This is a genomic window from Telluria sp. LT1R51-2, from assembly GCF_059685775.1.
Window position 1 is genome coordinate 4,065,079 of sequence record NZ_JCASIM010000001.1, and the last position, 45,354, is coordinate 4,110,432.

The 45,354-nt window shown below is 64.5% G+C and carries 40 protein-coding genes and 1 rRNA gene (1 of these 41 only partly in view); 15 read left to right on the plus strand and 26 right to left on the minus strand.

Going from position 1 to position 45,354, the window contains the following annotated elements; genetic code table 11:
- The 6 genes from astB to AC56LH_RS18000 all read right to left on the minus strand — a co-directional run.
- Nucleotides 1-840, minus strand: the 5' portion of a protein-coding gene (astB, locus tag AC56LH_RS17975; RefSeq protein WP_499648278.1) for an N-succinylarginine dihydrolase. It extends 501 nt beyond the left edge of the window; the window shows 840 of its 1,341 coding nt (coding positions 1-840); it begins with the start codon at nucleotides 838-840; the stop codon falls past the left edge of the window.
- Nucleotides 841-842: 2 nt separating this feature from the next.
- The gene (gene astD / locus AC56LH_RS17980; RefSeq protein ID WP_499648280.1) at nucleotides 843-2,327 is read right to left on the minus strand and encodes a succinylglutamate-semialdehyde dehydrogenase; all 1,485 of its coding nucleotides are present in this window, start codon (nucleotides 2,325-2,327) and stop codon (nucleotides 843-845) included.
- Nucleotides 2,320-3,399, minus strand: coding sequence for an arginine N-succinyltransferase (astA, locus tag AC56LH_RS17985; protein ID WP_183555997.1), 1,080 nt, complete (start codon nucleotides 3,397-3,399; stop codon nucleotides 2,320-2,322). Before astA ends, astD begins: the two co-directional genes overlap by 8 nt.
- A complete protein-coding gene (locus tag AC56LH_RS17990) occupies nucleotides 3,390-4,442 on the minus strand; it encodes an arginine N-succinyltransferase (RefSeq protein WP_258835944.1) in 1,053 nt (350 codons plus the stop codon). The genes astA and AC56LH_RS17990 overlap by 10 nt, the downstream gene beginning before the upstream one ends.
- A 68-nt stretch (nucleotides 4,443-4,510) precedes the next feature.
- Nucleotides 4,511-5,812, minus strand: coding sequence for an acetylornithine/succinyldiaminopimelate transaminase (locus AC56LH_RS17995; protein ID WP_499648282.1), 1,302 nt, complete (start codon nucleotides 5,810-5,812; stop codon nucleotides 4,511-4,513).
- Nucleotides 5,813-5,948: 136 nt separating this feature from the next.
- Entirely contained in the window at nucleotides 5,949-6,887 is a 939-nt protein-coding gene (locus tag AC56LH_RS18000; RefSeq protein WP_499648284.1) for a GlxA family transcriptional regulator, read from the minus strand.
- A 225-nt stretch (nucleotides 6,888-7,112) separates the two neighbouring features.
- Here AC56LH_RS18000 and AC56LH_RS18005 point away from each other — a divergent pair, with 225 nt between their 5' ends.
- The 5 genes from AC56LH_RS18005 to AC56LH_RS18025 all read left to right on the plus strand — a co-directional run bounded on the left by AC56LH_RS18005 (nucleotide 7,113) and on the right by AC56LH_RS18025 (nucleotide 11,643).
- Complete coding sequence (locus tag AC56LH_RS18005; protein ID WP_229424815.1) at nucleotides 7,113-7,541, plus strand: MarR family winged helix-turn-helix transcriptional regulator; 429 nt, start codon at nucleotides 7,113-7,115, stop codon at nucleotides 7,539-7,541.
- Nucleotides 7,538-7,819, plus strand: a complete 282-nt coding sequence (locus tag AC56LH_RS18010; protein WP_183555992.1) for a hypothetical protein — start codon at nucleotides 7,538-7,540, stop codon at nucleotides 7,817-7,819. Before AC56LH_RS18005 ends, AC56LH_RS18010 begins: the two co-directional genes overlap by 4 nt.
- Nucleotides 7,820-7,911: 92 nt before the next feature.
- Nucleotides 7,912-8,745 (plus strand): HDOD domain-containing protein, encoded by an 834-nt coding sequence (locus AC56LH_RS18015; RefSeq protein ID WP_499648286.1) that lies wholly within the window; start codon nucleotides 7,912-7,914, stop codon nucleotides 8,743-8,745.
- A gap of 263 nt (nucleotides 8,746-9,008) precedes the next feature.
- Entirely contained in the window at nucleotides 9,009-9,806 is a 798-nt protein-coding gene (gene fabG, locus AC56LH_RS18020) for a 3-oxoacyl-ACP reductase FabG (protein ID WP_183555990.1), read from the plus strand.
- Nucleotides 9,799-11,643, plus strand: a complete 1,845-nt coding sequence (locus AC56LH_RS18025; RefSeq protein ID WP_499648288.1) for a glycoside hydrolase family 15 protein — start codon at nucleotides 9,799-9,801, stop codon at nucleotides 11,641-11,643. The genes fabG and AC56LH_RS18025 overlap by 8 nt, the downstream gene beginning before the upstream one ends.
- Before the next feature lie 4 nt (nucleotides 11,644-11,647).
- On the opposite strand, the gene AC56LH_RS18030 is transcribed toward AC56LH_RS18025, so the two are convergent.
- Nucleotides 11,648-12,676 (minus strand): zinc-dependent alcohol dehydrogenase family protein, encoded by a 1,029-nt coding sequence (locus AC56LH_RS18030; protein WP_499648290.1) that lies wholly within the window; start codon nucleotides 12,674-12,676, stop codon nucleotides 11,648-11,650.
- 102 nt (nucleotides 12,677-12,778) lie between these two features.
- Between AC56LH_RS18030 and AC56LH_RS18035 the strand changes: the two genes are divergently transcribed.
- Nucleotides 12,779-13,672, plus strand: a complete 894-nt coding sequence (locus tag AC56LH_RS18035; RefSeq protein WP_499648292.1) for a LysR family transcriptional regulator — start codon at nucleotides 12,779-12,781, stop codon at nucleotides 13,670-13,672.
- 145 nt (nucleotides 13,673-13,817) lie between these two features.
- Here AC56LH_RS18035 and secF read toward each other — a convergent pair whose 3' ends face one another.
- The 5 genes from secF to queA form a co-directional block, all read right to left on the minus strand.
- Entirely contained in the window at nucleotides 13,818-14,840 is a 1,023-nt protein-coding gene (secF, locus tag AC56LH_RS18040; protein ID WP_183555986.1) for a protein translocase subunit SecF, read from the minus strand.
- A 16-nt stretch (nucleotides 14,841-14,856) separates the two neighbouring features.
- Nucleotides 14,857-16,731 carry a protein translocase subunit SecD gene (gene secD / locus AC56LH_RS18045; protein ID WP_499648294.1) on the minus strand — a complete coding sequence of 625 codons (1,875 nt, stop codon included), beginning with the start codon at nucleotides 16,729-16,731 and terminating at the stop codon, nucleotides 14,857-14,859.
- A gap of 59 nt (nucleotides 16,732-16,790) precedes the next feature.
- Nucleotides 16,791-17,123, minus strand: coding sequence for a preprotein translocase subunit YajC (yajC, locus tag AC56LH_RS18050; protein ID WP_183555984.1), 333 nt, complete (start codon nucleotides 17,121-17,123; stop codon nucleotides 16,791-16,793).
- 180 nt (nucleotides 17,124-17,303) lie between these two features.
- Nucleotides 17,304-18,443 (minus strand): tRNA guanosine(34) transglycosylase Tgt, encoded by a 1,140-nt coding sequence (gene tgt / locus AC56LH_RS18055; RefSeq protein ID WP_499648296.1) that lies wholly within the window; start codon nucleotides 18,441-18,443, stop codon nucleotides 17,304-17,306.
- Nucleotides 18,444-18,469: 26 nt separating this feature from the next.
- Nucleotides 18,470-19,492, minus strand: a complete 1,023-nt coding sequence (gene queA / locus AC56LH_RS18060; RefSeq protein ID WP_183555982.1) for a tRNA preQ1(34) S-adenosylmethionine ribosyltransferase-isomerase QueA — start codon at nucleotides 19,490-19,492, stop codon at nucleotides 18,470-18,472.
- A gap of 118 nt (nucleotides 19,493-19,610) precedes the next feature.
- Between queA and recG the strand changes: the two genes are divergently transcribed.
- Complete coding sequence (gene recG / locus AC56LH_RS18065) at nucleotides 19,611-21,671, plus strand: ATP-dependent DNA helicase RecG (protein WP_258835956.1); 2,061 nt, start codon at nucleotides 19,611-19,613, stop codon at nucleotides 21,669-21,671.
- Here the strand turns inward: recG and AC56LH_RS18070 are convergent.
- Nucleotides 21,668-22,402: an NYN domain-containing protein gene (locus AC56LH_RS18070; protein WP_499648298.1), complete on the minus strand. Its 735-nt coding sequence runs from the start codon at nucleotides 22,400-22,402 to the stop codon at nucleotides 21,668-21,670. The two genes, recG and AC56LH_RS18070, sit on opposite strands and share 4 nt — an antisense overlap.
- Nucleotides 22,403-22,611: 209 nt before the next feature.
- On the opposite strand from AC56LH_RS18070, the gene AC56LH_RS18075 reads away from it, so the two are divergent.
- Nucleotides 22,612-23,370, plus strand: a complete 759-nt coding sequence (locus AC56LH_RS18075; RefSeq protein WP_499648300.1) for a hypothetical protein — start codon at nucleotides 22,612-22,614, stop codon at nucleotides 23,368-23,370.
- A 14-nt stretch (nucleotides 23,371-23,384) separates the two neighbouring features.
- Here AC56LH_RS18075 and AC56LH_RS18080 read toward each other — a convergent pair whose 3' ends face one another.
- From AC56LH_RS18080 to pyrC, 5 genes are read right to left on the minus strand one after another with little or no spacing between them, the layout of a single operon-like run.
- A complete protein-coding gene (locus AC56LH_RS18080; RefSeq protein WP_499648302.1) occupies nucleotides 23,385-23,780 on the minus strand; it encodes a 50S ribosome-binding protein YggL in 396 nt (131 codons plus the stop codon).
- 57 nt (nucleotides 23,781-23,837) lie between these two features.
- Nucleotides 23,838-24,194, minus strand: coding sequence for a glyoxalase superfamily protein (locus AC56LH_RS18085; protein WP_499648304.1), 357 nt, complete (start codon nucleotides 24,192-24,194; stop codon nucleotides 23,838-23,840).
- On the minus strand, nucleotides 24,191-25,192 hold the full coding sequence (locus AC56LH_RS18090) for a Gfo/Idh/MocA family protein (protein ID WP_499648306.1): 1,002 nt from the start codon (nucleotides 25,190-25,192) through the stop codon (nucleotides 24,191-24,193). Before AC56LH_RS18090 ends, AC56LH_RS18085 begins: the two co-directional genes overlap by 4 nt.
- A 15-nt stretch (nucleotides 25,193-25,207) precedes the next feature.
- Complete coding sequence (locus AC56LH_RS18095) at nucleotides 25,208-26,011, minus strand: DUF3025 domain-containing protein (RefSeq protein WP_499648308.1); 804 nt, start codon at nucleotides 26,009-26,011, stop codon at nucleotides 25,208-25,210.
- Nucleotides 26,012-26,016: 5 nt separating this feature from the next.
- A complete protein-coding gene (gene pyrC / locus AC56LH_RS18100) occupies nucleotides 26,017-27,066 on the minus strand; it encodes a dihydroorotase (RefSeq protein ID WP_499648310.1) in 1,050 nt (349 codons plus the stop codon).
- Nucleotides 27,067-27,330: 264 nt separating this feature from the next.
- Between pyrC and AC56LH_RS18105 the strand changes: the two genes are divergently transcribed.
- The 3 genes from AC56LH_RS18105 (at nucleotide 27,331) to AC56LH_RS18115 (ending at nucleotide 31,071) form a co-directional block, all read left to right on the plus strand.
- Entirely contained in the window at nucleotides 27,331-28,599 is a 1,269-nt protein-coding gene (locus tag AC56LH_RS18105) for a dicarboxylate/amino acid:cation symporter (protein ID WP_499648312.1), read from the plus strand.
- Between the two features lie 83 nt (nucleotides 28,600-28,682).
- The gene (locus AC56LH_RS18110; protein WP_499648314.1) at nucleotides 28,683-29,966 is read left to right on the plus strand and encodes a metal-dependent hydrolase family protein; all 1,284 of its coding nucleotides are present in this window, start codon (nucleotides 28,683-28,685) and stop codon (nucleotides 29,964-29,966) included.
- Nucleotides 29,967-29,997: 31 nt separating this feature from the next.
- A complete protein-coding gene (locus AC56LH_RS18115) occupies nucleotides 29,998-31,071 on the plus strand; it encodes a type II asparaginase (protein WP_499648316.1) in 1,074 nt (357 codons plus the stop codon).
- Here the strand turns inward: AC56LH_RS18115 and AC56LH_RS18120 are convergent, their stop codons facing one another.
- Nucleotides 31,072-32,955 (minus strand): ABCB family ABC transporter ATP-binding protein/permease, encoded by a 1,884-nt coding sequence (locus AC56LH_RS18120; protein WP_499648318.1) that lies wholly within the window; start codon nucleotides 32,953-32,955, stop codon nucleotides 31,072-31,074. It abuts the gene before it with no gap.
- 56 nt (nucleotides 32,956-33,011) lie between these two features.
- On the opposite strand from AC56LH_RS18120, the gene AC56LH_RS18125 reads away from it, so the two are divergent.
- A complete protein-coding gene (locus tag AC56LH_RS18125) occupies nucleotides 33,012-33,455 on the plus strand; it encodes an acyl-CoA thioesterase (protein WP_183555969.1) in 444 nt (147 codons plus the stop codon).
- Nucleotides 33,456-33,509: 54 nt separating this feature from the next.
- On the opposite strand, the gene AC56LH_RS18130 is transcribed toward AC56LH_RS18125, so the two are convergent.
- The 4 genes from AC56LH_RS18130 to AC56LH_RS18145 form a co-directional block, all read right to left on the minus strand.
- A complete protein-coding gene (locus tag AC56LH_RS18130; protein ID WP_499648320.1) occupies nucleotides 33,510-35,192 on the minus strand; it encodes a long-chain-fatty-acid--CoA ligase in 1,683 nt (560 codons plus the stop codon).
- A gap of 89 nt (nucleotides 35,193-35,281) precedes the next feature.
- A complete protein-coding gene (locus AC56LH_RS18135) occupies nucleotides 35,282-36,970 on the minus strand; it encodes a long-chain-fatty-acid--CoA ligase (RefSeq protein WP_499648321.1) in 1,689 nt (562 codons plus the stop codon).
- 173 nt (nucleotides 36,971-37,143) lie between these two features.
- A complete protein-coding gene (locus tag AC56LH_RS18140) occupies nucleotides 37,144-38,220 on the minus strand; it encodes an aminopeptidase (RefSeq protein ID WP_499648513.1) in 1,077 nt (358 codons plus the stop codon).
- Nucleotides 38,221-38,245: 25 nt separating this feature from the next.
- The gene (locus AC56LH_RS18145; RefSeq protein WP_499648323.1) at nucleotides 38,246-40,348 is read right to left on the minus strand and encodes a molybdopterin-containing oxidoreductase family protein; all 2,103 of its coding nucleotides are present in this window, start codon (nucleotides 40,346-40,348) and stop codon (nucleotides 38,246-38,248) included.
- A gap of 245 nt (nucleotides 40,349-40,593) precedes the next feature.
- Here AC56LH_RS18145 and AC56LH_RS18150 point away from each other — a divergent pair, with 245 nt between their 5' ends.
- Nucleotides 40,594-41,787 carry a M20 aminoacylase family protein gene (locus tag AC56LH_RS18150; RefSeq protein ID WP_499648325.1) on the plus strand — a complete coding sequence of 398 codons (1,194 nt, stop codon included), beginning with the start codon at nucleotides 40,594-40,596 and terminating at the stop codon, nucleotides 41,785-41,787.
- Between the two features lie 45 nt (nucleotides 41,788-41,832).
- On the opposite strand, the gene AC56LH_RS18155 is transcribed toward AC56LH_RS18150, so the two are convergent.
- Nucleotides 41,833-42,534, minus strand: coding sequence for a suppressor of fused domain protein (locus AC56LH_RS18155; protein ID WP_499648327.1), 702 nt, complete (start codon nucleotides 42,532-42,534; stop codon nucleotides 41,833-41,835).
- Nucleotides 42,535-42,674: 140 nt separating this feature from the next.
- Between AC56LH_RS18155 and AC56LH_RS18160 the strand changes: the two genes are divergently transcribed.
- A complete protein-coding gene (locus AC56LH_RS18160; protein ID WP_499648329.1) occupies nucleotides 42,675-43,238 on the plus strand; it encodes an acyloxyacyl hydrolase in 564 nt (187 codons plus the stop codon).
- Between the two features lie 120 nt (nucleotides 43,239-43,358).
- Nucleotides 43,359-44,801 carry a DHA2 family efflux MFS transporter permease subunit gene (locus AC56LH_RS18165; protein ID WP_499648331.1) on the plus strand — a complete coding sequence of 481 codons (1,443 nt, stop codon included), beginning with the start codon at nucleotides 43,359-43,361 and terminating at the stop codon, nucleotides 44,799-44,801.
- On the opposite strand, the gene AC56LH_RS18170 is transcribed toward AC56LH_RS18165, so the two are convergent.
- Complete coding sequence (locus AC56LH_RS18170; protein WP_499648333.1) at nucleotides 44,802-45,086, minus strand: hypothetical protein; 285 nt, start codon at nucleotides 45,084-45,086, stop codon at nucleotides 44,802-44,804.
- 171 nt (nucleotides 45,087-45,257) lie between these two features.
- Nucleotides 45,258-45,354, minus strand: a 5S ribosomal RNA gene (rrf, locus tag AC56LH_RS18175); the annotation flags it as partial.

The window sequence follows — 45,354 nt, forward strand, 5'->3', positions numbered from 1 at the left end:
CAGCGCGTCGAGCGTGCCCGCTTCATCGGCGAACGCCTGCTCGTGATAGAACAGCACATTGCCATTGCCGACCGCGATGACATCGTTGTGGAACACGCCCTGGTCGATCACGTCCGGGTTCTGTGACGCGAACACGGTACGCGCCGGGTCCAGGCCATGCAGGCGCGCGATGGCTTGCGAGGCTTCCAGCGTCTGGCGCGCCGGGTATTTTTTGGGCGCCGGGGCCGACGGGTCGAACTCGACGCGGCCATACACGAAGAACTCGACGCCGGCGGCGCCATGGCTTGCGGCAAAGCGCGTGTGGTTGGCCGCGCCTTCGTCGGCAAAGGCCGGCACCGATGGCAGCGGGTCGTGCACCATGAAATGTTCGCTGTTGCCGAAGATCGCGCGCAGCGTGCGCGTGGCCTGCACGTGTTCTTCGGAGCGGTGCAGCTTGTTGTTCAGATTTGCGGCCGTGAAGTGCACGCGGCCGTCGAGCGAATCGGCCGACGGGCTGACGGTGGCCGCATTGGCGGTCCACATCGGCGCCGCCGACCAGGCGCAGGCCAGGATCACGGGCGCTTCGCGGTAGGCACGGGCCAGCACGTCGGCGTCGGTGCCCGAAAAGCCCAGGCTGCGCAGCAGCCTGAAATTCGGCCGGCCCTGCGGCGGCATCACCGCCTGCGCAAAACCGCGCGCAGCCAGTTCGCGCATCTTGGCCAGGCCCTGCAACGCAGCCTGGCGCGGGTTGGAGCTGCTGCGCACATTGCTGAACGAGGCCACGTTACCGAACGACAGGCCGGCGTAGTTGTGCGACGGGCCAACCAGCCCGTCGAAATTGAATTCGCGTGCGTCGCGCATGGTCAGGCTCCTTCGGCCGGGAAGCTCAAGCCGGGCGAGAGCTTGGCTGGCATGTCGAGCACGGGGTTCTCGATCGAGGCGACCGGATAGGCGCAATAGTCAGCGGCGTAATACGCGCTCGGGCGGTGATTGCCCGACTTGCCCACGCCGCCAAACGGCGCCGAGCTTGCCGCGCCGGTGGTCGGCCGGTTCCAGTTGACGATGCCGGCACGGGCGCGCACGGCAAAGCGCTGCCACAGGTCTTCGGACGGCGACAGCAGGCTTGCGGCCAGGCCGTATTGGGTAGCGTTGGCCACGCGCAGCGCGTCGTCGAAACTCGCGACGCGGATCACCTGGAGCAAGGGGCCGAACCATTCTTCGTCCGGGATGCCCTGCGCATCGGTCGTGTCGACGATGCCGGCCGTGACGAAGCCGGTGTTCGGGTCGAGCTGGCGCATCGCCAGCAGCAGCTTGCCACCCTTGGCAACCATGTCTTCCTGTGCCTGCACGAGGCGCGCGGCGACGGCGCTCGAGACGACGGGGCCCATGAACGGTTGCGGTTCGGCGTTCGACGGGCCCACCTGCAACTGTGCGGCCACGGCCACCAGGCGCGCGAGGAACGCATCGCCGGCGGCGCTGTTTTCGATCACGAGGCGGCGCGCGCAGGTGCAGCGCTGGCCGGCCGAGATGAAGGCCGACATCACCGTGTGGTGCACGGCTGCGTCGATGTCTTCCACGCCCCACACGACGAGCGGATTGTTGCCGCCCATTTCCAGCGCCAGCATCTTGCCCGGCTGGCCGCCGAACTGTTTGTGCAGCGCGGCGCCGGTCTGGCTGCTGCCGGTAAACAGCACGCCGTCGATCAGCGCCTGCTGGCCCAGCGCGATGCCGGTGTCACGGCCGCCGTTGACCAGGTTCAGTACGCCCTTCGGCAAACCGGCCTGCTCCCACAGCTGCACCGTCTTGACGGCCGTGCGCGGTGCGTATTCGCTTGGCTTGAACAGCAGCGTGTTCCCGGCGATCAGCGCCGGCACGATGTGGCCGTTCGGCAGGTGACCGGGGAAGTTGTAGGGCCCATAGACGGCGAACACGCCGTGCGGACGGTGGCGCAGTACGGCGTTGCCGTCGGCGACCTTTGCGACGCTCTCGCCGGTGCGCGCGGCATGCGCCTGGACCGAGATGTCGATCTTGTTGGCCATCGTGGCCACTTCGGTGCGCGCTTCCCACAAGGGTTTGCCGACTTCTTCTGCGATCGTCGCGGCGAGCGACTCGGCATTGTCTTTCAGCAGATCGCGAAAACGCGTGGCGATGGCGATGCGTTCGGCCAGCGGCATCAAGGCCCAGGCTTCGAAGCTGTCGTGCGCGGCTTGCGCGGCGCGCGCGATGTCATCCGGGCTCGAGGCATTGCTGGTCCAGGTCTGGCGGCCGGTGGACGGGTCGATCGTCGCGAGCTCGGCGCCGCTGCCGGCGAGCCATTCGCCGTTGATGTAATTCGAGAGATTAGCCATGGGTGTTTTTCCTGGTATTGAGTGTCAGGGTACGCACATTGTCGCCAGCGGCGATGCGCAGCAGCGCCAGCTCGTCGGGGCTCAGGACCACGCTGCCCGCGCCGGGCACGGCGCGCGTGAGGATCATCCGGAAGTCGTCCAGGCGCGTGTTCGACACCAGCATGTGTTCTGTGTCGTGGGCGATGTCCTTGGGCGCACCCTCGACCACCTCGCCGGCGTCGATGGCCGGCAAGCCTTGCGCCGCCACGGCCAGCACGCTGTCGCGCACCGCGCGCAGCTCGGACACGCGGCCCTGCAGCACGGGACCGGCATCAAAAATGTCGACATAGCCTTCGTAGTACATGCCCTCTTGCTCGAGCAGGCGGCGCGCCGGCTGGGTCGAGGTGTGCACCTTGCCGATGACGTCAATGGCCGATTGCGGCAGGTAGTCGACATACAGCGGCTGGCGCGGCATCAGTTCGGCGATGAAGGATTTCTTGCCGATCGCGGTCAGGCCGTCGACATGGTTGAAATCCATCTTGAAGAAGTGCCGGCCCAGGCCTTCGTAAAACGGCGAATCGCCGCCCTCGTCCTGGTAGCCGCGCATCTCGGCGATGATCTTTTCGGTAAACAACTGCTGGAACTGGGCGATGAACAGGAAGCGGCTTTTGGACAGCCACTTGCCGTTGAAGCCCACGCGATATTCGGGCAGCAAAAACAGCGAGCACAGTTCGGTCGAGCCGGTGAGATCGTTCGACAGGTACAGCGTCTCCATGCGCGTGAAGACATTCAGCTCGCGGCTGCAGTGCACCAGCGTACCGATACGGTAGTTGTAGAACGGTTCGGTCAGGCCCACCGCGCCCTTGATCGCGCAGACACCGGCGATGCTGCCGTCCTGCGGCTCTTCGAGCACGAACATGTAGTCGCGCTGTTCGGGGCGGATGGTTTCGGCAAACGAGGCCTCGGACGTGGCCAGGCGCTGGCCGAGCATCTCGGGATCGGGCTTCAGCGTGGTCATGCCACTGCCGGCCTGGTGCGCCATATTGATCAGGGCATCCAGGTCGGACGTTTTGGCGGCGCGGATCACGAGCATGATGCTTCTCCTTCGATGCGCAGGCAGACGACCTCGTCGCCCGCTGCGACGCCAAGCGCCTGCTGGACGTCGCGCGGCAGCGCGATCGTCGATGCGTGATCGAGCGGCGAAGAGTGCAGCGTCACCGCCCGGAAGCCATTATCGACGCTGGCGACGGCGTAGGCCACCGGCGCGCCGTGGTTCGGTGACTCTTGTCCAGCGGCGGCGACGCGCAGGCGCTGCGAGGCGCCAAACGAGCGCAGCGCGTTCTTGTGCGCCTGCAGGATCGGACCGCCGTCGAAGATGTCGATGTACTCGTCGGCTTCAAAGCCCTCCTGCGCCAGCAGATCAAACGCCATCTGGCCACCCGGATGGATCTGGCCCAGCGCCGCCTGGGCGTCGCCCGGCAGCAGCGGCACGTAGACGGGATAGTGCGGCATCAGTTCGACGATCAGCGTGCGGTTGCGGGCGCCTTCGATCAGGCGCTCGGCTTCGAGAAAGTCCATCTTGAAGAACTTGCGGCCCAGCGCATTCCAGAACGGCGACTGGCCATCGGCATCGACGCGTCCGGCCAGCGGCACGAAGAAACGGTCGCCAAAACGGTGTGGCGCGAGCATCGCGTACAGCAGGCGCGCGCGCGACAGCAGCGCCGCTTCGACGCCGGCGCTCTCGCGGTTGCGGACAAAAAAGCCCGACAGGTGCGAGTAGGCAGTCAGCTCCGAGCACAGCGTGAGTGCGTGCACGTTGTGGCTGATGTTCAGGTCACGCGAGACTTGCTGGATGACATCGTTGCGAAACGCGAAATAGGTGCCGTTCGAGCCGGCCGATGCGTGGATGGCGGCGGTGCCGACGACCTCGCGCGAGCGCAGGTCTTCGAGCACGAACAGATACGATTCTTCGCTTGGAATATCGACTTGCGCGGCGAACGAAGCGAGCGAACGCTCGACGGCGGCATTGATGCCTTCGCGCGTGCGCGGGAGCGTATGCACCCCCGGCATCGAAATAGCGGCCATCGCTTCGAGCGCGCCGATATCCGCGCGATCTACCGGACGGACAACATACATGTGGTCTCCCTGTGGGTCAGTGCGTGCGGCCGGCCGCCTTGTTCAAGGCAACCGGCGGGTCCGATGCATCAGGCGGCGTCGGGTGCAGGCACGGGTGCCTCTTTGCGTGGGGCCGCAGGTTCGTCGATGGCGTCGGCCAGGAATTCGGCCACGGCGGCGCGCATGATGCGGTTCGCTTCGGCGATCTGCGCGTCGGAGACGATCAGCGCCGGCGCCAGGCGCACGACGTCAGGACCCGCGATCAGGAGCATCAGGCCCATCTTCTCGGCGATCTTGGTGAAGTCCTTCGAGCGGCCTTTCGACGTTTCCGCCATCGGCAGGCCCAGGAGCAGGCCCATGCCGCGTGGCTGGCCGAACACTTGCGGGAAGTCCGACGCCAGTTGCAGCAGGTTCGTCATGATCGCCACGTTGGCTTCTTTCACGCGCGCCAGGAAGGCCGGCTGGTTGATGATCTCCAGGACCTTCAGGGCGACGGTGGTAGCCAGCGGATTGCCGCCGTAGGTCGTGCCGTGGCTGCCCACGCCCAGGTGCTTGGCGATCTCGGTGGTGGTGAGCATCGCGCCGATCGGGTAACCGTTGCCCAGCGCCTTGGCCGACGTCAGAACGTCCGGCTTGACGTTCATCTGCTCGTAGGCGAACAGCGTGCCGGTGCGGCCCATGCCCGACTGGACTTCGTCGAAGATCAGCAGTGCGCCGGTCTGGTCGCACAGCTCGCGCAGCGCTTTCAGGTAGTCCGGGTTGCCCGGAATGACGCCGCCCTCGCCCTGGATTGGCTCGACGATCACGGCCGCGACATCATCGGTAATCGCGGCGCGCGCGGCCTCGATGTCGTTGTACGGGATGTGGCTCAGTTCCGGTGGCAGCGGCTCGAAGCCTTCGGTGTATTTCGATTGGCCGCCGACCGACACGGTAAACAGCGTACGGCCGTGGAACGAGGCCAGGCACGAGACGATGCGCGATTTGTGCGGACCGAACTTGGTGTGGGCGTATTTACGGGCCAGCTTGAGCGCCGCTTCGTTGGCTTCAGCGCCCGAGTTGCAGAAGAACGCGCGCTCGGCGAACGTCGCTTCGGTCAGCGCACTGGCCAGGCGCAGCACCGGCTCGTTGGTGTAGCCGTTGCCGAGGTGCCAGAGCGTGTTGAGCTGCTTGGTCAGCGCTTCGTTCACTTCAGGGTGGGCGTGGCCCAGCGAAGTGACGGCGATGCCCGAGGTGAAGTCCAGATACTGCTTGCCTTCCTGGTCCCACAGGTCCAGGCCCGATGCGCGCACCGGCACCATGGCGGCCGGGGCGTAGGTCGGGACCAGGACGTCGTCGAAGGTCTGGCGGGTGACAGACCGCGTGGCGATACCCGAATCAAGCTGAGCGTTCATGGCTTTTTCCTCATCCAATCAATGTAAATGGCGCGGGATTCTTCTCCCGCATGATCAATTCATTATAGAAACGCTGGCCGACAACTTCTTTTAGAAGTGCGACAGGCATTTTCATTTTTGACGCTACCGGACGGGGCTATTGCGCCAGCTTCCTCTGCCGCTCTTCGCGCGGCGTATTGCCGAACAAGGCCCCGAACGCCGTCGAAAAGTGCGAGCCCGACGAAAATCCGCACATCAGCCCCACCTGCACGATCGAGTGATTGGTGTCGAGCAGGAGCTGGCGCGAGCGGCGCAGGCGCAGTTCGAGGTAGTAGCGCGACGGGAGGCTGCCCAGGTATTGCTTGAACAGGCGCTCGAGCTGGCGCCGCGAAATGCCGGCCAGCTGGGCAATTTCGTCGGTGGACAGCGGCTCTTCGATATTGGCTTCCATCAGCGCCACCGCCTCGGACAGTTTCGGTTGCAGCGCGCCGAAGCGGGCCTGCAGCGCCACGCGCTGGCGCTCGTCCGGGCCGCGCACGCGGTCGATGCACAGCGTTTCTTTCACTTGCGCCTGGACGGTCGCGCCGAACAGCAGATCGACGAGCGTCAGCGCGAAGTCGATGCTGGCCGCGCCGCCACAGCAAGTCAGGCGGTTGGCGTCGAATTCGTACAGGTTGGGGGTGAGCAGGGCCTGCTCGGCCTGGGCATTGACGTCCGGGTACAGCGCCCACGGCAGCGCGGTGCGCACGCCGTGCAGGACGCCCGCGTCGGCCAGCCACAGCACGCCGGCGCCGACGCCGCCCCAGAACGGCGCGGCGCGGCAGCGATCGACCAGCGCGCGCAAATTGGCCGGGCGCAGCGCCGCTTCGGCCTCGTCGGCTACCAGCAGCACCAGGTGCCAGTGACGCTGGGCGTCGCCCATGAATTTGTCGGGACTGCGCACGTCGACGTGCAGGCGCTCGGGCCCCAGCACCTTGGCGGCCAGCCGCAGCGGCTGGTACAGCCCGGACCAGGTCAGCGCGTCCGGCTCGCCGGCATTGACCAGGAGCACGCGCAGCAGCCGCTCCTGCGTCAGCAGGGACAGGTCAGGCTGCATCGCGGCGGATGGTCAGGGTCACGAAAAGGAAATGGCCACAGGCCTGTGCAAACGACATGGGCGTACATCATACCGGAGAACATTCGCGCAACGGGCCTGTGGCCGCCTGCCCCGCAATATTGCGTAGCGATGGACGCGTCGTGCTACTGGCAGTGCAGCGGGCGGCTATAATCCCGGCCCATGGGGGAACGATATCTAAAAAGCGTCCGACTGCTGGCCGAGTGCATGCAGAGCTTCGAGCGCGTCTCGGGCGACGCCGTGCGCCAGAATGGCTTGACGCATGCGCAGTTCGATATCATCGCCACGCTCGGCAACACGAGCGGCATGAGCTACAAGGAGCTGGGCGAGCGCACCCTGATCACCAAGGGCACGCTCACCGGCGTCATCGAGCGCCTGGAGCACAAGGGCCTGGTACTGCGCGAGCGCAGCTGCGACGACAAGCGCTCGTTCTTCGTGCGCCTCACGCCGGCCGGCGAACAGGTATTCTGCGATGTATTCCCGCTCGTGATCGCACGCGGCAAGGAATTGTTCCACGCTTATAGCGACACCGACTTCGCCACGCTCGAAACCGCCCTGACGCTGCTGCGCACCCGGATCACCAGCCACGGCAACGGTCCCCTGCCATCACCACCCCACCTGAAGGAAACGCCTTGAAAACCGCCCTCATCGACGACAAGAAGCCAGCCCATTTCGACAAGCACATCATCGGCAACATCCTGCTCGACGTCGCTCCCCTGGACGAAGTCCAGCAAGAACCGATGCTGATCGGCGTGCGCAACGAAGCCGGCGAAATCTACCGCCTCATCGGCGCCACCAAGCTCAACAGCTACATGAACGCGGTCGAGGAACTGTTCGACCTGGGCCTGGCCGACGAGCTGGAAAACACCGAAGAGCCAAAAGAAGGCTGCGACGCCATCTTCAGCGAAGCGTAATCCGGTCGCAGGGACACCACAGGCCATTGCCGGTGGTTCTCTAGAGCAATATATTTGGTCGCGTTCCGATGGGTTGGGGGTATAATTTTTTGATGGATCAACTCTCCTCCCTCGACAGCATCGCTGCTGAAGCCAGCCGGGGCGAACTCACGTTCCCCACCAGCGTTCACGCATCGCTCAAGTTGCAGCGGGCGTTGAGTGAACCCGATTGCCACATCGACGCCGCCGCCCGCCTCGTGCAGGCCGAGCCGCTACTGGCCGCGCGCACCGTGGCGATCGCCAACTCGGTCGCCTATAACCGGTCCGGCAACGACGTCACGAGCGTGCCCGCCGCCGTGCAGCGGGTGGGTTTTCGCACGCTGGGCGCGCTGGCCGCATCCGTCATTGTGCGCCAGCTGGCCAGCGAAATCCGCGACCCCGGCCTGCGCAAGAAGGCCGACCAGCTGTGGACCCACTCGGCCCACGTGGCCGCACTGGCCCAGGTGATCGCGCGCCGCGTCTCGTTCGTCGACGCTGAAACCGCCCTGTTCGCCGGCATCGTGCACGAAGTCGGCGGCTTTTACCTGCTGTCGCGCGCGGAAGCGATGCCGGGGCTGCTGGACGATAATCTCGATGCCTGGCTCGACCATGGCGAAGCGGCCATCGGCCGCGGCGTGCTGCACCAGCTGGCCGTGCCGGCGCCCGTGATGAGCGCCATCGAAGCGTTGTGGGACGGCATGCGCGCGCTGCCGCCCGAAACCCTCGGCGACACGCTGCTGCTGGCCAATGACCTGTCGCCCTTCCCGTCGCCGCTGTTCGCGCCCGTGGGCGCCACGACCTATGCGGGCGCGGCCACCATCGACTTCGTGTTCGGCCACGGCACGCTCAAGGGTGTACTGGCAGAGTCGGGCGACGAGGTCAAGAGCCTGACCTCGGCGCTGCTGTAGGCAAAAAAATGCCCGCTCGGTGAGGAGCGGGCCAAAGTCCAAAACTAGGGATGTCCTGAAAGAGACAGCCCGATCTTATGTCTGGTGGGGTGCGCACTCGGTGCGCTGACTCACACTGGACGCATTTCAATCGTCTTATTCAATTCTTCTTTTTCCGCACGACATTGCCACGGCACGCGTGCCGGGCCCATCGCCGCTTTCTGCTAAGGTCATTCTCATATCCGGCGCACGCAACCGTGCGCCCCGACCTTCTGGAGAATCCCATGAAAATCAGCTTGCAAGACCAGGTGGTGCTCGTTACCGGTGGCGATTCCGGCATTGGCCGCGGCATCAGCCTCGCGTTCGCCGAGGCCGGCGCCCAGGTCGTCGTCAACTACAACAGCAGCCGCGACAAGGCCGAAGAAGTCGTCGCCCAGATTACTGGCGCCGGGGGCCGCGCCGTTGCGGTCCAGGCCAATGTCGGGCACGAAGACGACGTCACGCGCCTGTTCGACGAAACCGTCAAGGCGTTCGGCGGCATCGATATCCTGGTATCCAACTCGGGCATCCAGAAAGACGCGCCAATCGCCGAGATGACGCTCAAGGACTGGCAAGCCGTCATCGACGTCAACCTCACCGGCCAGTTCCTGTGCACGCGCGCCGCCATCCGGCGCTTTCGCGAGCAGGGTAACCGTGGCCGCATGCGCGCCAACGGCGCCATCCTGTGCATGAGCTCCGTGCACGAGATCATTCCCTGGGCCGGCCACGTCAACTACGCCGCGTCCAAAGGCGGGATCGGCATGCTGATGCGCTCCCTGGCGCAGGAAGTGGCGCCGGACCGCATCCGCGTCAACGCCATCGCCCCGGGCGCGATCCGAACGCCGATCAATGCCGAGGCCACTGAAGGCGCGGCGGCCGACAAGCTGCTCAAACTGATCCCGTACGGCCGCATCGGCGACGTGGAAGACGTGGCGGCGCTGGCGCTGTTCATGGCGTCCGACCTGGCCGACTACATGACCGGCACCACGGTGTACGTCGACGGCGGCATGACGCTGTATCCGGGCTTTGAAGACAATGGTTGAACGCTCAAGCAACCAGGCGCCCAATCCACCGGCCACGCCACCACCGCGGCCCATCGCCAACCACGGCGCCATCGGCAACCTGGCCACGATGGCGCTCGTCGCCACCGACGGCACGATCGACTTTTTGTGCTGGCCCGACTTCGACAGCCCCAGCATCTTCGCCGCCCTGCTCGACCCGGACAAGGGCGGCCACTTCACGCTCGCCCCGCAGATGGCCGATGCGCGCGTCGTGCAGACCTACCTGCCCGACACCAACGTCCTGCTTACGCAGTGGCTCAGTGACGAGGCCAGCGTCCAGATCACCGATCTGATGGCCGGCCCCGAGGAAATCGGTCACGGCGCGGCATGCGTGCTGCGGCGCGTGGAAGTCACGAAGGGCGAAGTACGGATGCGGCTCGATTGCCAGCCCCGCTTCGACTACGCGCGCCTGCAGCCCGAGGTCAGCATCACGCAGGACCAGGTGGTGTTTTCCGCCGCCGGCGCGCCGTCGCTGCGCCTGTGCGCGCCGGTCGACTTCACCGCCATCGAAGGCGGCGCCGGCGCCACCTTCGTGATGAAGGCCGGCGAGTCGATCGACATCGTCATGGACGAAGAAGGCGACCCACCGCTCGACCAGGCGGCGCGCGACAGGCTGGTCGTCGACGTCGTCGCGCACTGGCGCAACTGGGCCAGACGCTCGACCTACAAGGGTCGCTGGCGCGAGGACGTCACCCGCTCGGCGCTGGTGCTCAAGCTGATGACATCGCGCCGCCACGGCTCGATGGTCGCTGCGGCCACCTTCGGCCTGCCCGAGGTGCTGGGCGGCTCGCGCAACTGGGATTACCGCTCGACCTGGATCCGCGACGCCTCGTTCGCCGTGTACGCGCTGATGCGCCTTGGTTACACCGAGGAAGCCAAGGCGTTCACGCGCTGGTCGGCCGAGCGGCCCGGCCATGGGCCGGACGATGGCCAGCTGCGCATCATGTACGCGCTCGACGGCGGCGAGGTGCAGGCCGAAGTCGATCTGGATCACCTGGCCGGTTATGCCGGCTCGCAGCCGGTCCGGATCGGCAACGATGCGGCGACCCAGTTGCAGCTCGACATCTTCGGCGCCCTGCTCGACGCGGTTTATCTGAGCAATAAATACGGCGAGGCGATCTCGCACGCCGGCTGGCTCGGCGTGTGCCAGGTGGTGAGCTTCGTGTGCGAGAACTGGCGCCGGCCCGATGCCGGTATCTGGGAAGGCCGTGAAGCGCCGCGCGAGCACCTGCACTCGCAACTCATGTGCTGGGTGGCGGTCGACCGGGCAATCCGCCTGGCCAGCAAGCGCTCGCTGACCGCCCCGTTCGACCAGTGGATCGCGGCGCGCAACGACATCTCCAACTATATCTGGGCCACGTTCTGGAACAAGGAACTGGGCCACTTCGTGCGCAGCAAGGGTTCCACCGACCTCGATGGCGCGATGCTGATGATGCCGCTGGTGCGCTTCATCGGCTCGACCGACCCGCAGTGGCTGGTCACGCTCGACGCCATTGGCGAGCAGCTGGGCGACGACGCGCTGGTGCTGCGCTACGACCGCGACGATGGCCTCGAGGGCGAGGAAGGCGCGTTCGCGGCCTGCTCGTTCTGGTACGTGGAATGCCTGGCGCGCGCCGGCCGTCTGGAACAGGCGCACAACAATATGGAAAAGTTGCTCGCCTACGGCAACCACGTGGGGCTGTACGCCGAGGAGTTCACCGGCAAGGCCGAGCTGCTTGGTAACTTCCCGCAGGCGTTCACGCACCTGGCCCTGATCAGCGCTGCCACGTATCTCGACAGCGCGCTCGATGGCAGGAACAACCATCCGTGGCAGTTGTGATGGCCTAGGCCATCTCGATCACGATCTTTCCGAACGGCCCTGCCGCCAGGTGCGCCAGCGCCTCCGGCAGCGTCGCAAGCGGGTAGCGCCGGTCGATCACGGGCGCGATGCCGGTGCGGTCCACCGCGCGCACCAGCGCCTCGAGAGCGCGCCGGTGGCCGACGCTGATCCCCTGCAGCGTCACCTGCTTGCGCAGCATCAGGCCGGACGAGCCCGAGAACGTGAAGCCGTCGAACACACCAATCAGCGAAATGCGCCCCTGCACTGCCACCGCTTGAAGGGCGCGATCCAGGTGTGCGCCGCCGACCATCTCGAGCACATGATCGGCGCCCCGCTCGCCGGTGATGCGGTACACCACCTCGACCCAATCCTCCCGCGCATAATTGATCAGGTGCGCCGCGCCCAGCGCCCTGGCTCGTTCGAGCTTGGCGTCGCTGGACGAGGTCACGATCGCCGTCGCGCCATGCGCCACCGCCAGCTGCAGTGCAAACAGCGAGACACCGCCCGTGCCCTGGATCAGCACGGTCTGGCCGGCGTGCAGCCGCCCGTGCTCGACCAGCGCGCTCCAGGCAGTCAGGCCCGCCACCGGCAGCGTGCTGGCCTGTGCATCGTCCAGGCGTTCTGGCGCCGCCACGAACCAGTCTTCCGGCAGTGCCACGTATTCGGCCAGCACGCCGGGCGCGGCGCCGCCAAGGGTGTAGGCGGGCGGATGGCGCGCAGTCCCCGCAGGCAAGCCATCAAACCAGCCCGCCTCGAAGGTCGAGATCACGCGCTGGCCTGGCTGCAGACGTCGGGCGCCCTCGCCCACCGCGGCGACGACGCCGCACAGGTCCGAGCCGGGGGTTAGCGGAAACACGGGCGGAATGCCCATGCCAGCATCAATCGCCAGCAGGTCGCGGTAGTTCAGTGCCACCGCACCAACGCGGACCAGGACTTCGCCCGGACCCGGCTCAGGCACCGGCGCGCTCGCCAATGTCAGGTTGTCGCGGCCGGGCGCAGTCAGGCGCCAGCGGCACATTGTGGTTGGAAGCATGAGATAGCCTTTCGAACAGATGAGATGGCTGCCATGGTAATTGCGGATATACCGGATAATTAGTCCCAAAAACATCACATGATTTATGCCGAAAGTTCCTGAATGACTGCGATTGTCGATACCTCCGCTGGCCTGGCCGCATTTGTCCGCACGATCGAGACCGGGTCGTTCAGCGACGCTGCGCGCCTGCTGGGCGCGAGTCCCTCGGCAGTATCGAAAAGCGTGGCGCGGCTGGAAGCGCGGCTCGGGGTGCGGCTGATCCAGCGCTCGACACGCACGCTGGCGCTGACGGCCGAAGGCGCGCTGTATTTCGAGCGGGTGGCGCCACTGATCCAGGCGTTGGCCGATGCCGAACAGGCGCTGCGCACGCCGGACGATGTGAGCGGGCTGCTTCGCGTGGCGGCGCCGAGTGACCTGGGCCGCACCGTGTTCGCCGGCTGGGCCGAACGGTTCGCGCTTGCGCATCCCCGGCTCAAGCTCGAACTGGGGATCGCCGACCGCCAGGTCGACCTGATCCGCGAAGGGTATGACGTGGCGATCCGCGTCGGCGCTCTGCTGGACAACCGCCTGACGGCGCGCCGCTTGACGACGCTGCAGCCGGTGCTCGTTGCCGCGCCCGCTTACCTGGCGCGGCGCGGGCAGCCGGCCACGCAGGCCGACCTGGCCGATCACGCCTGCCTGCGCTACCTGACGCCGGCCGGCCCCTTCCCATGGACCTGGGCCGACGGCAGCAGCCTGGTGCCGGACGGCCCGTTCGACACCAACGATGGGATTGTATTGCGCCAGGCTGCGCTGGCAGGCGCCGGTATCGCCCAGCTGGCCAGGATCGCCATGGCGGACGATCTGGCCGCCGGCCGCCTCGACATCGTGCTGCCGCACTTGCCGATGCCAGGGCTGGAGGTCCACGCGTTGCATGCCTACGGGCGGCAGGCGCCGCAGCGGGTGCGCTTGTTCATCGCCTTCCTGCAGCAGCAATTTGCAGCCGACCACGCTTAGCGACGGCGCAAAAAAAACCCGCGCCGTTGCCGGGGCGGGTGAAGTCCAAAACTAGGGATGTCCTGAAAGAGACAGTTCCACTATAAATACGGGCACATCGCGGCTCCGTGCGTTGACACACACAAAGCCGCAAAAGTGCAATCGGTCAGACGACGGCGCCGTCGGTGTCGTCTTTCTCTTTGACCGGCTTGATCAGGTCTTCCCGCTTGACGCCCAGCCACATTGCCACGGCCGCGGCCACGAATACCGACGAGTAGATACCGAAGCAGATGCCGATGGCCAGCGCGATCGCGAAGTAGTGCAGCGCGTAGCCGCCGAAGAACAGCATCGACATGACCATCATCAGCGTCGAGCCGTGTGTGATGATCGTGCGCGAGATCGTGCTGGTGATCGCGTGATCGATCACTTCCGGCACGCTCATGCGGCGCTGCTTGCGGAACATTTCGCGGATCCGGTCGAAGATGACGACCGACTCGTTGACCGAGTAGCCCAGCACCGCCAGCGTTGCCGCCAGCACCGTCAGCGAGAATTCCCACTGGAAGAACGCGAAGAAGCCCAGGATGATGACCACGTCGTGCAGGTTGGCGACCACGGCGGCGACAGCGAATTTCCATTCGAAGCGGATCGCCAGGTAGACCACGATGCCCAGGATGACCATCAGCAGCGCGTTCAGGCCGTTCTGGGCCAGCTCGTCACCGACCGACGGACCGACGAACTGCACTTGCTGCAGGCTGATCAGCTCTTGCCCGCCTGGTGCGACGCAGCTGGTGCGGTTGAGCACTTCACCCTTGTCGGTCGTCGTTTGCGTCTGCTTGGTGGTGCCCTGATCGTCGCGGCAAATCGCGTTGAACACGGCCGTCGAGCTGCTCGCCGCCGGCGCGCCTGCGACGATCGGCAGGCGCAGCATGATGTCCTGCGCGGTGCCGAAGCTGGCCACCTCAGGGTGCGAATAGCCCATGCCGCGCAGCGTGTTGCGGATCTTTTCCTGGTCCGCCGCCTTTGGATAGAGCAGCTCCATCACCGTGCCGCCCGTGAACTCCACCGAGAAGTTCAGGGGCTTGGTGATCAGGAAGAACACCGCCGCCACGAATGTGATCACCGAGATCGCATTGAGAACCAGCGCGTGGCGCATGAACGGGATGTCCCGTTTGATCTTGAAAAATTCCATTGTCGTATCCCGGTGCTTACTTCTTGTTAGGCGTCATGCCAGGCTGCCAGACCGTGCCGATCGAAATCTTCGTCAGCTTCTTCTGGCGGCCGTACCACAGGTTGGCGAAACCGCGCGCCACGACCACGGCCGAGAACATCGAAGTCAGGATGCCCAGGCAGTGGACAACGGCGAAGCCGCGTACCGGACCGGAACCGAAGATCAGCAGCGCCAGACCGACGATCAGCGTTGTGACGTTGGAGTCGACGATGGTGTCCCAGGCGTGCTTGGAACCGGCCGAAATCGCCGCCTGCGGCGTCGCGCCGGCACGCAGCTCTTCGCGGATACGTTCATTCACCAAGACGTTCGAGTCAATTGCCACGCCCAGTGCCAGCGCGATTGCCGCGATACCCGGCAGCGTCAGGGTGATCTGCAGAATCGACAGCAGGGCCAGCAGGAACAGCACGTTGGCCGCCAGCGCCAGCGCCGAGAACACGCCGAACAGGTGGTAGTAGATGATCATGAAGATCGCGATCGCCACGAAGCCCCAGATGGTCGAGTGCAGGCCGCGCTCGATGTTCTCGGCGCCCAGCTGCGGGCCGATCACGCGTTCTTCGACGAATTCCATCGGCGCCGACAGCGCGCCCGAGCGCAGCAGCAGTGCCAGCTCGTTGGCGTCCTGCGAGGTGCCCATATTGGTGATCTGGAAGCTCGAACCCAGTTCGCTCTGGATAGTCGGTGCCGACAGCACGTTGTAGACGCCCTTTTCTTTCAGCAGGATCGCCATGCGCTTGCCGACGTTTTCACGCGTGGCCAGGCGGATGCGGCGGCCGCCGTCGCCGTTCAGGTCGAGCGAAACGGCAGGCTGCTGGTTCTGGTCGAAGCTGGCGGTGGCGCTCGAGATCGATTCACCGGTCAGGATGATGTCGCGCGAAACGACGATCGGTGCGCCGCGGCCTTCGGTGAACAGTTCGGAGTTCAGCGGAATCGCTGCCGACAGCTCGGTGCCCGGGGTCACGGTGGTGTCGACCATGCGCAGTTCGAGCGTGGCGGTGCGGCCGATGATGTCTTTCGCGCGCGCGACGTCCTGCACGCCTGGCAGCTGGACCACGATGCGGTCGGCGCCCTGCTGCTGGATGATCGGCTCGGTGGTGCCCAGTTCATTGATGCGCTTGGACAGCGTCATGATGTTCTGCTTGATGCCGTCTTCGACCGAGCGCTTGATGGCTTCGGGCTTGAGGCTCACGATCAGCTTCATGTCGGCGCCATCGGCGGCATCGGCAAAGGCCAGCTCGCTCGACTGCGCGGCCAGCACAGTGCGCGCGCTGCTGCGGGTCGCGGCATCGCGGAAGCGCACTTCGATGGTGTCGCGCACGCGCTCGATGCCGCTGTGGCGCACGTTCTTGTCACGCAGGTTGCTGCGCACGCTCGACTGCAGGGCCTTGACCTTGTTGTCGAGGACCGCCTTGGTGTCGACCTGCAGCAGGAAGTGCACGCCGCCGCGCAAGTCCAGACCCAGGCTCATTGGCGCTGCGCCAATGGCCGTCATCCAGGCCGGGGTGTTCTTCACCAGGTTGACGGTGACGATGTAATCGGGATTGGCAGGATCGCGGTTCAGCTCGCGCTCGAGGGCCAGCTTGGCCTTGAACTGCTCTTCGGTACCGGCGAAGCGCGCGCGCACCGAGGTGGTGTGGCCCGTGCCTTCGAGGGTGATACCGGTGGATGGAATACCGGCGCGCTTGAGCGCATCCGCGACCACGGTGGTGGAGGCACTCGTGATATTCAGGGTAGAACGGCCTGATGTGACCTGCAACGCCGGCGTTTCGCCGAAGTAGTTCGGTGCCGTGTACAAAGCGCCCAGCAACAGCGCAATGACGATCAGTAAGTATTTCCAGACGGGATAGCGATTCATAGTGTTCCGGCGTTCAGGTTAGGCAGTGCGGGTTACCCCGCACAGCGCACAGCTAAGGCTTACAGGGCTTTGAGCGTGCCTTTTGGCAGCAGCGTGGTCACCGAATTCTTTTGCACGGTGATTTCGGTGCCGACGGCAACTTCCAGCGTCACATAGGCTTCGGCCACTTTCGAAACACGGCCGACGATACCGCCGGCGGTCACGACTTCGTCGCCCTTGGCCAGTGCGTCCATCATGGCTTTCGCCTCTTTCTGGCGTTTTTGCTGAGGACGGATCATCAGGAAATACATGACCACGAACATCAGGATCAGCGGCAGGAAGGTCGTCAGGCTACCCATGATGCCGGCGTCGGCGACAGGGGCAGTTTGCGCGTACGCGTTGGAAATGAACACAAGAACTCCGATGGTGAAGTTAAAAAAATAAGCGGTGTATTCTAGCATCGGCCAGAAGCCGCAAACCATATCCGGCAGTATGTCGTCTTGCTTTCAGGTATTGCAAGACAAACCGGTCGATGTTACATGCAGCCCCGACCGTCAATACCGCGAGATCGGGGCCGCAGGGTAAGCAAGTGCTTACACGCCGCGTGCGCGATCGGCCGCGAACTTGACGCGGAACGCCTGGAAGCCGTCGGCGTCGATCGCGTCGCGCATTTCCTGCATCAGATTCAGGTAGTAATGCAGGTTGTGGATCGTGTTCAGGCGCGCGCCCAGGATTTCGTTCGAGCGGTGCAGGTGGTGCAGATACGCGCGCGAGAAATTCTGGCAGCAGTAGCAGGTGCAGCTCTCGTCGAGCGGCGCCATCTCTTCTTTATAGCGCGCATTCTTGATCTTGACGTCGCCAAAGCGCGTAAACAGCCAGCCGTTGCGGGCGTTACGGGTCGGCATCACGCAGTCGAACATGTCGACGCCGTTGGCCACGCCATCGACCAGGTCTTCCGGCGTGCCCACGCCCATCAGGTAGTGCGGCTTGTTCTCGGGCAGGCGCGGGCCGACGTGGGCCAGGATGCGCTTCATGTCTTCCTTCGGCTCGCCGACTGACAGGCCGCCAATGGCCAGGCCCGGGAAGTTGATGTCTTCCAGACCCGCGAGCGACTCGTCGCGCAGATGCTCGTACATGCCGCCCTGGACGATGCCGAACAGCGCGTTCGGGTTGCCGCCGCTATTGAATTCATTCATCGAGCGCTGGGCCCAGCGCAGTGACATGCGCATCGATTTCGCCGCTTCGTCGGCAGTGGCTGGGCGGCCGTCGATTTCGTACGGCGTGCATTCGTCGAACTGCATCACGATGTCCGAATTGAGCGCGCGCTGGATCTGCATCGAGATTTCCGGCGACAGGAACAGTTTCGAGCCGTCGATCGGCGAGGCGAACTTGACGCCCTCTTCCGTGATCTTGCGCATCGCGCCCAGCGAAAACACCTGGAAGCCGCCCGAGTCGGTCAGGATCGGGCCATCCCAGCCCATGAACTTGTGCAGGCCGCCGAACTTGTTCATCACGTCCACGCCCGGGCGCAGCCACAGGTGGAAGGTATTGCCCAGGATGATCTGCGAGCCGACGTCTTTCAGTTCGATCGGGTCCATTGCCTTGACCGAGCCGTAGGTACCGACCGGCATGAAGATCGGGGTTTCGATGGTGCCGTGGTTGAGCTTCAGGCGGCCGCGGCGGGCGTGCGACAGGCCGCTGGTGTCTTTTTTGAGCAGGGTAAATTCGAGCATTGTGGTGTCTGGCCTATTTTTCTGGCTTATCGTGAGGTGGTGCTCAGGAGCATGGCGTCGCCATAGCTGAAGAAGCGGTATTCGTTAGCAATTGCGTGCGCATAGGCAGCGCGGATCGGCGCGTAGCCGGCAAAGGCCGACACCAGCATCAGGAGCGTCGACTTGGGCAGGTGGAAGTTGGTCACCAGGCGCGTGACCGTTTTAAAGGTGTAGCCGGGCGTGATAAACAGGGCCGTGTCGGCGCTGCCAGCGACCAGCTCGCCGCTTTGCGACGCCGACTCCAGCGCGCGCAAACTCGTCGTGCCGACGGCAATCACATCGCGGCCTGCGGCCCGGGTGGCGCGCACCGCGTCCACGGTCTCTTGCGCGATCGTGTACCACTCGGTGTGCATTTTGTGCTCGCTGAGGTCTTCGACCCGCACCGGCTGGAAGGTGCCGGCGCCCACGTGCAGCGTGACGTAAGCGAAGTTCACGCCTTTCGCGGCCAGGCGGTCCAGCAGCGGCTGGTCGAAGTGCAGGCCGGCCGTGGGCGCGGCCACGGCGCCCGGCTCTTTCGAGTACACCGTCTGATAACGCTGTTCGTCGAATTCGTCGGCGGTGTGCTCGATGTACGGCGGCAGCGGCAGGCGGCCGTGCGCTTCGATCAGGTCGAACACGTCGCCTTCAAAGTGCAGCGTGAAGAATTCGCCGGCGCGCTCGCCTGCCGTCACATCGAAGGCGTCGGCCAGGCGGATGCGGTTGCCCGGCTTGGGCGACTTCGACGCGCGGACCTGGGCCAGCACCGTGCGGTTGTCGAGCACGCGCTCGACCAGCACCTCGACCTGGCCGCCGGATTCCTTGACGCCAAAAAAGCGCGCCTTGAGCACGCGGGTGTTGTTCATCACGAGCAGGTCGCCCGCCTGCAGTTGGTCGACGATGTCGGCGAACTGGCGGTCGATGATCTGGTCGCCATCGAGGTGCAGCAGGCGCGACGCGCTGCGGTCCGGCAGCGGCAATTGCGCAATGCGCTCGGGGGGCAGGTCGAAGTCGAAATCGGATAGCGAATACATGATGTTCAATTGGTTGGGCAAATCTCGGCAAATCAATGCTGCCAGCTTTACAATAGAGGCTTGAAGCGCATACGGCGAACCTTCTATTTTACGTCAGCAAGCGCCACTTTGCCGCAATATGCCCGCCCCTAAAACCACAACGCCCCCAAAAACGCTCGAAAGCAAGCTCGCCCGCCTCGGCCTGCGCACCGACATGGACCTGGTGCTGCACCTGCCGCTGCGCTACGAGGACGAGACCCAGATCATCACGATCCGGGATGCCTGCATGCGCGGCGGCCAGACCTGGCAGGTCGAAGGCATCGTGACCAAGAACGAGATCTCGTTCAAGCCGCGCCGCCAGTTGCTCGTCACGATCGCCGATGCATCGGGCGACCTGCTGCTGCGCTTCATGAATTTCTATGGCAGCCAGGTCAAGCAGATGGCCGAAGGCGTGCGCATCCGCGCGCGGGGCGAACTCAAACACGGTTTCTTTGGCGCCGAGATGGTCCACCCGGGCTACAAGGTGGTCAACGAAGGCGCGCCCCTGCCCGCCTCATTGACGCCGGTGTACCCGGCCGGCGAAGGCTTGTCGCAAACGGTGCTGCGGCGCGCGATCGCCGACGCAATGAAGCGCATCGACTGGGCCGACACCGTGCCGCCCGCGATCCGCAAGCGCATGGATTTGATGGACTTCGAGCCGGCCGTAAAGCTCCTGCACTACCCGCCGGCGGACGTCGACGAGCACGCGCTGATCGAGCGCTCGCATCCGGCCTGGGACCGCATGAAGTTCGACGAACTGCTGGCGCAGCAGTTGTCGCTGAAACGCGCGCAGCGTGCGCGCCGCGAAAAAGGCGCGCCCCCCTTGCGCGCGGTGGGCCAGTTGTCCGAAGGCTTTCTGGCCGGGCTGCCGTTCGCGCTGACCGGCGCGCAGCAGCGCGTGGTCGAAGAGATCCGCGCCGATCTGCGCGCCGGCTACCCGATGCAGCGCCTGCTGCAGGGCGACGTGGGCAGCGGCAAGACGGTGGTCTCGGCGCTGGCCGCTGCGCAGGCGATCGACAGCGGCTATCAGGCGGCCCTGATGGCGCCGACCGAGATCCTGGCCGAACAGCACTTCCGCAAGATCGCCGCCTGGATGGAGCCCCTTGGCGTGAAGGTCGCCTGGCTCACCGGCAGCCTGAAGAAAAAGGACAAGGCGGCATCGAACGCGTTGATCGAATCGGGCGCGGCAAACCTGGTGATCGGCACGCACGCGCTGATCCAGGACTCGGTGCAGTTCGCGAAACTGGGCCTGGTGATCGTCGACGAGCAGCACCGCTTCGGCGTCGGCCAGCGCCTCACGCTGCGCAACAAGGGCAGCGACGGCCTGGTGCCGCACCAACTGATGATGTCAGCCACGCCGATCCCGCGCACGCTGGCAATGACGTACTACGCCGACCTCGAAGTATCGGTCATCGACGAACTGCCGCCGGGACGCAGCCCGATCGTCACGCGCGCCATCGACCAGAACCGCCGCGACGAAGTCGTCGAACGCGTGTACGCCGCGGCGCTCGAAGGCCGCCAGGTGTACTGGGTCTGCCCGCTGATCGAGGAATCCGAAGCGCTGCAATTGCAGACGGCAACCGAGACCTACGAAACGCTGGCCGAGTCGCTGCCCGATCTGCAGGTAGGCCTGGTGCATGGCCGCATGAAGCCGGCCGAGAAGCAGGAAGTGATGGACGCGTTCACGGCGGGCCAGGTGCATGTGCTGGTGGCGACGACCGTCATCGAGGTGGGCGTGGACGTGCCTAATGCGTCGCTGATGGTGATCGAGCATGCGGAGCGGTTCGGCCTGTCGCAGCTGCACCAGTTGCGCGGACGCGTGGGCCGCGGCTCGGCGGCATCGGTGTGCCTGCTGCTGTACCAGTCGCCGCTGGGCCAGGTGGCCAAGCAGCGCCTGTTGACGATGCGCGAGACGACGGACGGCTTCGAGATCGCGCGGCGTGACCTGGAGATCCGCGGGCCCGGTGAGTTTCTGGGCGCGCGCCAGTCGGGACAGGCGATGCTGCGCTTTGCCGACCTGGAGATCGACCAGTGGATGGTCGACCGGGCGCGCGACGTGGCGCAGTGGCTGCTTGAGGGCGAGACGCCGGAGAAGATGGCGGTCGTCGATGCGCATCTGGCGCGCTGGCTGGGTGGGCGTGAGGAGTTCTTGAAGGTTTAGACGGCGCGCAGGGCGGTAGGCGGCGATGCTGGCGCCATGCTGACGGTGCAATGGCCACCTTCCGTCTGGTGCAATCGCAACTGGCTGCAAGATTCGATCATCGTCCGCAGCTTGGCATGACCATGTGCTGCCGGAGAAAACCCGGGGCTGGCTTGCTTCAGTTGATTTCCCAGTTCGCTCAGCTTGACCAATCCATTGGGCGACGCCTTTGTGACTTTGCGGACCGTCTTGACCAGTAGATTCCGCCAGTCGACGATGGTTTTCACGGCGCCCGACGCAGCCGGTGGCGCTTCGATGGCCGGTGCGATCAGTGCCGCCTCATGAAATGCGTCACAGGCACATCGCAAGGCCGCAGGCGTTTTCGCTTCGCCACATACATGCACGCCAGCGCCGCGCTCCTGCAGCTTGCGGCACAAGCCGACAAAATCCGAGTCACTCGTGACAATCACGAACTGGTTGACGCGCCCGTCGAGCAGCATCTCCAGTGCGTCCAGCGCCAGCGCGATATCGGCCGTATTCTTCCCACCCACATACTGGAATTGCAGGCACGGCGCAAAGCCGTGGCGGATCAGCGCTTCCTGCCACTTGTTGGTCAGCGAAGCCGCATTGCCATAACCGCGCCGCAGCATCACACGCCCAAGGCTCGATGCATGCTGCATCGCCTGATCGAGCACGGCGCTCTGCGCATTTTCGCAATCGATCAGTACCGCGACATTCCGTTCTGCAGACATGAGAATTCCCGTTAGGCAACAGCTTGACTCTAGCAGGATATTGACGACGGGCGGGTGGGATTTCCCGTCTGAGCGCTTACCGTGTTGTACAAACGCACTGTGACAATCCGTTAGAAATTTGCTCCCTGTTTGCGGCTATCTTGGCTGAGTTGCAACGCCCTGCCCGGGGCAGTTGCGCCTCTCATTCACCATTCAATACGGAACCTGGCATGCCTATCGTCGGACTCGGACTGCACTTTCTGATCGCGCTGTTCTTCGCGGTCCATGCGCTGCGCAACGGGCGCCAGATGTACTGGCTGCTGATCCTGTTTTCGTTCCCGGTCCTTGGCAGCCTGGCCTACTTCGTGGCCGAGTACCTGCCCGCGTCGCGCCTTCAGCGCCAGGGCCGCATCGCCACCCGCGCGCTGCAGAGAACCATCGATCCGGGGCGTGACGTGCGCGAAGCGCGGCGCGCGTTCGACCTGACCCCGACGGCGCACAACCAGATGCGCCTGGCCGCCGCGCTGCTGGGTGCGGGCCAGTCCGACGAAGCGGTCCAGCATTACGACGCCTGCCTGCGCGGGCCGTTCGCGGGCGATCCGGAGGTGATCATGGGCGCTGCGCGCGCCAATGCGGCGCATGGCCAGCCGGCGGCAGCAATCGCGCTGCTCGCGTCGCTGCAAACCCGGCAGCCAGGCTTTCGCGCCGATGAAGTCGCGCTGGCGCTGGGCCGCGCGTATGCCGCGAACAATCAGCAGCTTGAAGCCGGCGGGCAGTTCGAGTCAGTGGTAGAACGCTTCGGCAGTATCGATGCGCGCGTCGAACTGGCGCTGTGGGCCATTGCCAACGGCAAGGACGATGTGGCGCAGCGCGAGCTGCAAGAAATCGCGCATGCGCGCAAGCACATGGAAAAGCACACGCGGGACCTGCATCGCGACTTGTTCAGGCGGCTGGATGGGGCGATCGCGTCGACGCCACCAGCCACCTGACCGGGAACATACCTTTATTGGGTACGATCATGCCCATGTTGGGTTCCGCCATGCCATCCATCGACCAATGCATGAACACGGACATCGGCCACCTCTGGCCGGGCGCGTAACCACTGCGCGACGGCCTCTCGATCGTCTTCGCTCGGTGAGCCGCGTTCCAACGTCGTGATGACGCCAGAGGTTGCGGTCAGAGGGAAGCGTCCGCCGAAACCGCCACCAATCATCCCGCGCTCCTCGATAAAACCGAACAAGTCATCAATGAGGGCGCTGTGCGCGTCGTCATCGATCGGCTCACTGAACGTCAGCTCGACATCGAAGACATATTCTGTAAATTCGCCAACACGCAGCTTCTTGCGTTGACGTTGATTGAGGCGCCGTACACGGGCGGTCGAGCGGGCATCGCGTTTCATGGTGTCCTTGTTGTTATCGGCGTTATCCGAACCGCCGGTGACGGTTCGATCGTGTCGTCAGCATGTGAACGTGAGCCGGTTCCCGAACGGATCCTTGATGCTCAATTCACGTGAGCCCCATGGCGTATCCTCGATCTCCGGCCTTGCGTAGCCATAGTGTCTGGCCGTCAGCTCGGCATGCAGCGCATCGATATCGTCAACGGCGATCCGCAGCGCCGCACCAGGACAGCAATCGCCATGATGTTCGCTCAGGTGCAGCACGCACCCGTCACGCACGATCTGCAGGTACAGCGGCAGGTCGGGCGCGAACCGGTGTTCCCAGTCGACCTTGAAGCCGAGGTAGTCGGCATAGAACTGCCTGGCTTTGGCTTCGTCGAAGATGCGCAGGATCGGCGTGACGGCGCCAAGCATCATGCTGGCGGGCGTACCCGGTCCGCCTCGTAACGCAAGCCGATCTGGCGCCGGATTTCGTCCATCACGCCCATCAGCGCCAGCGTTTCGCGCTGCGTCATGACCGGGCTTTCCAGCAAACCGGCTTGCCAGCAGCGCTGCGCCTCGATGGCTTCGTGCACGTAGCCGTTGCCCAGATACGGCGTGTCGATCGTGCGCGAAGTGCCGTCGTCGAGCGTGACCGTGACCGATGTCGCGCAGTGGAAGCGCGTGTTCATGCGCACGTGGCCACGCTCGCCCGCCACCGTCAGTTCGGCTGGCGTGCGCGCCAGCAGCGAGCAGCTGCAGACCGACATGCCGCCGCCTTCGTGCTTGAGCGTGAAGCCCGTTTGCACGTCGACGCCGGTCGGGCCCATCTCGGCCTGGGCGCGGATTTCCGACACTGGCCCGAGCAGGCCCGCAGCGATCGACAAGGGATAGATGCCCAGGTCGAGCAGCGCGCCGCCGCCCAGCTCGGGATTGAACACGCGGTGCTCGGGGCCGAACGTGGCGGCGAACCCGAAGTCGGCCACCACCTGGCGCGGCGTGCCGATTTCGCCGGAGGCCAGGATGCGCTGGACTTCCTGGTAGGCCGGCAGGTAGCGCGTCCACATCGCCTCCATCAGGAACAGGCGCTTCGTGCGCGCCAGCGTGACGACCTGCTCGGCTTCGCGCAGGTTCATCGTAAACGGCTTTTCGCACAGGACGCCCTTGCCGGCGCGCAGGGCCATCAACGCATTCTCGACGTGTTGCGGGTGCGGCGTGCCGATGTAGACCAGGTCGATGTCCGGGTTCGCGGCCAGGGCCGCGTACGAGCCGTAACTGGCCAGCGCGCCGAATTCGCGGCCGAACGCATCGGCCGTTTCCTGGCTGCGTGACGCCACGCCGGCCAGCACCGCACCTGGCACATCCTTGAGTGCAGTGGCAAAGGCATGGGCAATCTTGCCCGTGCCGAGGATTCCCCAACGTACCGCTTCAGCCATGCACATTCTCCTTGGTTAGTCCGTCCGGCGTGGACGGAACACGGTGGTATCACGATAAAAGTCAGCGTCCTGCCCCGGCCACCAGCCTGGTACGCCCAGCACCTGCAGCGGTGTGAAGCCGGCTGTAGCCCCGTTACTCGCCAGGCCTTCGCCGGCCAGTGCAGCAGCCACCTCGCGGTCGATCCAGGCACGGCGCGCAGCCGGCGCCAGCGCGAAGTAAGCGTCATCCACGAACACGACGCGCGTGTGCGCGGTGATCGCCTTGCGTGGCGTGACCAGCTTTTCCATCAGCGCGTGGCCGAACAGCCAGACCTCGGCGTCGCGGCCGAACATCGCGCGCCCGTCGTACAGCGCTTCAAGCCAGCGGTGCGCGCGCAGGTCGTCGATCAATGCACGCCCAGCGGCATCGTCGCGCACCACCAGCAGCGCCGCGTTCTCGTCGAAGATCGTGGCGGCGTCGCGCGCCGGCCCACGTGACTTGCCCACGCCGGCCTGCGCAATCTGCGCCGCCTGCAGCGTGTTCAGGGCGCGTTTGATGAGTGGGAACGTCAGCCACACCAGCGCGTTGAAAAAGTCGTGCAGATTGTCGCGCGTGGGCACCTGCCCTGTCGCGCCGATGAAAGCCTCGTACGCCATGCCGTCGGGCAGGCTCGCTTGCGGCACGAAGCGCAATGGCTGGCCGGCGCCGTTGCGCAGGCCCTGCGCGCAGGCGGCCGCATTGAAGGCGTCGATGAAGCCATCTAGCGGCGGCGCGGCGCGCTCGAAGGCCGGGCGCACCGTGTCGTACCACGGCTGCGCCCAGTCGATCGGCGGCAGCATCGGTGTTACAGCATCTTCCAGTTGATGGTCTCGCCCGCGTTGAGCGGCACCAGCTGGTGCTCGGCCATCGGTACCGAGTCGGGCAGCGTCCAGGCTTCGCGCTTGAGCGTGATCGTGCCCTCATTGCGCGGCAGGTTGTAGAACGCCGGGCCGTTGAAGCTGGCGAACGCCTCCAGCTGGTCGAGCGCGCCGGCCTGGGCGAAGGCTTCGGTATACATCTCCATCGCGTGCAGCGCCGTGTAGCAGCCCGCGCAGCCGCAGGCGGCATACTTGGTGTGCACCGCGTGCGGGGCCGAGTCGGTACCCAGGAAGAAGCGCTCGTCGCCGCTGGTGGCGGCGGTGACCAGCGCCAGGCGGTGTTCTTCGCGCTTGAGCACCGGCAGGCAGTAGAAGTCGGGGCGGATACCGCCCTTGAACAGCTCATTGCGGTTGTACAGCAGGTGGTGCGCGGTGATGGTGGCAGCGATCGGGCCTTCGGCTTCGGCCACGTACTGGGCCGCATCCTTGGTGGTGATGTGCTCGAACACGACCGGCAGGGCCGGCATGTCGCGGCGCAGCGGGCGCATGACGCGCTCGATGAACACGGCTTCGCGGTCGAACAGGTCGATGTCGCTATTGGTGACTTCGCCGTGCACCAGCAGCGGCATGCCGATTTCCTGCATCACTTCGAGCGTCTTGTAGCACTTGGTCAGGTCGGTCACGCCAGCGTCGGAATTGGTCGTGGCGCCGGCCGGGTACAGTTTGACGGCGTGGATGAAGCCGGTGTCCTGCGCGCGGCGGATCTCGTCCGGGTTGGTGTTGTCGGTCAGGTACAGCGTCATCAGGGGCTCGAACTGCACGCCCTCGGGCAGCGCGGCCAGGATGCGGGCGCGGTAGTCCAGCGCCATTGCCGTGGTGGTGACGGGCGGGCGCAGGTTCGGCATCACGATCGCACGCGCGAACTGGCGCGCGCTGTGCGGCAGCACGCTGGCCATGGCCGCGCCGTCGCGCAGGTGCAGGTGCCAGTCGTCGGGACGGGTGATGGTGATGGTGTCGGGGATTTCGATGGTGGACATGGCGGCTCTCGGAAAACGGATGGCGTATTTTACCTGTGCCGGGGCGCCGTGGATCACCGCGCAACGTGGCGCGATCACCCACATGCGCCACACGCGACTGCATGCTTGACAGCACTAACAGCCCCTAGGATACTGCGGAACTTGCCATAATCTTCAGAATCAACTGGTCTTTCGGTCCTCGACAGCCAGCCACTGCCCGAACAATTCACCAGCGACAGCGCCGTTGCCGCGGGTGTCGCACAGGTCCCAAAGACAGGAAGCTTTATGAACAATCGAAACCGCCTGACCACCTATATTCTGATCGCGCTGGTGATCGGTATTCTGGTCGGCTATCTGGTCAACACCAACACGGACACCGCTGGCGCGCAAAGCTTCGCCGACACGATGTCGTTGATCACGACGCTGTTCCTTCGCCTGATCAAGATGATCATCGCGCCGCTGGTGTTTGCTACCCTGGTGGTCGGCATTGCCAAGATGGGCGACGCCAAGGAAGTCGGCCGCATCGGCGTCAAGGCGCTGGGCTGGTTCTTCATCGCCTCGCTCATCTCGCTGTCGCTGGGCCTGATCCTGGTGAACCTGTTCCGTCCCGGTGACGCGCTGTTCGCTGCCGGCATGATGCCGCCAGTGGGCACCGATGCGGGCATTACCACCACCGGCCTGACGATGAAGGACTTCATCACCCACCTGGTGCCAACCTCGATCGTCGACGGCATGGCCCGCAACGAGATCCTGCAGATCGTCGTGTTCTCGGTATTCTTCGGCACCGCTGCCGCCGCTGTCGGCGCGCGCGCCACGCCGATGATCGACGCCATCGACGGCGTTGCCCACGTCATGCTCAAGCTGACCGGCTACGTGATGAACTTCGCACCGATCGCGGTGCTCGCCGCCGTCTCGGGCATCATCGCCAAGAGCGGCCTGGGCGTGCTGTCGACGTATGGCGTCTTCATGGCCCAGTTCTACTTCGGCATTGCCCTCCTGTGGGTGGTGTTGATCGGCATCGGCATGATCTTCGTCGGCCCGCGCATCCTGCGCCTGATCGCCGAACTGCGCGGCCCGACCCTGCTGGCCTTCTCGACCGCATCGTCCGAAGCGGCGTTCCCGAAAACCCTGGAAGGCCTGGAGCGCTTCGGCGTCAAGAACCGCCTGGCCTCGTTCGTGCTGCCGATCGGTTACTCGTTCAACCTCGATGGCTCGATGATGTACTGCACCTTCGCCGCCGTCTTCATCGCCCAGGCGTATGGCATCGAGCTGTCGATGAGCACCCAGATCACGATGATGCTGGTGCTGATGCTGACCTCGAAGGGCATGGCCGGTGTGCCGCGTGCGTCGCTGGTCGTGATCGCCGCCACGCTGAACCAGTTCGACATCCCGGAAGCCGGCCTGCTGCTGCTGCTGGCGATCGACCACTTCCTGGACATGGCCCGCTCGGCCACCAACGTCATCGGCAACGGCATCGCCACCGCCGTCGTTGCCAAGTGGGAGGGCGAGCTCGGGGAGCCGAACGCGGAACCCGCCATTGCACCGCTGCGCTAGGCGCGGCGGGCATTGCCTGACACCGGAAGGCCTTCCAGCGATGGAGGGCCTTTTTTTTTCATGAAAATAACGAGGGACGAACGATGAAAAACATACTGGCCGCCGGCATCCTGCTGGCCTTGAACAGCGCGCACGCCGCCACCCAGACAGTCGATTGCGGCCGCCTGCTGGACGTGCAGCAAGGCACCTGGCGCGAACGCGTCAGCATCGTCATCGAGAACGGCAGCGTCGTCTCGGTCGGCCCCATGACCGGCGCCGCCGGCAATATCGACCTGTCGCGCCACGCCTGCCTGCCCGGCCTGATCGACATGCACGTGCACCTGACCAGCGAGACCCTGCCAGCAGTGGACGCGTATCGCGACCGCCTCACGGCCAACCCGGCCGACATGGCCTACCGCTCGATCAAGTTTGCCGAGCGCACGCTGATGGCGGGCTTCACGACGGTGCGCGACCTGGGCGCGGCGGATGACCTGAACATTGCGCTCAAGCGCGCGATTGCCGCCGGCGACGTGCCGGGCCCGCGCATGTTCACAGCCGGTAAATCGCTGGCCACGACGGGCGGTCACGCCGATCCGACCAACAACCTGTCGCACTTCCTGAACGAGAAGATCGGCACGCCCGGCCCGGTCGAAGGTGTGCTCAACAGCCCCGAAGAAGCGCGCCAGGCCGTACGCCAGCGCTATAAGGATGGTGCGGACCTGATCAAGGTGACGGCCACCGGCGGTGTACTGAGCCAGGCCGCCAGCGGCCAGAACTCGCAGTACACCGAGGACGAACTGCGCGCCGTGGTCACGACCGCGAAGGATTACGGCTTTCGCGTAGCGGCCCACGCCCACGGCGCGGAAGGCATGAAGCGCGCGCTGCGCGCCGGCGTCGACTCGATCGAGCATGGCACGCTGATGGACGACGAAGTCATCACGCTCTTCAAGAAGACCGGCGGCTGGTACGTGCCGACTATCTCGGCCGGGCGCTACGTGGCGGACAAGGCCAAGGTGCCGAACTACTACTCCGCGCTGGTGCAGCCCAAGGCAGCGGCGATCGGGCCGCAGCTGCAGGCCACGTTTGCCCGCGCCCACAAGGCCGGCGTGAAGATCGCGTTCGGCACCGATGCCGGCGTGTTCCCGCACGGCGAGAACGCGAAGGAATTCGGCTACATGGTCGAAGCGGGCATGACGCCGATCGAGGCGATCCGCGCTGCCACTGTCAATGCGGCCGTGCTGCTGGATCAACCCAAGCGCCTGGGCGCGATCGCGCCGGGGTTCGCGGCCGACATCATCGCGGTCGAGGGCGACCCGCTCAAGGACGTCAAGCTGCTCGAGCAGGTCAAGTTCGTGATGAAGGATGGCGTCGTCTTTAAAAAGCTGTAAGCTGCCAGGTTTATAAAACCCGGAGACTTTCATGCTGTTCCCGCGATCTGCCCACGCCGCCCTGTGCGGCGTTCTGTTTTTGTTTGCGGCCGCCGTCCAGGCCCAGACCGCCAAGCTGCCGAACGTGACGATCCTCGCCACCGGCGGCACCATCGCCGGAACGGGCGCCAGCAGCACGACGACGGTCGGCTACACCGCCGCCACCGTCGGCGTGCAATCGCTGATCGCGGCCGTGCCCGAGATCACGAAGGTGGCCAACGTCACCGGCGAGCAGGTATTCCAGATCGCCAGCGAAAACATCAGCGATGCGCAGTGGCTGCAACTGGCCAAGCGCGTCAACGTGCTGCTGGCGCAAAGCAGCGTCGATGGCATCGTCATCACGCACGGCACCGACACGCTGGAAGAGACTGCGTACTTTCTGAACCTGGTCGTCAAGAGCAAAAAGCCGGTGGTGGTGGTTGGCTCGATGCGGCCGTCAACGGCGCTGTCGGCCGACGGCCCGATCAACCTGTACAACGCGGTGCGCCTGGCCGGCACGCCTGAAGCGGCGGGCCGCGGCGTGCTGGTGGCGATGAATGACCAGATCCACGCGGCGCGCGACGTCACCAAATCCAATACGACGACGGCGGACACCTTCCGCACGACGGAGCTGGGCATGATCGGCTACATCCAGGGCGGCAAGCCGTTCTTTTATCGCGACGTGACGCGCAAGCACACGGTCGATACCGAGTTCGATCTGGCCAAACTGGATGCGCTGCCGCAGGTGGACGTGGCGTACGCGTATGCAAACGTGGGCGATGTGGCGGTCAATGCGCTGGTGGCAGCCGGCGCCAAGGGTTTGGTGCATGCGGGTGTCGGCAACGGCAGCCTGCCTGCCAAAACCAAACCGGCGCTGGTGGCTGCGCGGGCCAAGGGCGTCATCGTCGTGCGTGCGAGCCGCGTCGGCCAGGGCATCGTGGCGCGCAATGGCGAGGCCAATGACGACCAGCTGGACTTCGTGGTGGCCGATACGCTCAGCCCCCAGAAGGCGCGCATCCTGCTGATGCTGGCGTTGACGAAAACGACCAGCACCAAGGAAATCCAGCGGATGTTTTACACGTACTGATTACGCGCCGGATACCGTAGGGTGGACGGCTGCGCCGTCCACGCGTTCAAACGCTTCCGGCACCAGCGGCGGCGAGGCCACATCCTCGTCGGGCCGCGCCAGCTGCCGGTCCCACATCTGCGCATACAGGCCGCGCGCGGCCAGCAGCGCGCTGTGCGTGCCGCGCTCGACGATCTTGCCGTGATCGAGCACGATGATCTGCTGCGCATCGGCGATGGTCGACAGGCGGTGCGCAATCACCAGCGTCGTGCGGTTCTTCGCGATCTCTTTCAACTGCGCCTGGATCGCCTGCTCGGCGCGCGAGTCGAGCGCCGACGTGGCCTCGTCGAAGATCAGCAGCGCCGGGTCTTTCAGCAGCGTGCGCGCGATCGCCACGCGCTGCTTCTCGCCACCCGACAGTTTCAAGCCCCGCTCACCCACCATGCTCTGATAGCCATCCGGCAGGCTTTCGATGAAGTCGTGGATCGACGCCGCGCGCGCCGCCGCCACGATGTCGTCGCGGCTGGCGCCGGGCCGGCCATACGCGATGTTGTATTCGATCGTGTCATTGAACAGCACCGTGTCCTGCGGGACGATACCGATCGCCGCGCGCAGCGACGACTGGGTGATGTCGCGCAGGTCCTGGCCATCGATCTTGATCGCGCCGCCGTTCACGTCATAGAAGCGAAACAGCAGGCGTGACAGCGTGGACTTGCCCGAGCCGCTGTGACCCACCACCGCCGTCGTGGTGCCAGCGGCAATGGTGAAGTCAACGTCGAACAGAATCTGACGCTTGGTCTCGTAGCTGAATTCCACGTGCGAGAACTCGACCTGCGCGCCCTTGATCTCCAGCGGCAGCGCCTTGGGACCGTCGGCCACTTCGCGGTTCTGGTCGAGCAGGCCAAACAGGCGTTCCATGTCGGCCAGGCTTTGCTTGATCTCGCGGTAGATCACGCCCAGGAAGTTCAGCGGCATGTACAGCTGGATCATGAAGGTGTTGACCAGCACCAGGTCGCCCAGGCTCATGGTGCCGTTGATGACGCCCTGCGTGGCGCGCCACAGGATCAGCGTGACGGCGGTGGCGATGATGAGGGACTGGCCCGTGTTCAGGACCGACAGCGAGGTCTGCGAGCGCACGCCGGCATTCTCGTAGTTCTTCAGGCCCTCGTCATAGCGCTTGGCTTCGTAGTCTTCGTTGCCGAAGTATTTCACCGTCTCGTAATTGAGCAGCGAGTCGATCGCCTTGGTACTGGCTTTCGATTCGAGGTCGTTCATCGTGCGCCGGAAGTGCGTGCGCCATTCGGTGACGACCACGGTGAAGGTGATGTACGAGGCCAGCGCCACGGCGGTGATGATGCTGAACCAGATGTCGTAGTTCAGTATCAGGTAGCCCAGCACCAGCGTGATCTCGACCAGCGTCGGCAGGATATTGAAGAGCGAGTACGAGATCAGCGAATTCACACCGCGCGTGCCGCGCTCGATGTCGCGCGTCATGCCGCCCGTCTGGCGGTTCAGGTGAAAGCGCAGCGACAGCGCGTGCAGGTGGCGAAACACACGCAGCGCGATGGTGCGCACGGCGCGCTGCGTCACGCGCGCGAACAGAAATTCGCGCAGCTCGGTGAAGACGGTCATCGACAGCCGCAGCAGGCCGTAGGCGATCAGGACGCCGACCGGCAGCACCATCAGCGCGTGCGGGTGCGCGGGGTCGATGGCCAGGCCGTCGATCAGCCGCTTGAGCACCAGCGGCACGCCGACGTTGGCCATCTTGGCCGCGACCAGCGCGCCCATGGCGGCCAGCACGCGCCACTTGTAGACCCACAGGTATGGGAACAAGGTCTTGAGCGTGGCCCAGTCGTTGCGGGGAATGCCGGTAGGGTCCGGCGGAAGTGAGGTATTGCGGCGCATGGGGAGACTTTTGTGGTTCAATTCGGGTCGATTGTAGCTTTTACCGAGAATTCACGATGACCACGCCCGAAAATACCGTTACCACGCCCAGTACCATTCGCCTCCCCGCCGGCAAGATGCCCGAACTGCGGGTCATGCCCGCCCCGTCCGACGCCAATGTGTATGGCGATGTATTCGGCGGCTGGATCATGGCCCAGGTCGACCTGGCCGGCTCGCTGCCGGCCACGCGCCGCGCCAATGGCCGCGTGGCGACGATCGCCGTGAATTCGTTTTTGTTCAAGAATCCGGTGTTCGTCGGCGACCTGCTGTCGTTCTATGCCGATATCACCAAGGTGGGCAACACGTCGATCACGGTGTTCGTCGAGGTGTACGCCGAGCGTAACCGGCTGGCGGCCGAAGTGGTCAAGGTGACCGAGGCGACGCTGACCTATGTAGCCACCGGCCCGGATCGCAAGCCGCGCCAGTTGCCGCCGCTCGAATCGCTGATCGCGAACCGGTAATCCGGTCATGAAAAAGGCCGCCATCACGGCGGCCTTCACAATATCAACCCGGTATCAGACCGGCTTTTTTTCGTCGCGCAGTTCGCGCCGCAGGATCTTGCCGACGTTCGTCTTCGGCAGCGTCTCGCGGAACTCGACGAACTTCGGCCGCTTGTAGCCGGTCAGCTGCTCCTTGCAGAAGGCCTTGACCTGGTCGGCGGTGAGGCTCGCATCCTTCTTGACCACGTACAGCTTGACCGCCTCGCCCGAGTGCTGGTCGGGCACGCCCACGCACGCCACTTCGAGCACGCCCGGCATCGCCGCGACCACGCCTTCGACCTCGTTCGGGTACACATTGAAGCCCGAGACCAGGATCATGTCCTTCTTGCGATCGACGATGCGCGTGTAGCCCTTGTCGTCCATGATGCCGATGTCGCCGGTCTTGAAGAAGCCGTCGGGGGTCATGACCTTGGCCGTTTCGTCATCGCGCTGCCAGTAGCCGGCCATGACCTGCGGCCCGCGCACGGCGATCTCGCCGGCGGTGCCGAACGGGACGGCGTTGCCGGCATCGTCCAGGATGCGCAGTTCGGTCGATGGCAGCGGCAGCCCGATGGTGCCGGTGAACTCGCTGATGTCGCAGCGGTTAGCAGTGACCACGGGCGAGGTTTCGGACAAGCCGTAGCCTTCGACGATCGGGATGCCCGTCGTCTTGAGCCATTTGTCGGCCACCGCTTTTTGCACGGCCATGCCGCCGCCCGGGCACACCATCAGGCCCGAGAAATCGAGCCTGGCGAAATCGTCGTCGTTCAGCAGGCCGTTGTACAGCGTGTTCACTGCCGGGAAGATGTTGATGCGGTAGCCACCCAGCTCCTTGATGAAGCCCTTGATGTCACGCGGGTTCGGGATCAACAGGTTCATGCCGCCCACGCGCAGGCCAAGCAGCGCGCAGACCGTCAGCGCATAGATGTGGTACAGCGGCAGTGCGCAGGCAAACTGCGCCTGCTGGCCCGCCGGCATGCGGCTTAAGGTCGGCGCGAACCAGGCTTCGTTCTGCAGCACGTTGGCGATCACGTGGCGGTGCAGCAGCACTGCACCTTTCGACACGCCCGTGGTGCCGCCCGTGTACTGCAGGAAGGCGATGTCGTCGTGGCCGATCGCAACCTGCCCCAGGGTTTCGCGCGCGCCCTCGGCCAGCACCTTGTTGAAGGCGATCGCGCCTGGCAACGAGTAGGCCGGCACCATCTTCTTGACCTTTCGTACCACCAGATTGACCAGCGTGCCTTTCAGGCCGCCCAGCAGGTCGCCCATCGTGGCCAGGATGACGTGCTTGACCTGCGTCTGGGCGAGCACCTGCTCCAGCGTGTGGGCGAAGTTTTCCAGCACCACGATCGCCTCGGCACCCGAGTCGGTCAGCTGGTGCTGCAGCTCGCGCGGGGTGTAGAGCGGATTGACGTTGACGACGACGTAGCCGGCGCGCAGCACGGCGGCCAGCGCCACCGGATATTGCAGCACGTTGGGCATCATCAGCGCCACGCGCGCGCCTGGCTTCAGGCCCCTGGCCTGCAGCCAGGCGGCCATGCGCTGCGACATCGTATCGAGTTCGGAAAACGTGATGGACTTGCCCATGCAGGCATAGGCCTTGCGGTCGGCGTACTTGCGAAACGCCTCCTCGAGCAAATGCGCCAGCGAGCGATATTGCGTCGCATCGATCTCTGCCGGTACACCGGTTTCGTACGACGTGAGCCAGAATTTGTCCATGTATTCCACTGCCTTCCTTGTTGGTTCCAATAAAACGCCGAAGCCGCCTCGCAGGCGGCTTCGGCTGATTGCCCATCGTCCGCCGTGACTTACGCCACCGTGTCCGCCTGCTTTTCATCCCGCAGCGCGCGTCGCAGGATCTTGCCGACGTTGGTCTTGGGAAGCTCATCGCGAAACTCGATGTACTTGGGTCGTTTATAGCCGGTGAATTCCTGCTTGCAGTAGGCCAGCAAGTCGTCCGTCGTGAGATTCGGGTCTTTTTTTACCACGAATACTTTGACCGCCTCGCCCGAATGCGCGTCCGGCACGCCGACCACGGCGCACTCGAGCACGCCCGGATGCCCGGCGATGACGCCTTCGAGCTCGTTCGGATAGACGTTGAAGCCCGAGACCAGGATCATGTCCTTCTTGCGATCGACGATCCTGACGTAGCCGTTGGCATCCATGATGCCGATGTCGCCCGAGCGGAAGAAGCCGTCGGCCGTCATGACCTTGGCGGTTTCGGCCGGCTGTTTCCAGTACCCCTGCATGACTTGCGGGCCGCGGATCGCGATCTCGCCGCTCTCGCCCGGCGCTACCGGATTGCCGGCATCGTCGATGATGGCGATGTCGGTCGATGGCACCGGCAGGCCGATGGTGCCGGTGAAGTCAAGCACGTCGGCGCGGTTGCAGGTGGCCACCGGCGACGTCTCGGACAAGCCGTAGCCTTCGATGATGGCCACGCCGGTGACATCGCGCCACTTGTCGGCCACGGCCTTTTGCACCGCCATGCCGCCGCCATTGCACATGCGCAGGCCGGAGAAATCGAGGTGGGCAAAATCGGGGTTGTTCACCAGCGCGTTGTACAGCGTGTTCACGGCCGGCAGCATGTTGAAGCGGTACTTGGCGAGTTCTTTGACGAAGCCCGGGATGTCACGCGGGTTCACGATCAGCACGTTCAGGGCGCCCATGCGCATGCCCCACATCGCGCACGCGGTCAGCGCGAAGATGTGATACAGCGGCAGCGCGCAGACGATCGTCAGCGGCGCGCCGCCCGCCTCGCCCAGCGCCGGCTGCGACCAGGCTTCGCTTTGCAGCACGTTGGCGATCACGTTGCGGTGCGTGAGCGTGGCGCCTTTCGAGGGCCCCGTGGTGCCGCCCGTGTACTGCAGGAAGGCGACGTCGCCGGCCTTGAGCGTGGCCGGCTTGAAGGTCATGCGGGCGCCCTGCGCCAGCGCATCCTTGAAGGACACCATGTTCGGCAGCGAGAACTCGGGCACCATCTTCTTGACGTGACGGACCACGAAATTGACCACCATGCCCTTGGCGCCGCCAAGCAGCTCGCCCATGTTCGCCACCACCACGTGGCGCAGCGGCGTCTTGCCCATCACCTTCTGCACGGTGTGGGCAAAGTTTTCCAGCACGATGATCGCTTCGGCCCCCGAGTCGGTGATCTGGTGTTCGAGTTCGCGCGCGGTGTAGAGGGGATTGACGTTGACGACGACATACCCGGCGCGCAGCACGGCGGCCAGTGCGATCGGGTACTGCAGCACATTGGGCATCATGAGCGCCACGCGCGCACCCGGCGTCAGGCCGCGGCTTTGCAGCCAGGCGGCGAGCTTTTGCGAATACGCGTCAAGTTCGCGGTAGGTGAGGAACTTGTCCATGCAGACAAAGGCATTGCGGTCCGCGAATTTGCTGAACGATTCTTCCAGCAACTGCACCAGTGAAGAGTACTGATCCGGATTGATCTCTGCCGGCATGCCTGGTGGATACGACTGCAGCCAAATCTTGTCCATGGGTTGCCTCTGTCTCGGGATCTTTTTCAAGATCATGATCGTTCTTGTCGACGGCCGTGCTATGTTGCCGGCTCGCGTGCGCACGAAGCTTATGCCTTTGCTATCGCTGGGTGTGATGCTATCGGGCAGCGCCCTTGTGCGCAAGCGCTTTTACGCCGATTGGAACCTGCCCTCTACGGCAGCGCGCTCATGGTGCGCTGCACCACCTGCAAGCCCGGCGCAGCCGGCGTCGCCAGCCGTGCCAGGACACGATTGCGTTCTTTCTTGTCGAGGGCGGCAAGCCGGTTGACGGCCGTGTAGAAACCCTTCCAGGTCTTCTCGCGGCGCAGCAATGCGCGAAATGCCGGCACCAGGTCATTGTAGGTCGCTACCGAGGCCAGGTGGGCATTGGAGAGCGGCTCGGCAAAGAAACGGTCATAGCCGGCGTAGCCGCCCCAGTTTGCCTTGAGCACCTGGTAGTCGTTCTGCAGCGCGATGAACAGGCGGCCCTTGGTGGCGCGCTTGGTCTCGTCCGGTTCGATGCTCTTGTAGGTGCGCTCGAGCTCACCGCGATAACGCAGCAGCAAGGCCAGGAAATCGCGCTTGCGGGCCTTGTAGCGGTCATAGGCCGCGCTCATGGCCGGGTTGCCGAAGCGTTCGAGCCAGGCTTCCACGCCGGCCTGCTCCACAGCACTGGCAAACGATTCATTGAATTGCGAGTCGCCTGCGACATAGACGACCTGGTGCGCCAGCTCATGGAAGATCAGGCGCGCCAGTTCGGCGTCCGGATAATTGATGAAGGTCGAGACCAGCGGATCGCTGAACCAGCCGAGCGTCGAATAGGCGGTGACGCCGCCCACTTCGACGTCATGGCCTTCTGCGCGCAGCTGCCTGGCATAGGCCTGCGCATCGGTCTTGCTGTAGTAGCCGCGGTAGTTCACGCAGCCGGCCACCGGAAAGCACCACTGGATTGGTTTGAGGGACAGTTCGGGCGTGGCCACCACGTTCCACAGCACGTAGGGGCGTTGGAGGCTCGTGTAATTGGTGTAGCTCCCGTTATCGGGCAGCTGCATTTCCTGGATGGCGAAGCGGCGGATCTGGCGCGCCGCCTCCAGCCGGTGCCGCAATGTGGCGCTGGTGGCGCTGTCGGCGATCCAGTCGTCGATCGGGCGCGCATCGGACAGCAATTGCAGCTGGCCCTGCGCGGCCTGGGTGTAGTACGAAAGCGATGAGCAGCTGGTCAACATGAAGACCGCCGCTGCCGCGGCCATGAGCGGCCGGAAGGCCAGTGAGAATCTAGAGGGCGTCATCTCGTGTGGGGGGCGCAGCTTTTTCAACCTGCACCAGGGTGTCGTAGAAAGTGGGCGCCCGGCCCATGTCGGTCAAACGCTGGCTGGTGACTTCGTTGGCGTTCTTGCCGTCGGTGGCGAGCTTTTTCCACCAGATCGACAGGCCCACCACCAATCCAGCGCGCGCCTTGTCGGTCACGCGTGCACGGGCGAGGAACGAACCGCGGTCGTTATAAATGCGCGCCATGTCACCGTGCCCGATGCCGCGTGCGGCGGCATCATGCGGGTGGATGTCGAGGTGCGGTTCGCCCTCAGTTGCGCGCAGGCTCTGTACATTGACAAACGTCGAGTTGAGGAAGTTCCGTGCCGGTGGAGAAATCATGGCCAGCGGATAGGTTTTTGCCAGCTCCGGGTTCGAGGCGACCGACTCGTATGGCGGGATGTACGTCGGCACCGGATCGAGGCCGTCGGCCAGCATGCTCTCGGAAAAGAACTCGCATTTGCCCGATGGCGTCGTGAAGCCGCCGTCGGCAAACGGCGCATCAGGCATGTTGAGCTTGCTCCAGCCGGTGCGCTTGAGCGACTCCCAGTCGAAGTGCACCGCGCGCGTATCCTTGCTGTTGAAGGCTTGCGCTGCGATGGCGTCGTCGCTCTCGCGGAAGCACGGATCGGTAAAGCCCATGCGCGCGGCAAGCAGGCGGAAGAACTCGGTATTCGGCCTGGATTCGCCCACCGGCGCCACGGCGGCGTTATTGGCCATCATGTACAGGTGGCCGTAGGCCAGGTGCGCATCGACGTGTTCGAGCTGGGTGGTGGCCGGCAGCAGGATGTCGGCGTAGTCGGCGCTGTCGGTATGAAAGTGTTCGAGCACCACGGTGAACAGGTCTTCGCGCTCGAAGCCCTGCTGCACCTTGCGCGAATCGGGCGCAATGGCAAGCGGGTTGGCGTTGTAGACGATGACGGCCTCGATCTTCGGGCCGAAATCGGGCGCGCTCTCGCGCAGCAGGTCGTCGCCGATCGTGGTCATGTTGATCGTGCGCGGGGTGCGGCCGGCCAGCAGATCCGGGCGCTGCAGCGCCGGACGGTTGGTCGGGAACGAGGCCGAGCTCGACAGCTGGATGCCGCCTGCGGGCAGGCGCCACGCGCCCACCAGGGCTGGCAGGCAGGCGATATTGCGCACGGCCATGCCGCCGCCGCGCACGCGCTGGATGCCGTAGTTGACGCGGATCGCCGCCGCTTCGCCGTTCTTCGCCGTCTGGCCGTACAGGCGCGCCAGATTCACCACTTCATCGACGGTGATGCCGCAGATGGCGGCCGTGCGTTCCGGCGGCCATTCGAGGGCGCGCGCCTTGAGGGGCTCGAAACCCAATGTGTGCTTGTCGATGTAGGCGTGATCCAGTAAATCTTCCTGGATCAGCACATGCATCATGCCCAGCGCCAGCGCGGCATCCGTGCCGGGCAGCAGCGCAATGTGTTGATGGCATTTTTCGGCGGTGAGCGAGCGATACGGATCGATGGCAATCAACGTGGCGCCATTGCGCTTGGCTTCTTGCGCGCGCATCCAGAAATGCAGGTTCGATGCGATCGGGTTGCCGCCCCAGATCAGGATCAGTTTGGCGTTCTGGAACTGTTCAAGGTCGGTGCCGATCGAACTGCCGATGGAATACCGGTAGCCGGTCGCGCCAGCCGTGGCGCAGATCGTGCGGTCGAGCAGCGACGCGCCCAGTTGATTGAAAAAGCGCAGCGACATCGATTCGCCCTGCACCAGGCCCATCGTGCCGCAATAGCTGTACGGCAGGATCGCTTCGGGGTCGCGCGCGGCGATGCCGGTCAGGCGCGTGGCGATCTCGTCCAGTGCAGCGTCCCACGTGATGCGCTCGAACTTGCCTTCGCCCTTGCGGCCGACGCGCCGCATCGGATACAGCACGCGGTCCGGGTGGTAGGTGCGCTCGATGTAGCGCGAGACCTTGGTGCACAGCACGCCGGCCGTAGTGGGATGGTCCGGGTCGCCCTTGACCTCCGTGGCGACGCCGTTCTCGACTTTGACGAGCAGCGCGCAGGTATCGGGGCAATCGTGGGGACAGGTCGCACGGACGGTGGTAGTGGTCATATTGTTATTTGGGCTTTGCATGCAGGCTGCACTGAAAAAACTGCGCTAAACCAATACTTTATACGATTCGGACGGGGTTCGTGACCTCCCCTGACAAGTCTGTTTAAGGCACGCTACAATAGTTAAAACCATGCCATGCAAGGGTGGCAAGACAACCGAGGGGCCTCCAGCAAACCCCTACGCGCAGCGCCTGACGCGCTGCAGCGCGCGGCAGCGTCACCGAGGTCCCCATCGCGGAGAACATCATGAAACTGGTTGAACCTATCCTGGCGTCACTCGCCGAAATCCAGGCAATCCGGCGCGACCTGCACGCGCATCCCGAATTGGGCTACGAAGAACACCGTACCGCGCAGATCGTGGCCGACCGGCTCGAAGCGTGGGGCATTCCCGTCGTGCGCGGGCTGGGTGTGACGGGCGTCGTCGGCATCATCAAGAACGGCACATCCGAACGCGCGATCGGCCTGCGCGCCGACATGGACGCGCTGCCCATGCAGGAAATCAATGGCTTCGCCCACGCGTCGACCAATGCGGGCAAGATGCACGCCTGTGGCCACGACGGCCACACGGCGATGCTGCTCGGCGCCGCGCACTACCTGGCGCAGCACCGCAATTTCGACGGCACCGTGTACCTGATTTTCCAGCCGGCCGAAGAAGGCGGCGGCGGCGGGCAGCGGATGATCGAGGATGGCCTGTTCGAACGCTTCCCGATGGACGCCGTGTACGGCATGCACAACTGGCCAGGCATCGCCGAGGGCACGTTTGCCGTGGTCGACGGGCCGATGATGGCCTCGAGTAACGAGTTTCGCGTGACCGTGCGCGGCAAGGGCGCCCACGCGGCGCAGCCGCACCGCGGCATCGATCCGATCATGGTCGCGGTGCAGATCGCGCAGGCGTGGCAAACGATCATCTCGCGCGAAAAGAACCCGCTGCTCACGGCGGTGTTGTCGATTACCCAGATCCACGCAGGCAGTGCCACCAACATCATTCCGGATGAAGCGCAACTGGTGGGCACGGTGCGTACGTTCACGACCGACGTGCTGGATCTGATCGAGCGCCGCATGCAGGAAATGGCCGACGGGATTGCTGCCGGCTTTGGCGCGACGGTCGACTTTGGCTTCAAGCGCAAGTATCCGCCGCTGGTGAACCACACCGAGCAGACCGCGTTTGCGATCGAGGCCATGCGCGCAGTGGTGGGCCCGGATGCAGTCAATGCGAATGTCGAACCGACCATGGGCGCCGAGGACTTCGCCTTCATGCTACAGGCCAAGCCAGGCTGCTATGTCTTCCTGGGCAATGGCGATGGCGACCACCGCGCCGGTGGCCATGGTCTTGGCCCATGCCAGCTGCACAATGCCAGTTATGACTTCAACGACAACCTGCTGCCGATTGGCGCGAGCTATTGGGCGCGCCTGGTGGAGATGCAACTGCCGGTTGCCTGATGGCGTGGCGGGCCGGACGGCGCGCCCGGCCCTGTTTGACGGCGCCTAGAACAGTCCGAGGAATTTTTTCTTAATCGTGTTCTTGCGCGCCGGATCGACCACATCGGTCACGTCCTTGTCGTTGAACTTGTCGATCAGGGCGGCAAAGCCACGGTGGCGCGCCAGGTCGAGTTCTTCCTTGAACAGCGGCACGACGCAGTGGAAGTAAATGTCCTTGCCTTCGACCGTCACCGAGTGAAACGGTTCGGGCGCCGACACGGGCGGCAGCAAAATCGCGCCGCAGAAGTCCACGCCATCGACGTAGGGCTTGGGCGGGGCGCCATTGGGCAGCGCATGGCCCAGGCCGATCCAGGTGCCCTGGTTGTGCGGATAGTGCGCCAGGTGGCGCATCAGCGCGACTGGCCAGTACCAGCGCTCTTCCTTGATCGACGTTTCATCGAGCTGCCAGTTCGCCGGCAAGGTCATCATCAGTTCAGCGAACGGCGGCGCACCTTCCGGCGTCGTCATCGGGCGCTTGCTCATCCCCGAGGTCACCAGGCGCACGTAAGGAAAATCGGCGGTTGGCGCGATCACGTGGACGTCGACCTGGATGGCACCGCCATCGGTTTCGTGGAAGAACATCGCGGGTGCGCCAAGGTGCGTGGCAATGTGTTCACCGACCGGGTCATGCGGCAGCACGACGGATTCCGGTTGGCGCTGCATCGGCGCGCTTAAGGGATACAACGGGGTGATGGTTGGTTCGGCCATGGGTCTTGATCGATATTGTTGCGGCGGGCGCCTATGATACCTGCGCTGCCCGCTTGCGTGGCCGGCAGCACGCTATTGTTCTCGCTAGTACAATACCGCATTATTCCAAAATGTCATCCCCCACCCTTTCCAGGTAGACCATGTTCACTCTCAAAAAAATCAGCATGCTGGCGCTGGCCAGCGCCGCGCTGTGCGCGCCTGCCGCGTTCGCCCAATCCACCGTGGGCAACGGTTATATCGATTCCGTGTCGTTCGAATACGGCACCAATCCGCAGCAGCGCATGGGCCGCGTCGCGATCCAGTCGGACTGGGACAAGCAGTGGTTCGCTGGCAATGGCCGTCATCTGTCGGGTTACTTTGAAACGAACCTGGCCCTGTGGCGCCTGAACGCGTACGAGAACGTCCCCGGCCGCAACAAGAACATCGGCGTGCTGGGCTTTACCCCGGTGTTCCGCTACCAGAACGACAACAAGCTGGGTCTGTATGGCGAAATCGGTATCGGCCTGAACGTTCTGTCGACGCTGTACAAGAATGAAGACAAGGAACTGTCGACCGCGTTCCAGTTCGGCGACCATCTTGGCGTGGGCTACACCACCGCCAAGTGGGACTTCGGCCTGAAGTACCAGCACTATTCGAACGGCAGCATCAAGAGCCCGAACGCCGGCGCCAACTGGCTCGTCGCCAAGGCAGCCTACCGCTTCTGATGGGCTTTATTACCCGCGTGACACCCGCCCCCGCTGCGGGTACACGGCGCGGGTAAATAGCATTTCGTGACACAATCGGGCCTTTCGCGGCGCAGTCCGCGCGCTGTTGTCGAGGCCCGATTGACTCCTTCGCCCACCCTCAAACGCTATCTCCCCTGGCTCGTCGCCATCGCGCTGTTCATGGAACAGCTGGATGCGACCATCGTCAACACCGCTATTCCCAGCATCGCCGCCAGTCTTGGCGTCACGCCGCTGAGCCTCAAATCGGTCGTCACCAGCTATATCCTGGGCCTCGCCGTCGGTATTCCACTCAGTGGCTGGATGGCCGATCGCTTCGGTACGCGGCGCGTGTTTTTTACCGCAATTTCGATTTTTACCTTTGCGTCCGTGTTGTGCGGACTGTCGGTCGATGCGCGCATGATGACGGGCGCGCGTCTGCTGCAAGGGTTGGGCGGCGCGATGATGATCCCGATCGGGCGGCTGTCGATCGTGCGTACGTTTCCCAAGAATGAGTTGCTGGGGGCGATGAACTTCGTGATCATCCCGGCGCTGATCGGGCCGTTGCTGGGTCCGACGATTGGCGGGCTGATCGTGCACTGGACCACGTGGCGGGTGATCTTCTTCGTCAATGTCCCGGTGGGGCTGATCGCGCTGTACTTTGTCTGGCGGCACATGCCGGATTACCGTGCGGAGCAGCGGCGGCCGCTCGACGTTGCCGGTCTGCTGCTGTTCAGCAGCGGCACGGCGTTGTTGTCTTGGGTGCTGGAAGTGTTTGGCGAGCACACGCTCGACGGCATCACGGCCGGTCTGCTGTTCTTGCTGGCACTGGGTTTGCTCGGCGCTTACGCCTGGCATGCATGTCGCACGAAGTTTCCATTGCTACGCCTGACGCTGCTCAAGGTGCGTACCTTCCGCATTGCTGTACTGGGCGGCTTCGTGACCCGTCTTGGCGTTGGCGGCTTGCCGTTCCTGCTCCCGCTGCTGTACCAGCTGGGGTTGGGGATGCCAGCGTGGCAGTCGGGGCTCATGATGATGCCATCGGCACTGGCGGCAATGGGGATGAAACTGTTCGCGCCGCGCCTGCTGGCGCGCTTCGGTTATCGTCAGGTGCTGCTGGCGAACACGATCATGATAGGCGTCACCATCGCCATGTTCACGCTGGTCGATGCCGGCTCGCCATTGATCATGATCGTGTGCATCAGCCTGATGCTGGGGTTCTTCAACTCACTGCAGTTTTCGAGCATGAACACGCTGGCCTACGCCGACATCGAGCCAGCGGACTCAAGCATGGCGAGCACGATCTCCAGCTCGCTGCAGCAACTGTCGATGAGCTTCGGCCTGGCCGCAGGATCGATCGTGACCGCCTGGTTCCTTGGTGATGTGTCCCAGACCAATGGAGGTCAGGTGACGCAAGCGATACACCACGGGTTCATGGCGCTGGCGATACTGACGCTGTTTTCGTCGCTGGTATTCTGGCGCCTGCGCCGCGATGATGGCGACAGCATCAGCCGAAGCCGCGGCGTGGCCAAGACGGTGGAACCGGCGACGGTGGCAGGGCAGTAGTTACGCCGGCCCCGTAAGTGGCGCGAGGACCTTTTCGCGGTTGTTCAGGATGAAACTCACGAAGGTCGGCTCCTTGACGGCCAGGCGTACCAGACCCGGCAGCAGTGGATAGCAGAACGTGGCGATCCTGCGCACGCATTCATCGTCGCGCAGGGCAGCTTGTGCTGCCTGGCCCGATGCGCCGTGCAGCATCGGTGCGAGCGTGGCGCGTTGCTTGTCTACAATGGCGGCGATGGGCGTCATGAGTCTGGCATTCAACGCGGCCTGGTCGATGGGATCTGACATGGTGATTCTCCGGTGGTCGATGGAGAATGTTGGCTTAGAGCCGGTTGGTCGATGCTGATGTTGGGCAACGGAGTCGCCAACTCCCGCCTTGCCTGAACAGCAGCGACCTATCGATCGTCCAAAGCGAAAAGCCCCACTCAGATGACTGAGCGGGGCTTTTCTATATAACTAGCCTGACGATAACCTACTTTCACACTGGTTGCAGCACTATCATCGGCGCAAAGTCGTTTCACGGTCCTGTTCGGGATGGGAAGGGGTGGGACCGACT

What these genes read in the sequence shown, in the direction of transcription:
- astD (WP_499648280.1), bottom strand. Translation starts at nt 2,327, where the DNA reads ATGGCTAATCTCTCGAATTACATCAACGGCGAATGGCTCGCCGGCAGC.
- astA (WP_183555997.1), bottom strand. Translation starts at nt 3,399, where the DNA reads ATGCTCGTGATCCGCGCCGCCAAAACGTCCGACCTGGATGCCCTGATC.
- AC56LH_RS17990 (WP_258835944.1), bottom strand. Translation starts at nt 4,442, where the DNA reads ATGTATGTTGTCCGTCCGGTAGATCGCGCGGATATCGGCGCGCTCGAA.
- AC56LH_RS17995 (WP_499648282.1), bottom strand. Translation starts at nt 5,812, where the DNA reads ATGAACGCTCAGCTTGATTCGGGTATCGCCACGCGGTCTGTCACCCGC.
- AC56LH_RS18000 (WP_499648284.1), bottom strand. Translation starts at nt 6,887, where the DNA reads ATGCAGCCTGACCTGTCCCTGCTGACGCAGGAGCGGCTGCTGCGCGTG.
- AC56LH_RS18005 (WP_229424815.1), top strand. Translation starts at nt 7,113, where the DNA reads ATGCAGAGCTTCGAGCGCGTCTCGGGCGACGCCGTGCGCCAGAATGGC.
- AC56LH_RS18015 (WP_499648286.1), top strand. Translation starts at nt 7,912, where the DNA reads ATGGATCAACTCTCCTCCCTCGACAGCATCGCTGCTGAAGCCAGCCGG.
- fabG (WP_183555990.1), top strand. Translation starts at nt 9,009, where the DNA reads ATGAAAATCAGCTTGCAAGACCAGGTGGTGCTCGTTACCGGTGGCGAT.
- AC56LH_RS18025 (WP_499648288.1), top strand. Translation starts at nt 9,799, where the DNA reads ATGGTTGAACGCTCAAGCAACCAGGCGCCCAATCCACCGGCCACGCCA.
- AC56LH_RS18030 (WP_499648290.1), bottom strand. Translation starts at nt 12,676, where the DNA reads ATGCTTCCAACCACAATGTGCCGCTGGCGCCTGACTGCGCCCGGCCGC.
- AC56LH_RS18035 (WP_499648292.1), top strand. Translation starts at nt 12,779, where the DNA reads ATGACTGCGATTGTCGATACCTCCGCTGGCCTGGCCGCATTTGTCCGC.
- secF (WP_183555986.1), bottom strand. Translation starts at nt 14,840, where the DNA reads ATGGAATTTTTCAAGATCAAACGGGACATCCCGTTCATGCGCCACGCG.
- secD (WP_499648294.1), bottom strand. Translation starts at nt 16,731, where the DNA reads ATGAATCGCTATCCCGTCTGGAAATACTTACTGATCGTCATTGCGCTG.
- tgt (WP_499648296.1), bottom strand. Translation starts at nt 18,443, where the DNA reads ATGCTCGAATTTACCCTGCTCAAAAAAGACACCAGCGGCCTGTCGCAC.
- queA (WP_183555982.1), bottom strand. Translation starts at nt 19,492, where the DNA reads ATGTATTCGCTATCCGATTTCGACTTCGACCTGCCCCCCGAGCGCATT.
- recG (WP_258835956.1), top strand. Translation starts at nt 19,611, where the DNA reads ATGCCCGCCCCTAAAACCACAACGCCCCCAAAAACGCTCGAAAGCAAG.
- AC56LH_RS18070 (WP_499648298.1), bottom strand. Translation starts at nt 22,402, where the DNA reads ATGTCTGCAGAACGGAATGTCGCGGTACTGATCGATTGCGAAAATGCG.
- AC56LH_RS18075 (WP_499648300.1), top strand. Translation starts at nt 22,612, where the DNA reads ATGCCTATCGTCGGACTCGGACTGCACTTTCTGATCGCGCTGTTCTTC.
- AC56LH_RS18080 (WP_499648302.1), bottom strand. Translation starts at nt 23,780, where the DNA reads ATGAAACGCGATGCCCGCTCGACCGCCCGTGTACGGCGCCTCAATCAA.
- AC56LH_RS18085 (WP_499648304.1), bottom strand. Translation starts at nt 24,194, where the DNA reads ATGATGCTTGGCGCCGTCACGCCGATCCTGCGCATCTTCGACGAAGCC.
- AC56LH_RS18090 (WP_499648306.1), bottom strand. Translation starts at nt 25,192, where the DNA reads ATGGCTGAAGCGGTACGTTGGGGAATCCTCGGCACGGGCAAGATTGCC.
- AC56LH_RS18095 (WP_499648308.1), bottom strand. Translation starts at nt 26,011, where the DNA reads ATGCTGCCGCCGATCGACTGGGCGCAGCCGTGGTACGACACGGTGCGC.
- pyrC (WP_499648310.1), bottom strand. Translation starts at nt 27,066, where the DNA reads ATGTCCACCATCGAAATCCCCGACACCATCACCATCACCCGTCCCGAC.
- AC56LH_RS18105 (WP_499648312.1), top strand. Translation starts at nt 27,331, where the DNA reads ATGAACAATCGAAACCGCCTGACCACCTATATTCTGATCGCGCTGGTG.
- AC56LH_RS18110 (WP_499648314.1), top strand. Translation starts at nt 28,683, where the DNA reads ATGAAAAACATACTGGCCGCCGGCATCCTGCTGGCCTTGAACAGCGCG.
- AC56LH_RS18115 (WP_499648316.1), top strand. Translation starts at nt 29,998, where the DNA reads ATGCTGTTCCCGCGATCTGCCCACGCCGCCCTGTGCGGCGTTCTGTTT.
- AC56LH_RS18120 (WP_499648318.1), bottom strand. Translation starts at nt 32,955, where the DNA reads ATGCGCCGCAATACCTCACTTCCGCCGGACCCTACCGGCATTCCCCGC.
- AC56LH_RS18125 (WP_183555969.1), top strand. Translation starts at nt 33,012, where the DNA reads ATGACCACGCCCGAAAATACCGTTACCACGCCCAGTACCATTCGCCTC.
- AC56LH_RS18130 (WP_499648320.1), bottom strand. Translation starts at nt 35,192, where the DNA reads ATGGACAAATTCTGGCTCACGTCGTACGAAACCGGTGTACCGGCAGAG.
- AC56LH_RS18135 (WP_499648321.1), bottom strand. Translation starts at nt 36,970, where the DNA reads ATGGACAAGATTTGGCTGCAGTCGTATCCACCAGGCATGCCGGCAGAG.
- AC56LH_RS18140 (WP_499648513.1), bottom strand. Translation starts at nt 38,220, where the DNA reads ATGGCCGCGGCAGCGGCGGTCTTCATGTTGACCAGCTGCTCATCGCTT.
- AC56LH_RS18145 (WP_499648323.1), bottom strand. Translation starts at nt 40,348, where the DNA reads ATGACCACTACCACCGTCCGTGCGACCTGTCCCCACGATTGCCCCGAT.
- AC56LH_RS18150 (WP_499648325.1), top strand. Translation starts at nt 40,594, where the DNA reads ATGAAACTGGTTGAACCTATCCTGGCGTCACTCGCCGAAATCCAGGCA.
- AC56LH_RS18155 (WP_499648327.1), bottom strand. Translation starts at nt 42,534, where the DNA reads ATGGCCGAACCAACCATCACCCCGTTGTATCCCTTAAGCGCGCCGATG.
- AC56LH_RS18160 (WP_499648329.1), top strand. Translation starts at nt 42,675, where the DNA reads ATGTTCACTCTCAAAAAAATCAGCATGCTGGCGCTGGCCAGCGCCGCG.
- AC56LH_RS18170 (WP_499648333.1), bottom strand. Translation starts at nt 45,086, where the DNA reads ATGTCAGATCCCATCGACCAGGCCGCGTTGAATGCCAGACTCATGACG.